The following is a 43,469-nucleotide window of genomic DNA, read 5'->3' as shown; positions in this document are numbered from 1 at the left end:
GACGATGCGGATCTCGCCGTCGTCCTGGAGGTCGGTGATCATCGACGACCAGGAGCCCAGGCAGGTCAGCGCCACGGCCACGGCCTGGTCCCCGCGGCTGCGCAGCAGGGACAGATCCATGCTTTGGATCGGGGCGTTCCAGTCGAGCTCGAAGTTCGTGGGCTCGTCGAACAACCCGGCCAACGGCCCGGAGATGAGGTTGGCCAAGGCGTCGGTGATCGGCCGCAGCGTGTCGAGGAACTGCCGCCGATCGGCGAAACGCGTGTCGGCCCACAAGGCCGGATCGGGATCGGCCAGCTCGCGCTGGACGTCGGGGATCGTGACCGGCCGCAGGTGGGTGTAGCCGTCGGCGGCGCCGACCAGGCGCCGCAGCACCTGCGAGAGCACCGCCTCATCGGTGACCGTCGGGGTGTAGCCCTGTGCTTCGGCCAATGCCGTGAGGAGCTTGACCCACCGGCCGAGCACGCCGTCGAGCTCGTCGCGCTGCCGGTCGACCGACCAGGAGTCCCACCGGCTGGCCAACGGTCCCAGGTCCAGGGCGTTGAGCCGGGCGCTACTGCCGCGGCCCAGGGCGATCGGGTTGATATCCAGCGCCCGCAGCAGCGGCGAGTACTCGCCCTTGACGTCTCCGGAGATCAAGGTACGGACGCCGAAGAGCATCATGCGCAGCAAGAACGCGACGACGGTGGAGCTCTTGCCGCGTCCGGGCTCGCCGAAGATGACCATGTTGGGGTTGGTCGCCAGCCCGCGCAGCACCCACTCGATCGGATGGGCGTAGAACGCTCCTCCGCTCAACGTGTCGTAGCCGATGCGGGCGCCGACGGCGGGAATGCCGTTGGCGGCCAGCAGCGGGAACAACCCGCCGATCTCGTGGGTCGCGGCCTGGTAGACCGCCAGCGGCGCCTCGACCGGGGCCCAGCCCTGGCCGGCCTGGGCCCGGCCGCGACGCGGGGCACGCGGCCGGTTGATCCGTTCCTTGGCGGCGGTGCGCTGCTTCTGCGGCCGCGGTCTGCTCGGCGGGGGCGTTCCGAAGTCCGACAGTAGCCGCGCGGCACTGCGTTCGGTGGTGTTCGTGCGGGTCACAGCAGACCACCCCTTGCCTGCGGCAGGCCGACGCCGACCGGCAGGCAGGCGGCGACGAACGCGGAATCCTGAGCGAGATCGAGCCGGAGCAGCCGGAACCGGCCGGCCGCGTCGTTCTCCAGCCGGGCAGCGTGGTCCTCGACGTTCCAGCTCGCGGGCACCGTCACCGCTGCCGCGGCGGCGTAGCGCACGATGGAATGGCCTGCGGCCACGGCTTTTTCCTGCGCCTTGGCGCCGCTGGCCTCGCGCTCATCCGACGCGGAGGCCGAAAAGCCCTTGGACGCCTTGTAATCCCGCAGCACGCCGGCGCGGAACCGGTAAGACTGCACCGCCCGCGACGCCCGGCGGGCGTCCATGACCTCGTAGTGAATCGCCAGGCACCGGCGTTCACCGGCGGTTTTGACTGCCAGCAGCGGGGAGAGCGAGCCGAATACGGTGCCCGCTTCCGGCATGAGCACGCTGTAGCTCACGCTGGAGTAGGCGTCGTGGTCGTAACGCCGCCACGCCGGTGACGGCGTCTGGGTCGGCCCGGCGGCGGCCTTGGGCAGCCCCTGCTGCTCGTCGCCGGTGAGATGCCCGGCCCGCAACACCGCGCTGGAGGCGGGGTTGAAGCCGGTGCGGATGGCCTCGGCAAGCCCGGACCCCGACAGCCACTCCACGCTGTCGGTGCCGAGGGCCTTGAGCGGGTCTTCGAGCCCGTCGAGCACCCGGTAGAGCACCCGCGCGCGTCCTTCGACTCCCCCGCCGGCCGCGGCCGCCGGTTTCCGCAGCGCGTCCTCGGAGCCGCTGATCGTCACGAACACCTCGTGGCGCACGCTGACGCTGCCGATAGTGCGGTCGAGTTCGTTGGCCGCGCGGCGGGCCAGCGGTGGCGCGTCGGGCACTTCGTGCTGCGAGCGCCACACCTCGTACTCGGTGCCGTCATCGGGAACGGTGCGCACCAGCAGCGACATGCGGTCGATCACGTCGCGGTGCCCGATCGACAGCAGCAGGTTGCCGAGCCGGGAGGCCAGGCGTTCGCACTGCTCGCCGGAGAGCATCCAGACGCCGGTGTGGGTCAGCCGCGCGGCCGCGCCCCACCGGCCGTCGCCGGTGTCGTGGATCAGGCACACCCGGCCGCGGTCCTTGAACACCGGACCGTCCGGAAACGACACGCGCTGAAGCACGCCAGGCAGGTCCGGCTCGTCGGGGTCGACCGGGGCGCCGGAAGCGGCCTTGGACTGCCAGCGCGACCAGCCGGTCACGACACCGATCTGGTAGAGCACCAAGTGCCCCAGCCAGCGGAACGCGGGCCGCCCGCGCACCGGCACGACCACCAGGCAGGCAACGAAACCGCAGAGGGTGGCCAGGATCAGGGCGTCGAAGAACTGCCCGGCCGAGACCGTCCACAGCACCGGCACGGCCAGTCCGATGCAGATCAGGGCCTGCCACGGGGTCAGCCCCATGATCCAGCCCGCGTGCTCGCGCCGGGCCAGGCCACGATATATCCGGATATTGCTGGTACTCACACGATCACCGCCGCTTCTGCTGCTTCGCTGGAGGCAGCGCCACCGCCGCCACCGCTGCTCTTGGGGCCTCCGCCCCCGCCGCCGTGGGGACCGCCGCCGTCGTCGTCGGGGCCGTGGCCGCCGTGGTCTGGGGGTTCAGGGGGTGGCGGTTCGTGATCGCCGCCGCCACCTGCGTTGCCGCTTGCGCCGCCGTCGCTGCCGACGCCCTGGGGGCCGATGCCGTCGGAGGCGGTCACCTGGCCGCTGTTGGCCGCAGGCGCCGAGCCGGAACCGCCGTCGGAGTCGTCCTCATCGCCGGAATCCGGTGCGGACGAGGCATTCGAGCTCTGGCCCCCACCTCCGCCGGAACCGCCACCGGAACCGCTGCCGACGCCGTGGGTGTCCATCTCGTCGTTGGCGTAGTCGGCCATCGCCTCGTCGAACCGGCCGGTGTTGGCCGACTCCTGCGCGTCACCGCCGCCCCCGCCCCCGCCGCCGGCACCTGCGCCGGCGGCCTGCATGGCCGGGTTGTTCGCGCCGTAGGAGTCGATCCCGGCCGACGACAGCGCGTCGCGGAATGCCGCGCCGGCGTCGGAGTTCGGGTCGACGAAGGCAAACAGCCGGAATAGCACGAACGGGACGAGGATCGAGATGATCAGGACTCCGACCCCGGCCAGCAGCCCGGACAGGCCCTTCGAACCGCCGGCGATAGCCACACCCAGCACCAGCGTCAGCGCCAGCACGGGCTTCATCGCGATGCACGCCAAGATCCAGCGCACCGCTTTCCAGAACCAGGACTTGGTGACGTTGGCCAGCAGCCCGGCCGCGGTGATCGGGATCGTGGCCACGAGCACGTAGATCGCGGCTTCACGGAACAACATCTCCAGCACGTAGCCGATGCCCGCGGGGATGACGCCGATGAACGCGCAGATCCCGAGCACGACGGCCTTGACCCCGTCGACCGCGCCGTCGGCGAAGGTGGTGTGGGTCAGAGCGTCCTGGAAGTTGGCCGACTGGAGGCCGTATTCGAGGATGCCGTTGGTGAGCCCGTCGGCCGCGGTGAGAAACCCGGCCACCATGCCGACCGTGATCGCCAGGGCGATGCCGTACTGCACCGGACCGCCGACCAACCGCATGAACCCACGGCCCCCGCGAAGCGAGGTCATGGTCATCTGCCAGAAGAACAAGCCGAGCGCGAGCACCCCGGAGATCCACAGCATCATCGGCCACAGCACGGCGATCGGGCCTTCGCGTGTGTCCACTGTGAACACCGAGAACTGGTCGGCGAGCTTGAACGCCTCCCGCAGGATCCACAGGCTGCCGTCCCATAGCGCCTGCATCGCGGACTCGAAGGCGCTGACGACGAGTTCCTTGAGCTTGCTGCCTAGGGCGTCGCCGATGGAGCCGAAGGAGTCGCCGATGGAGCCGATGGGGTCGATGGGAAAAACGGGTATGGGCATGTCAGCTCCTCAGATCCCGGTAGCCGGCATGGACCGCATCCGCGCTGCCGGGCCAGGCACACGGGGCCGGAGCCGCCAGCGGGCCGGGAGAGATCCGCCAGTCGCCGCCGACGTGCCGCAGGGCCTGGCAATCGCCGACGCCGGCGGTCAGGGTCTGGCCCTGGTAATCGACCGAGAGCTGACCAAGCACGCAGGCCACGACGTAGCGGCCGTCGTCGACAACGCCTTTGATCTGCCCGTGCGTGACCTGGTAGGTCACCGTCAGGTCCGGCAGCGGCCCGGTCGGGTTGAGCCCGGCGCTGCTGCGCATGGAACGCAGCAGCGAATACAGCCCGGTGTTCTCGGGCTGCGGAGCGCCGGGCAACGCCAGCGTCCGGTACCCCAGGGCATAGGTGGCGGGATCCCCGCCGCGCATCGCGGCCTCGTCGAGGACCTTGAGCTGCCCCAGGGCGCCTTCCGGGGTGGAAGGGAACCCACCGGCGACCCACCGCCCGGCCGTCTGCCCGGCAGGCGGGACCACGATCGGATCCCCGGCCCGCTCGGTGGTCATCGGCTGCGGCTGGGCGGACTGCGGCGGCAGAGCGACCATCGGGGCCGTGGCCAGCGCGTGCTCGGCGGCCAGATCCCAGCCACCGGTATCCGGTGCCGGCCCCGGACGGGGTGGGGCCGGAGCCGGTGCGGGCGCGCTAGTGATGTAGTGCGAGACCACCAGCGCCCCGGCCAACGCGAGGACCGCCAGCACTGCCAGCGCGATCATCGACAGGGCCAGCCCGGCACGGCGCCGGCGCTGCTGCTGTTCGGTGAAGGGCGGGGCCATGACTCAGGCCCCCGACGCGAAGTGGTTGATCAGCTGGTAGCCGACCCCGTACAAGATGCCGCCGCCGAGGGCGCAGAGCATCATGATCACGCCGACCTTGCCGGCGCGGTGGTGGTCGACCCACCGGCCACCGGCCCAGACCAGGAGGCCGATAAAGAAGCCAACGAGCAGCGCGATTCCCGCGCCCCACTTCACGTTGCCGACCGCTTCCAGAACCTTCTCGGCGCCGGGCGGCTGCACCGGTCCGGGATTGGGAATCTGGGCCAGGACAGGCAGAACGGTGTCCGTGATGTGCTGGATCATTTGCCGGTTCCCTTCGTGCGGCGGGATGCCGGCTGGGGCAGCAGCTCCCAGCGGCGCAGGAGTGGGGTGATGGCCTCGCGCAGCCGCTTCGGGGTGACCTCGGCGGTGATCCCGGTGGTGGCGAGGTCCGGGTCGTGCGGCAGGAACAGCGCGTCGCCCAGCAGGGCCGACACACGACGTCCGGCACCGCCGGGCACCCCTGCGGGCCAGCGCTTGGCGCCGACGACCACCAGCTGGGCCGGTGGGGTCGTGGCCCCGGTACCGCTCCAGGCGTCCAGGCGGGCCAGCACCTGTTCGGCGTGCAGCACGCTCGGCCGGGTGGCCCGGCAGACCAGCACCGGCCGCGGCGGCGGAGTACCGGTGCGCAGCCAGGCCCCGGCCCCGGCCAGCGGATGCGCGCCGATCCGCCACGCGTCATGGCCGAGGTCGACCACGGTGGCCTGCACCGACTGGGTGGAGGGTCTGAAGAACCGCGGCGGCGGCACCATGCCCGGTGTGATCACCGGCAGGTCGGTCTCCACCCGCGCCAGCAGTGCCTGGGCCCGCCAGGACACCCGGATGCGCACCGACGGGTGCGGACCGGCCAGCACCGGGCCTTCGGTGCGGGCCGCCGCGGCCAGGCCGGAGCGGGCGGGATCGGCGGTGTCGACCAGCAGCACCCGGAGTCCGGCGATCTGCATCGCGTCGGCCAGCACCGTGGCGACCAGGGACGCCCCCGCGCCGGGCGAGGCCGACAGCACCGGGATCACGTCGCCGAAGCCCGCCCAGTCCGCGGGCGCGGCGCTGATGGGCGCCAGGCCCTGCCGCTGCACGGCCGCGGCCGCCTGCCCGGTCTTCGAGGCGGTGCGCAGGCCCGCCTCGTCACCGGAACCGGCGGCGGTCTCGGCGGCCGCGGCCAGCTGCCCGGCTTCCACCGCGGCGACCACGTCCGGCGTGGGCAGCTCCGCCCACGCCTGGCACGCCGCACGGGCGAGTTGCCGGTCGCGTTCCTCAAGGCCAGCGGGTTCGGCGGGAACCGAACTGGGCTGGCCGGCGAACGTGGGCTCAGACCGGGTGTCTGTGGTGTCGGCCGGGGAGGGAGCGCACGGCCACTGGGTGGTGGTGGCCGTGCGCTCCGGCTCCGGAAGCGACGGCGGTGTGGTGCCCGCCGCCGGTGGATCAGAAGGCGTTTCGCCGTGGTCGGAATGCGTGAGGGCGGTCGTCACCGCTGACGGCCCGCCGGGTAGGGAGGTCCGCAGCGTGTCACGGCCGGTGATGCCCTCCGGAGACAGCGAGACCGTGGCGTGGTGGAAACCGTTGCGCCCCAATGGGTCTTGCCCTGAAGCGACCATGATTTCGTCTCCTTTCCCGGCCCTTGTGCGGCGGGCCGGGCCGGTTACGAAGGCGCGTTGATCCACGGCCTCGGGGTGCGTGCACCGGTCCGAGGCGCGATGGGACGCGCGATGAGCGGCAAGGCAGGCCGGGTGTTCGGAGACGCGTTTCCCCCGCTCAGCACCCGAAGGGCTGCTGAGCTGCGACGATCACGGAATGCGCGCCCGGCGATCGGGTGCCGGGGTCACCGAAGGGAATGCGTACCGGGGCGAAGACAAGGCGACAGAGCGCCGCTTCCACCGCGGACTGCCCGTATGAGATGTGTGGCGGGTGCCTGCTGTGCGACCCGAGGTCGCCGGGCACCTACGTCATGCGCAGCGTTGTGTGCGCGGTTGGTTCATATGGCACCTCCTGCGTGAAGAGATCGGCTCCCACGCTGTATTTCGGACCGGCACAAGGACCGGCTCCCCTTGATCAGAAGCCGACCCCCACAGCCGACTTCCCTCTTGATTGACGACTGACCCCCACAGCCAGCCCCGTGGCCCGGCCCCCTCGCCGGCCACTTGTTGCCAGGCGCGGTCACCAGCCCCGCCTGACTGCGCTCCTCGAATGGAGCAAGACCAACTCCCCGAGTGGCCCTTGCGCTCCGCACGATGGGCGCGTGTTGTGATAACTGCTGTGCGCCTGCTCGTTATGATTGGCGCACACTAGTGAATGGTGCTCGTCCGTTTGGCCGATGTCAACACGGACATGCGCAGTTCATGCTGATCAAACGCACATCAGTGTCGGGGGTGAGGACGTTGAGCGAGGACTACGAGTACGAACGGCAGGCCGCAGAAAGGCTCGCCGAGAAGATCAACCGGTTGTTCGAGGCGGTGCATCCGCCGGAACGAGGGCCCTACTCGAACAACGAAGTCGAGGAGTACTTGCTCAAGACCAAGGACCAGGGGCCGACGATCAGCGCGAACTATTTGCGCTACCTGCGCCGCGCCGAGCGCATGAACCCGGGGGCGCAGCAGCTGCGCGCCATCGCGCGGTTCTTCGAGATCGATCCCGGCTACCTGCTGACCGAGGACGAAAAGACCGAGCAGATGCACGAGCAGCTGCACAAGCTCGCGCTGCTGCGCAACGCCGCGGTGGAGGGGATCGCCACCAGGGCCGCGTCGCTGGATCCCGCGACTCAACAGTGGTTGTTGCAGGTGGTCAACACGATGCCCGCCCGTGGTGAGGGCCCCGGCAAGCCCGGTGACGACGACCAGCAGTGACCGGGGGAAGCGGCGTGCCACGGGCGTTCGCGGAGAGGCTGTCGTTCCTGCTGCTCTACCGCGAACGGCCCGCCGAGGACGTCGTTGACCGCGTCCGTGACCACGGTCTCGCCGAGGCCACACCGGAGTGGCTGGCCGGGCTCGCTACCGGCACCGTGCTGCCCTCCCCCGCCGAGCAGCGGGCACTGGCCCTGGCGCTCGAGGTGCCGCTGGAGTACTTCTCCGACTCCCGCACCACCGCGCTCGTGGACGCGGTCCTCGTGCTGGCCGCGGCGCTGCGAGCCCGGAACGTGCAGATCATCGGCCCCTGCCGGCATGTGACGGCCTCCGCGCAGGACTATCTGGCCCTCTACGCCGCGTTACTGTTGAAGTGAATTACCCACTCACAGTCACGGGGGGCCATGACTGACTACGACGCGATGCACCGCCGCTGCCGCAATCTTCTTGCGCAGCTCGACGTCCGCCCACCCGTGCCGTTGCGGACGCTTGTGGAAGCGGTCGCCCGCGTCCACGGGCGACCGATCACCTTGGCCCCGGCTGATCTCCCGGTCGATAGCGCCTTCGGCGCCACCGGCACGGACACCACCGGCGAAGTCATCGTCTACCAGCGCAACACCGCCGCCAGCCACCAGCTGGTGATCGTGCTGCACGAGCTCGCGCACATCCTCGCCGAGCATCCTAGGAAGAAGATCGAACCCAAGGTCGAGGACGTCCGCGACGACCTGAACATGCTGCCGGAATCGATGCTGCACCTCGTGCTGGGCACCGGCGAGAACGGAGCCACACCCGTCAGCGACGAACTCGAGCAGGCCCGGCCGGGCCTGCTCGACGAGCTGCGCTCCTCCGCGCAGGAGGCCGGCAGTACCGCCCCTTCGGTTCACCCGGACGAGGTTGCCGGCTCCCTATATGACGACGTCGCGGAGTGGGAAGCGGAGACGATGGGCACCATCATGCTGTCCTGGCTCACGGACAGATCGGTCTACCCGGTCTCGCCTACTGACCAGCGACTTCGACGGACGTTGGGGGACATCTGATGGAACCGGGGGGAATCCTGCGGGTGGGCCTGATCGTGGCCCTGCTCGCCGCGTGGCTGCTCTACCGCTGGTACCGGCGTTCGGTGACCGCCGGCACGTGGGCGTTGATCCTGGTCGTCACCGCCAACCTCATCTCCAGCATCATCCGCCGCGGCGCCAAGCCCGGCGGCCTGTGGGAAGGCGCCGACCCGCGGCTGGTCGTGCTGCTGACCAACATCATGATCGTGGCCAGCCTGATCGGGTTGGTGCTGTTCAGGCTCTACATCGAGGGCTACACCGACGCCGCCGCCATCCGGCGCCGCCTGCGCGGCCCACTGGCCGTGGCGGCGGTGGCCATCGCGGTGTTCGGCGCGTGCACGATCTGGGCGTTTTCCACCGGCGATCCGATGGAGATGTACAACCGCCCCGACATCTCCCTGCCCGCGGGGATCTTCGCGCTCACCGGCCGGTTGTACATGACCTGGGTGTTCGGCGAGACCGGTGTCTGGGCGATCCGCTGGCTGCGCCGCACCACGCTGATGACCCGCATCGGCCTGGTGCTCGTGGCCGCCGGGTCGCTGATCCTGGCGGCCAGCACCCTCATCGACAGCGCCGCCGCGCTGCTGTCCCTGTTCGGCTACGTCGTGCCCGACACGCATAACTACATCGCCCGCTCGGACACCCTCGGTGCCATCGGCCTGGTGGCCGGCATCCTGGTACCCGTCCTGCTCGGCCGCATCCAGGCGATGGTGGTCTGGGTCCGTGCCTGGTGGCTGCACCGGCAACTGGCCCCCTTGTGGAATGCCGTCCGCGCGGTGTACCCGGAACTAGTGCTTACGGTAGGACCGCAGCGCGGCCTCGGATCGGCTGACATGCGCCGGTTCCAGGCGCGCCGGCGGATCACCGAGTGCGCCGACGGCCTTGCCCGGCTGACCGGCTCTCCGCCGGAGACCGGGTTCGGCGCCGAGCTCGCCGCCTTGAGCCGCGAGTACTACCCCGCGCTGGTCACCGGCCAGCGCCCCGAGGACACCGACACCCTCACCGATGTGATCAGCAACGACGCACGCCAGCTCGTGCGGCTGTCGAAAGCCGTGGGCAAACAGCTCGACGTGCCTGACGACGAGCAGAAAGGCAAGCAGGGATGACCGACACCACCGACCTCCTCCTCACCGCCGACCGAGTCCTACCCGGACCGGCCGACCAGGTCATCGCCGACGGAGGTGTGCTCGTCCGCGACGGCATCATCGCCGCGGTCGGCCCGGCCGACGAACTCACCCAGCAGGCCCCCGACGCCGAACTCCGCCGCTTCCCCGGCGGCACGATCATGCCCGGCCTGATCGACGGCCACGCCCACCTCGTCCTCGACGCCGGCGCTGACCAGGGCGAGATCATCGACCGGTTTGGGCAGCGCGACGACGACCTGCTGCTGGAGGACATGCACACCCGCGCCGCCGCCGCCCAGCGGGCCGGGATCACCACCTTGCGCGATGTCGGCGACAGCTCCCGCCAGGTCGCCTATGCCGGCGACGGCGGCGGCCGGTACGCGCAGGTCACCGGCCGCGGCCTCGTAGCCCGGCTGCGTGAGGCCGATGCTGCTACCGGTCGCCTGCCGCGCCTGCTGACCGCGGGTGCTCCCCTGACCATCCCCGCCGGGGATGGTGCGTTCCTCGGCGGCGTCGTCGACGGCGCCCTGGCCGAGGCCGTCCACCAGCGCGCCGAGCAGGGAGTGGACTTCATCAGCATGATCGCCTCCGGCGGTCACCTCAGCCCCGGCGAAGGGCCCGCACCCTACGAATCCCAGTTCAGCCGCGAGGAGATCGAGACCGTCGTCGCCGCGGCCACCGAGGCGGGCCTGCCGGTGACAGCCCACGCCCACGCCGCGCAGGCCATCGCCGATTCCGTCGCGGCCGGCGTCAATGTGATCGAGCACGCCACCTTCGTCAGCGGCCCGCACCAGATCGACTACGACGACAAGGTCGTCCGCGAGATGGCCGAGCGCGGCATCGCCGTGTGCACCACGGCCAGCCTGAACTGGCGGCGCATCGCCGCGAACATGGGAGCCGAGCGGGCGCGTGAGATCTTCTACGGCAAGCTCCGTTTGTTCTGGGAGGCGGGCGTGCAGCAGCTTCCCGGCAGCCGGGCTGGCACCGCCAACTCCCAGTTCAACGACCTGGCCTCCGCCCTGGAGCTCTACGAATGGGCCGGAGTACCGCGCGATGTGGTCCTCGAATACGCCACCACCGGCGCCGCCCGCGCACTCGGTCTCGCCGGCATCACCGGAATGCTCACCGACGGTCTGGCCGCCGACATCCTCGTCGTCGACGGCAACCCACGCGACGACCTCAGTGCCGTGCGCCGGGTCCAGGCGGTCATGCAGGCCGGCCAATGGCGCTGAACCGCACCGGGGGATGTCGCGGTAGGAGGAGTCAACGGCGTTTGCGGGGCAGCAGTGTGTCGAGGACGCGGTGACCGAGTGCGATCCCGGCACCGGTGGCTATCGCGGTGAGCAGCCGCGCGGCGAGTCCGCAACGCGGTGTAGGGGATTCCGACGCTTGGATTGGTGAGGCGGCGGTGAGTTCGGAGTGCGCGGGACCGGCCGGTTCGTCGGAAGGGATCCCGGGGCTGGGGCGGGTCAGGCGGTGGATGTGGTGGACGGCCTCGGCGAGCTTGGTGGCTACCGGCTGCCCGTCCCAGACCAGCAGTTCCACCCTGCCGAGAGCAACGAGTTCGTAGAAGCGCCCGTCCGCACTGCCGACGAGGAAGGTCCGGCCGCCTTCGCTATGGACGTGGCGGGCGTGCGCGAGAAGCGCCAGCTCGGCCGCGTCCGGGCCGGGCGGTACCCGCAGTGGTGCGATCCGCAGCTCGGCCAGCACTGAGGCGACCGGGTCGGTGTCGTGGCCGTCGGATAGGGCGTAGGCAGCGGCTGCGTGGTGGATGTCGCCGGCGACGGCAAGCAACGCTTCCAGCCGTGCTCGGAGCGGGCGGGGGCGAAGCCGTGCGGCGCCGAGGTTTTCCAGGTCCAGCAGTGCCACGCGATCGTCGGCGTTCACGAGTGCTCCTGTGAGGACAGTGCGTCTAGGCGTCTGGCCGATCGCCGGGGGCGCCATGTGTCCCCGCCATGTCGGCGCGAATCAAGGGCGTGGTACTGCGGGTCGGGATGGTCAGACAGGATGCTGGATGACGAGTTCGCGGACGACAGGCGCCTGGGTGAGCCGGTCGCACGTGCCCGCCCAGTCCGCGTGCTTGTCGATGAGCGTGTAGCCCTGCGGCGCCTGGAATCCATCCAGCATCACCGCCAGCTGGTCGGCGGTGAAGCCGGGGTACTCGCGGATCATGCGGATCGGCATCGCGTGGGCCAGTTCGACGTCTTCGAGGTAGGCGTAGACCGACTTGCCGCTACCGGGGTTAGCACGCTCGGCAATATCGGCGAGCGATCGTGGAGAGCCGACCACGGCCTCGTCCAGGTTGATCACTGCGGTCAGTTTCGAGACCGGCGCGGTCAGGTACACATACCAGGTGGTCGGTTGGCCCTTGAGGTATCGGCGGCGGAACTCGTGGGTCTTCAGCCCCTCCCACATCAGCTCGTAGTACTCGGGCTTGAGCGACATCAGCACACGGTCGCCGGGCAAATTGGCGCCGACGTCGTTGGGCACACCACACTCCCGTCCACACGGCTCGCTGCGGTGCCCGAAGTCTAGTCCGTGGTCAGGACCGTCTGTCGTCCTCTCGTGCGATGGGCAGCCGGCTTGCGTCTCTGAGATCGACCAGTTCCTTGTAGGATTGCTGCAATTCCAGCGACCGTTCGGCGGCTAGCTCAGCTTGTGGTTACGGCTCGGGCAGGGCGACGATGCCTTCCGGGACGTCGTGGCCGTATACCCGCCAGCCTTCGACGTCGTATTCCACGTCGTAGCTGGCATCGGAACGCAGCAGCCACGGCCGCCCGTGGCCGACGGCGGGGTCGTCGGCCAGCAGCACCGGCTCGCCGGCGGCGGTGAGTACCTGCCATCGCCGGACGCCGTGGTCCGGCTCGGTTTCGCGGGCGTGCAGCACCGCGTCGACGTGATAGCCGATCCGGGCCCCGTAGACAGGTGTGGCCCGCATCCAGTACTCCGGTGCTTCCGTAAGGCGCAGGAGCAGATACAGCTGCCGGGCGTCCCAGGTCAGCGACGCCGGATCCGGGCCCCGGCCGTCGTCACCGATCTCGGCCAGCATCGTTCCTGCCGGTCCGGGCCCGTCCGCGACCCATCCCAGCGGCACGCCCTCGCGCTGGCATTCGCCCACCATGCTGCGCCACCGCGGAAACCATTCGTCTAACGTGGTCGTCAGCTCCAGGCGCTGCATCGTGCGGTCGGCCTGGTCAGGCGAGTCCGGGTCAGGCGAGTCTGGGTCAGGAAGCCCGACTGTGTCCATGACCCTGCACCGTAGAAGGCCGGCCCGCCTTCCCGGTCCTACGACACCAGGCCCGACACGATCGGGTGTTGAGAACGAGGATGTACGCCCGCGCAGCATCCGGTAGCCGGTCAGGGCGAGCCGGGGACCGGCCCTCGATTGCACGACGGCGAACGCCGGTCAGCGGGCGAGGGAGGGAAGCGGATCGCGAACGTCCCACTCCAGCAAGCTCCGGCCGGAGTCGCGGTAGAGGGCCTGCTTGGCGCGCTTGCGGGCTTCGTAGGTTTCCCGGCCCCGCACACCCTCGACGAGCACGAAGTCGGGGAACACCTCGCCCCCGTCGTAGTGCAGCGGCTTGACGAACGCGCGCCCGGCGGCGGCCAGCGCGTCGGCCACCGGCGAGCCGGAGCATCGACAAGCCCACACCCGCGTCGGCATATGCACTGGCCACACCCACCACGGGTGAACTGACACCGCGGCCAGGCCCGGCCGGATGCGCCAATGGGATGAATCCACGGTGCCGGTCACGGCCGGCCCCGACCTGGTTGTCGGTGGGGCCCGGCAGGCTCAGGGATCTCCGCCGCAGGAAGGGAGATCCCGGACGTGGGTGGCCGCAGCAGTACGACGACAGCAGCACCACGCGACTTCGGCCCGATCCAACTCGCCCGTCATCTCGGTCTTCAGGACTGGCAGTTCCGGAAAGCACTCGAACGCGGTTTGCTGCCCGCCGCCGACCGCGAGGGCCGCTGGTCCACCGCGGCGGCCGAGGCCGCCGCGGGCAAGGTCGCCGAGATCGTCGAGGCGTTCGGCGACCGCCGGCCGATAGGTGCGAACAAGAGCGCAGCCTGGCTTGCGCAGCGCACCGGCCACGAGGTGCTGCCCGCCGACATCGACGTCCTCGTCGATCGCGGTGTGCTGGCCGCGGTTGACGAGTTCGAGGGCTGGCCGGTCTACGACATCCGCCACCTCGACGCCCTGGACGCCGAGGTGGTCGGCGATGCCGTCGCCGCTCGCGCGCAGTGGATGCAGGACAGCCTCGATGGCTGGGCTGCGGCCCGTGAGCTCGGATGGCGCCACAGCGAGTTCGTGCAGGTCGTCGCCGAACGCCAGCTCGAAACGGGCTGGTTCGGCCGTTACCACCGTGGCGTGATCACCGAGCTCGCCGCCGACGAGTCGCTGAACGCCCGCCTGGACGCCGACCGGCTCATCGGCCCCGACCAGGCCGCCACCCGCCTGAAGATCCGCCGTGTGGACTGGGACTACCTGGTCGCCGCCGGGCTGATCGCTCACCGCGAGATCAATGTGATGCCCACCGGCCGGTACAAGACGGTCAAGGTGCCGATGTTTCGCACCCGCGAGGTCGACGAGCTCCGCGAGCACCCGGCCGTCGACCTCGAACAAGTCCGCGCCACCCTGCCGGGTCGGCCGTCCCCGCTGCGCGAACTGGCCCGCCGTCCCACCACCCGCGCGGCCGTGATCCGGTCGTTCGTCGCCGAACTCGGCCAGACCTGGGGAGTGGAGGTTTGGGCCTGGTATCGCAACGGCCCGGATCGCTGGCACCTGGACTGGGACCACAACGCGGATCGCGAACCCACTAAGCAGCAGGTGCTCGCCGCGATCGACGCCGACCCGGCCGTTCGCCGCTACCGCGACGACCTCGTGCTCGATACCGATCAGGGCGCGGCCGTGCGCTGGGCGCGGGCGATGCTGGAGCCCGGCGTCGCCGTCGTGCTCGACACCGAGACGTGCGATCTGTTCGGCGCGATCTGCGAGATCGCGGTGGTGGACGCGCACACCGGCGAAACCCTGCTCGACACGCTCGTGCGGCCGGGTACACCGATCAGCCCCGAGGCACAGTGGATCCACGGCATCACCGACGACGAAGTCGCCGACGCCCCGACATGGCCGGAGGTGCTGCCCCGCCTGCTGGAGGCCACCGCGGGGCGGGTCGTGCTGGCCTACAACAGCGACTACGACTCGCAGGTGATCCGTTCGGACTGCCGCCGATACGATCTCGACCCCGCGCACCTCGGCCGCGGCGATTCCTGGGGCTGCATCATGAACACCCGCTCGGATTGGTTGGGCATCCGACGCTGGGTCGCACTCGGCGGCGGGCACCGCGCCCGCGGCGACTGCCTGTCCGCCCTGGACGTGCTGCGCAACCTCACCACTCCGCCACACCGGTAAGGCCGGTGTGGCGGGCGGCCCCGGCTCGGGTGTGTGCCGGGACCCACCCCGAATGACCAGGTGACGCGCTTCCCCCGCGCCTCCCGATCGGCCATGATAAGAACATATGTTCGACCGATCGCGCAATCAGGACCCTCCCGCCGACTACTTCGTCCGGGCGCACCGGGTGCTGCCCGAGCCGATGCCGGTGTGGGTGCGCTGTGATCGACTCTTCTTGCCCCGGCCGCCGACGATGCGTGAGGTCCCGTTGTGGCTGCGGGCCTACGGCATCGACGCCGGAGCGTGCGAACCAGGGCTGCTGCACAGCTGGCACCTGCTCAACACGGGCGGGTCCTTCTGGGGCCTGGTCCAGTTCGTCGCCGGCAACCGCAACGGCACGCTGAACCTGGAGCTGACCGAGCTGGTTCCGGCGAGCATCCTCAGCAAACGCGCACCGGATGAACTCGACCCCTGGGAGCGCGGGCAGGGCTCGCTCGGCGTCTAACCGTCCGCCGGACGTTGGTGAAGGGCGCGGGTGAACAGTGAGCCCACGGCCGTCGACAGGCTCCACAGCACCGTCATCTTGTCGTCCCAGTCGAGCGCGCCGACCTCCTCGAACACACCGCTGGTCTTGGCCTCCTGGACCGGTGTGCGCAGCAGCCGCAGGACCAGCGCATGAACCCGCTGCTGGGAATCGGCACCCGGATCGACGCCGATCGCCCGGTCAGGCACACCGTGCTCGTCGGCGACGTAGGCCCGCGCCGTGCCACGGGCAGCACCCTGCGCCACCAGCCACAGCAAGGTCACCATCGGCGAGAAGCCCGCGCGAGCGAAACCGACCCCGGAGCTGCGCCGGGCCGTGTCATAGCTGCCGGCGCTGCACGCGGCCAGCGTCACTGCGCACGGCACGACCGCCGGCGCCAGCTCCGGGCGGCCGGCCAGCCCCGCGGCTTCCTCGCACCCGGCTCCGACGGCCAGGCAGTGACGCGCCCCGCCGCAGGGGGCGAACACATGCCGGCGTACGGCGTGCGCCAGGTACACCGTCAGCACCCACAACCGGCGGTCGTCGAGATCGAGGATCCGGCCCAGCACGCCGTGCTGGACGGCCCCGTCCCGCTCGGCGGCGGCAACGAGTTCGGCGGCGAGATCCCTGCGAAACGACTGTTCGTCGCGGACGAAGTCGAACAACTCCGCTTCCTCGCCGTCGTCGGCGACGCTGGCCAGCAGTTGCGCCCAGCCCAGCAGCACCAGCATCCCGCCGTCGGAGAACACCGCACCGATCGCCTCGGCCACATCCCGCTCGGCGGCGGGGTCCTGCTCCCAGCGCTCCAGCGCGTCCATCACGGCGATCGTCTTCTGCGCGTAGTCCGGCTGTGGTGCCTGCTCGCTCATGCTGTGCTCCCGCGATCCTGCCAACCCCCAGCGGCCATCTGATCACACCCGGGCGCTGCCGCGACGGGAGACCGCGGCCTCCCGCCGATCACCTTTCCTCCAGGGCCTCCGGCTCCAGCGCCGGAGTGATCGCGTCGGCGAGCGCGGCCAGCGCGGCGGTGATTTCAAGGTGGGCAAAGCCGTCGACGTCCCCGGTCAGGTGCGGGCTGTCGCTGCGCCAGGTCATCCATCCCGGCCAGCGGTGCTTGGAGCCGGCGGATTTCAGGTGCACGGTGACCGAGTCGCCATTGGGCAACCCGAGCGTGAGCTGGGCACCGAAGACCACCGGCTGCACGTCGCACATCGTGATCATGTCCTGCTCGGTGCGGCGAGCCAGCTCTGCCTCGTCGTGCTCGGCGGCCAGGAGCTGGTGGGCGTGCCGGCGAACCCGGCCGCCGCGGTAGGCGAGGTCGTCGGCGAGCCCGTAGCGCTCCCCCGACTGCTGGGGATCGAGGAGGTCGCCGACACGGGTCAGCGCGATCTGCGCCTGCCACGCGGCCTCGGCCACCGGGCCCGGTTCCTCGGCGAGCATCGCCTTGCCCAGTGTCGCGGCGGCGAGATCGGCCAGCTCGGCAACTTCCTCATGCGACAGGGGCGCGTAGCGCGGTGGCCCTGGCCTGCCCGTGCGGTCGCGCGGGTCGATGTCGTGGGACTTGAGGTCGGCGTAGACGGTGTCGCGGGAGACGTCGGCCAGTCTGGCCAGCTCGCGGACGTTGCGGGTTCCGGAACGCCACGCGGCCGCCAGCAGCCGGGCCCGGTCGGCGGGCATCCGGTCGCGCCGGATCGCCCAGCCGCGCAAGGCGGCGAGATCGGCGAGCCGGATGGATTCGGGGTCGGTGTGCGCTGGTTCTTCCATATCCACACAGTATGTCGAATCACTCGACATGTCGAGTGATTCGACATATGCTCTGTGTGGGGTGACCGACCAACACCCCGCCCGAGAACGTTTCCGAGTGCAGGAGGATCCGTAATGAAGCCTGTTCCCGATGTCGAGGTGACCGGCACGGTCACCCGGATGAGCGCCGAGCGCGGCGCGGACGGCGATGTCGTCGTGGTCGCCTACGTTGACACCGGCGACGGGCAGATCGCCCGGACCTGGCTGCGGCTGCCCGCCGACTGCGCGGGCTACCTGCGCGGTCGGCTCGCCTCGAGCACGCCCACCGCCGGGCAGGCAGGTGATCAGTGATGGATGACGTCCGCGAATACCGCACCGAGCTCATCTGGGCCCCGTGCGACGGCAGCGCGTGGGCCGAGCAGCCCGGCTGGAACCTCTACGTCGACGGCACGCTGGTGGCTCGCACCGAGCGGGAGCTGCCCGCCGCGACGGCCCAGCAGTGGGCCAACGCCCAGCTCGGCGAAGGCGTGACGTGGCTGCCCGGCCAGGAGGACGAAACCTGGTACTGGGTGGCCAACCCCCGCCCGCATCAGCCGCACCGTGCACAAGGGCGGGGCCGTGGCGAAATCCGGTGATCGCTGTCGTGTCGGTGGCCTGATGTAGCTTTGTAACTGGCTGTATGGCGCCAGCCCATCCGAGCTCGCCGCCCCATCCACGCAGGGGATGAGCACATCGGAAAAGGCAAGTCCGAGGACCCAGCGCCGTTCTTCCTGAGCATGGCCGTTGACGCGACTCGTCGGCGGGAGCAGGGCGTGGGCGATCTCCCGCCGGGAATGACGAGGAGCATCGTGACGTCCACACCGTCGCATTCCAGGATTACCCGTGCCGCGCGCAAGCGCATGAAGACCACCGGTCAGAACTTCACCGCGGCACGCGAGGATGTGCTGGCCATCATCGAACTCGCCGAGGCCGATGAGCTGAGTTTCGCCGAGGCCGAGGCTGTCTTCGACGACCCGGCCAATCAGCTGCTGTGCGAGACCTGCGGCTGGACGGTCGCCATGATCTGCCCGGAATGCACCGCTGGGTGCGGTTGCAACAACGGCCGCTGCTCGGGCTGGCGGCACGCCGAGTTCGCCGGCGACGACGATGAGATGAATTCCTGTCCCGAGTGCGGCGGCGACCCCAGCAACCACTACAGCTGCGAATGCGGTGTGTGATCAGCATGGGTGCGAACCTGCCCGCACCGGGCCCGGCCGCGGCCGTCGACCTCCTGGAGCGCGGTCTGGCCGTGTTCCCCCTGCCGAGCGGCAGCAAGGTCGCTCGGCAGGGCTGGCAGCACACCGTCACCCGCGACCCCGAACGGATCCGCGCCAGCTGGCCGGCCGGGGCGAATGTCGGGATCGGCTGCCGTGCCTCGGGAATCGTCGGCATTGATCTCGACCGGCACACCACCGGCGGTGCGAACGCGGGGATCGACGGAGTCGAGGTGTTCGCCGCGTTGTGCGCCCGCTGGGGACAGCCGCGTCCGGTGACGCTGGAGGTCCGCACCCCCAACGACGGGCGGCACCTGCTGCTGCGGGTACCGCCCGGCCTGATCGTGCCGTCGGTCTCGGGCGGCACGTCCCGGCTTGGGCCGGGCATCGACATCCGGGCCCCGGGCCGCACGCTCGGCGGCTACCTCGCCGGCCCCGGTTCGGTCGTCGGTGGCCGCGCCTACGAGATCGAGGTCGACGCGCCGATCGCACAGCTGCCCGGCTGGCTGGCCGCGCTCCTCGCACCCCGCACCCCATCGAGGAAGACGGATTCTCCGTGACCACCTCGACATCCCGGTTCGCCCCGGAACGGCACTGCTACGTCAACCGCCGCGATCAGACGGTGCTGGTCACCGGCCTCGCCGACGATGAACAGGAGTAGCCGACGATGTCCACGACCGCTGCCAGGCGGGCCTGGGATGCGCTCAACGACCGGCAGAAGACCTGGCTGGTCGTGATCTATGAGGCCGATCAGGAAGCCGAGCGGCTTGCCAAGGGCGCCTGGCACCGAGGCGAGCGTTCCCGGCCTGCGTCGGTGTGGCGGTGGCTGGAGTACGGCGTCACCGACAACCCGCTGTCGTCCGGCGGCCCGTCCGGGCAGTTGCAGCACGCGCTGAACAGGAAAAAGGTCTGGGACCAGGGCGCGGGTTCGACGATCAAGGTCCTCGCCGAGGCGGGCCTGATCCAAACCCGGGGCGAACCGATCGGACTCGGCGCCACACTGCTGTGGATCAAGCTGAACAAGGCCGGGCGCGCGGCGGCCAGGGCCGGAGGCGCCGATGACGCCGCGCCCGCCCGCCGCCGTCCCAAAGGGCTGCTGTCGGAGACGTTGTGGAAGATGTTCGCCGAAGTGTGGCGTGCGGGTGAGACCGGGCTGAAGCGCCGCTGGGCGGAGGGGGCGTGGGAAGCGCTGTCCGGCCGTGACCTGATCACCATCGGCGGATCGGCCGGGGAGCGCCTGATCACCGTCAGCGACACCGGAGTCCAGCATTACCGCGACCACTGGGCCGACTATGCCCGCATGTACCCGGCGATCAACGCGCCGCACCCGGATCCGCAGGCCGCCCCGATCTGGCCGAAGCAGGTCGATAAGCGCCTGGACGAGCTCGCCGCCGTATGTCACCGCATCGGCGGCCACCTGCGCAGGGTCAGCAACGCCCTCGCCCCCGTTGAGAAACGCCCGGAACCCGGTGCCGCACCGACCCCGGAATGGGCCGAAGCAGCCGTTCTGGCCCAGGAGCGCCACGACCTCTACCAGCGCGAACAGGACATGCTGGCCGCGCACCGCGACCAGCTGCACGAGCTCTACCGCCAGGCCGTGGCCCGCTACGCCGCCGTGGCAGCCGCGGTCGTCACGGCGGCCAGCAACGGCGACGATCTCGAAACGGTGCTCGACACCACGCCCGTCGACCTCGACGACCGCGGGCTCGCTCCGGACCTGCCCTGCCCCAAGACCGGGCTGGACGGCGTCGACCGCGACATCGTCGCCGCGCACCGGGCCGCAGTGAAAGGCCCCAAGCCCCTCCGGCGCCGGGAAGAGCGCCGGTGGGAGGCCGAGGACTCCCCCGGCGGACGCGCCCTTGCCGCCGTGGCTCGGTTCGCCGGGTACCTGCACGACCTCGCCTCCCACGGCCAGCTCACCCGGCTGCTACTGCGTCGCGGCGAAAGCTGATGTCTTGGGCCGTACGGGGTCCTTCCAGCAGTGTCTTGTACGGGGAGGCTGAGCGTGGCGAGGCTGGCGTACCGAAGCTCGGGCCGCGGCGCGACGACGATCAGTCGGCGGCGTAGGGCCGCCCGTCGCGGGCTGCTTCGAGCTGGACGCGGGTGAGCACGGTGCCGGCGGGCCAGTCGTGCTGGGTCAGCGTCTCCAGCCCTTCGGCGGCGCCGTTGACGTGATCGGCTGCGGGAGACGTGATGTCGTCGAGCAACCGGTGGATCAGCAGCGCCAGCGAGCCGGGCCCGGACCCGCCGTAGCCCCAGGACAGACCGAAGTAGTGGTGCTTGGGCGCGAGATACAGCGTGCCATCCTCGACGCGGATCCAGATCGGGTCGCCGAGGATGATCTCGGCCAGCGGACTGATCGTGGTCAGCCGCTGCGGCACCGCGGCCGTGATCTCCCCGTCGGGCCGCCGCACCGCCGGCGCGTCGGTGGCCGGGTCGATCAGCGTCTCGCCGCGGCCGTCGGGGTCGATGCGTTCGAACGCGGCGGTGCGCACCGTGGGTTCCAGCCGCGCGGCCCATTCCGTGCCGTGCGGGGTGGCCGCGGGGTCGAACCGTTCGACCTTCGAGTACGGAAAGCCCGCTCCGCCGTCCCAACGGCTGGCCTGGTGGACGCATTCCACGGCCAGCTGGTCGGTGCGGCCCAGGATCTCCATCCACCCGGCCCGCCAGGTGCTCTCCTCCAGGCCCTCATCCTCGACGTCGGGAACCGGCATTGGCCGCGCCGCGATCACCACCGGGTTGTCCACCGACGCCCGTTCCACGTGCTCGTCCAGGATTTCCAGGTCCTGCACCGCGCTGGTGTGGGAGCGGTGCTGGGTGATCTGGGCCAGGTACATCAGCACCTGGTGCGCCGGGCTGTCGGCCGGCAGCGCCGCGGCCAGCCGCAGCAGCGGCGTGGTGTTGACCTCGGGCACCGTCGGGTACTCCACCGTGTCCGCGCCCGGCTCCCACGCCTGGATCAGGTGCGGGATGCGCAGCATGTACGGCCAGTACGGTGCGGGCTGCCCCAGCACGCGGACCAGGTCTGACCAGCGGACGCCGAAATCCGTCCAATCCGGCTGGGCGCCTGGTTCGGCGGTGGCCAGGCCCGGCCCGTCCAGGCCGAAGTCGCCCTGAACCCGGATCAGCGTGTCGGCCTCGGGAACGTGCGCGGCGATCCTCGAGGCGGGCAGGCCCATGACCTCCGGCAGCGGCCACACCACGCACACCCTTCCGGTCTCGGTGCCCCACACCTGGGCGACGGCATTGGGCACTTCGCGGGTGCCCAGGTAGTCGGCAGGCTCGGCCGCGTCCGGCCAGTACCGCACCGGCACACGCCGCACCAGCGGGCGCCCGGCTCCTGCCGCCCACCGGTAGACCTCCGGCTTGTGCCAGTACGGCTTGCCGTTCTCCTCGCCGGCGGGCGGCGCGAACCGGCCGAGCTTGTGCAGGAACCACATCTGAAGCCGCGTGCAGCCCAGCAAGCGCGCGCAGTCGGACAGCAACAGCGGTTTCGGGGTGTCAGCGGGGGTCGTCACGATCACCATGATGGAGGCGCGGGCCGACACTGGGGAACGAATTGATCACTGGTCACCCCAGTGCGCGGGGAGTAGCTGACGCAGTTCGTCGAGCTGCCAGGCGTTGTCGAGATCGTGCTCGTCGATCGGAGGCAGGTCGACGGCCGCTCGCCGGGCGTTGACCCGGCCGGCATCGGCGAGCGGGAACAGGCGTGTTGCGTTGTCGCCGATGCCGAACCATTGGGTGCCGTAGCGCTGGGGCGTGCCCTGGTGGATGTGCACCCGGTCTTCCAGGTAGGCCAGGTCGCGGGCCTGCGCGTCGCCGCGTGCGACGGCCTCACGCAGCAGGTCGAGCCAGCGAACCTGGTGTTCGGGCGGGGCGTGCTGGGCAAGCAGCCAGGCGGCGTGCGCACCGTCGACGCCGACCAGCGCTTGTCCGGGCCACCCGTGTTCGGCGACGATCCCCGTGAGCCACGCAGTGTTGTCGGCGTCGATGCGTTTGACCTCCGCCCAGCCCCCGCCTCCACCGAGCCAGTGTTCACGGGCCTGCTGATCGAGCGCGCTGCGCCGCAGCAGCTCGGCACGAAACTCGTGTTCCACGATTCACCCCGGCATGTGCTTCAGTGCCGTCCGGCCGAGTTCGTGGCGGAGCATCGCGGCGACCCCGGCGTCGCTGCGGTCGAAGGCGACACCGGAGATCAGGGCGACGGGAGCGCCGCGGCCGCGCTGACCGAGAACCATTCCGGCCGCAGCCGCCACCATGTCGACCAGTGTTTCCTCCTGGTGTTGGCCGCGATGCTCGGTGATCCGCAGCGGGTGGATGCCTGCGGCACCGAGAGCGAGCACCGTGGCGCCGCGCCGGTCGGGGCGGCCGTCGGAGTCGGCGATCACGACGGCGAGATCGTCGATGCCGGTGGCGCGGGTGAGTTCGTCACGCAGGCGGCGAGCGGAGGCATCGGGGTCGGCGGGCAGCAGCCACGCGCAGGCGGCCTCCCGGTCCCGGTCGACGCCGGCGGAGGTGAGCTCGTAGCCGAGCCGGTGGCGGGCGATGATCGGCCCGGTCGACGTGGCCAGGCGGTGGTCGACGGACTCGTCGAGGATCACCTGGATGGCCTCGGCGGGTTTGCCGGTCGCCTGGGCCAGTTCGCGGGCCTGCTCGCTCGGGGTCACCTCGGAGAACTCGACCTTGCGGCGCTCGGCCAGCGAGACGACCTTGCTGGCCACCACCACGATGTCGCCCGCGGTCAGGTGCTGCTCGCTGCTGGCCAGCACGTCGGCGATGACGTCGGCGAGCGGGTCACCTTCGGTGATCGTGGGGAACGGTTCGAGAGCCCGCACGGCGAAGTCATGAGTGGTGGCGGTCATCAGCTCGTGGTCTCCGTGAGGTTGAGGGCGGCCGTCGTGATCTGGTGCCGACTGTCGCCGACGATCTAGACCGGTGACGCTGATGTCTGGGCGAGTTCGAGTCGTCGTGCGATTCTGAACGGTTCGGCGCAGGTGGAGTCTGGTGGGAACTGCTTCACGATTCGGTGGTGAATGTGTTGGCGGTGGGTGACGGTGGCGAGCTGCTGAAAGAAACCCATGTCGAGCTGATGTTGTGACGTAAAGCAGTTCAGGGCACGGACTTTGGCGTCCAGGAGTTCGGGTGTGCCGATGAACAACATCGTCGGTTCGAACTCAAGGCTGTAGGGCGAGCGGAAGTAGGAAAGGTTGGGCGCTTCGTGGAGCGCGACGCTCGTGACTTCCTCCGCGGTGACGCTGTGGTCGCGGTGCTGGTCGTGGGGATGGTGGGTGTAGATGATGTCGGGGCGGGTCTCGCGGACGACGGAGATCACCTCGGAGTGGATACGTCCGCGGTGTTCGAGAAACCGGGTGTCGGGGATGGACGAGAAGCTGTATTGGTCGACTCCTAGCACTTTCCCGGCGGCCAGGCATTCGTCCCGGCGTACGGGTGTGTCGTCTGCGGTGGGGGTGCCGGTGGTCAGGCAGTGCACCCGGACCCGCGCGCCGTTGAGGGCATACCAGTGCATCCGCATGGCCATGCCGATCTCGGCGTCGTCGGGATGAGCCACCACGACGAGAACGGTGGTCATCGCGGTTGCTCCTCGTCGGTTCGCAGCAGGTGGTTCAGTGCTGTCCGGCCCCGTTCGGTCAGGACGGGGTTGGCCTTGGTGATGCCTGCGTGGAGGTAGTACGCGGCCGTCCGCGTCGTGATCAGGTGCAGAGCTCGCTGCTCTGCCCGCGTGAGCGCACGCCCGTAGCCGGTCAGGAAGGCGTGTTTGAGGTCGGGGCGGGTGGGCCAGACGGCGCCGTGCAGCCACACTAGATCCTCAACGGCCGTGCCATTGCTGGCCTCTTCGAAGTCGATCAGGCTGTGGCGGCCGTGGTCGGCGTCCCATAGCCAGTTGCGAGGTGAGTAGTCGCCGTGCCGGTACGCCAGCGGGAGCTCGTCTGCCAGGTCCGGTAGTTCGTCGCGCACCTTCTGGAGGAGACTGTGCTCATCGTTGCTGAGGTGCACGGCGATGGCGTCCAGATAGCCTGCGGCCTCGTGTGCTTGCTCAGCCACGGACGTCCGGACGGTTTTACGGACCTGCTCCGATGGTGGGTCGGCGGAGTCGTGCCAGCGCCGCAGCAGGCTGCCGGCCAGTTCGTAGACCCTCCGTTCATCCTGGGTTTCGAGCGGCAAGCCGCGGACGACTCGTCCCGGCAGTGGTGAGGTCAGGATGGCGCGCAGGCTGGAGTCGCTGGCCAGCAACGATGGAGCTTCGCCGGCGGCCAGCGCCCGTCTCGTGTGGTCGTAGGCACGGACTTCGCGTGTGTAGGCAGCGAAGGTCGGGCTGCGCTTGACGTACGCCGCGCGTATGCCGGTGGTCACGCGCCAGACCTGGGAGTCGCCCCGGTCCCAGGACACGTCGGTCGCGCTGACGGGGCCGTCCAGGCAGGTGGCGACCCACTGTTCGAGCTCGGTGGGCAGTGTCATGCGGTGTCCTTCTCCTGCTCGGTGCGGTGCGACGGTACTCACTGTGTCTGCGGGGGGCGGGCGCTGCCGAGCCGGGTGCCTCACCGGAGGGTCGCCTTTGCCGGGATGCGTTGGTGGTGCAGCAGGCGCGTGAAGTCGTGCACGCGCGGATCGTCGAACGCGGACAGGGCGGAGGCCACGCGGTGCAGGGCGCGGCCGGCACGGGCCGAGGACACCCGGTCCAGGGCGTGCAGGGCTTGGTGCCCGAAGTCGAGGGCGTGGTCGAGGTCTCGGGCTTGGCAGCAGGCGGTGGCCACGATGGCCAGCCGGAGTCCGACTGCTCGGGGGTTGCGGTCGGCGGCCATGTCGGTGGCTTGTTTGTTCCAGCGCAACGCCGCTGCCGGATTGCGCAGGTCGCGGAAAATCTCCGTGGCGTCGGCGGCGAGGCGTGAATGTGTGACGTAGGACATCCAGGGTGGATCGCTGGTGCGATGGACGGTGTCGAGCAGCCGTTCTGCCCGGCTGAGCGCGCCAGCGGCGGAGGTGGCGTCGCCGAGGCGGCCGTACGCGCGGGCCTCCGCGAGTTTGGCGAAGGCAAGCACGCGCCGCGACGCATGGCCCCGGCCGTGGTGGAACGCCCCCTGGGCCATGTCGAGAGCCTGGTCCGGCTCGCCTTCCAGGATGGAGTGCAGGGCCATCGTCGTCAGCACGTAGGCGCCGGCTTCCACGTCGCCGGCGGCGCGGGCGAGTCGGAGTGCCTGGATGAAGTGTTGCTGGGCGGTGCCGCTTTGGCCGTTGTCGAAGGCGGCCCAGGCCACCACGCGGGAGAGTTCGGCGGTGATCGCCAACAGCTGCTGCCCGACGGTGTCGGTGTGTGAGCTGGTCAGCAGCGGGATCGCGCGGTCGCGGAGGCACTGTGTCACCGATGACAGGCGCCAGTCGCCGCCCCCGAACTGCGCGTCCCAAGCACGCGCTTGGTCTGCGGCCTCGCGCAGCTCGGCGAGGTCGTGCTGGCCCACCCGCCGGCGGCCCTCGGCCGCAGTGGGGTGATCAGCGGGCTCGATGGGGTCGGTGGGCACGGCAAGCCAGCGTGTGACCGCGTGGGTGTACCCGCCGCGGGTGAAGGTGTCGGTACGGGGCTGTTCGAGCGGCTGCTCGCTCCAATGCGCCCGCATGCCGTCGAGGGCGTCCGCGCGGTCCCGGGGGAAGAGCCATCCCGGCCGCCCGGCGTCGCCCCGGCTGGTGGTCATCCCGATCTCCTCGGCGGTGACCGGCCGGCCGATGCGTTCACTGAGCGCGGCGGCCACAAGCTGCGGGATAGGGTCTTTCGGTTGTTCTCCCGCGAGCCACCGGTTGACGCTGCTGTGTTTGTACGCTGTGGACAGTCCTTGGGCCTTGGCCAGCTGGTTGACGCGAAACGCGAGTCGTTTGCGGCTCATTCCGTGGGCGTCGAGCAGCGTGGCCAGCGCTTGGTTGGGCGTTTTCGGGCGTGCGCCCATCGCACCTCCGTCTGATTCCGCAGCTCTTGTTGTCGTCGACGGGCTTTAGAAGTGTTCCGGAAGCCACGGTTCTCGATCTGCGGTCGCAGCGACGAGTCGGCGCACGTCCTGCGGTTTCCCGCGCACGCCGGCCAGCGTGGCTGCGGTCTGGCTGCGGTAGCCGCCCGCGAACCACACGGCGAACTGGGCTCGGGTCAGCGTGACCATGCCGTCCCGGTCCGAGGGCTCGAGCTCACCGCTGCCCGCAGCGATGCGCAGGGTGAAGCAGTGTGTGCCGTCGCCGGCGTCGGTGACGAGTTCGAGCGGGAGGGTGAGGTCTAGATCGTCTGGCCAGCCGCGGAGCCGGACGGCCTGGTGCACGTCGAGCACCCGCAGCATCCACGGATGCCAGTGCTCGGCGGCGAGGGCGCCGATGCGGTGCAGTTGCGAGAGCAGCACCGGAGCCGGTGGTAGCCCGGTTCGCTGGAACACCACGGTGGGGATCCGGCCGTTGTAGCGGCCCAGGAACGCGAACATGGCGGCGGCGGCCTCCTTCGAAGCGGCCCAGAAGTCGTGGACGACGAGGTGTGCTCCGTGGGCAGGCCCGTGCTCGATCGCCAGAGCCAGCAGACCCTCCACGTTCTGCCCAGGGCGGTGGAACCGGTAGTGGGCCAGACCGGGGTGTTTGTCCTGCTGCCAGCCCTGCCACCAGTCTGGTCGCTGCCACGGTCCGTTCCAGCTTGCGGCCAGCTCGCGCTGCACCAGGTAGTCCTGCGGCAGGGCGCCGTGTGCGATCTCGAAGCCAGTGTTGTCGGCGAAACTCTGCCGGAGTTGTTCGGTGGGGACTGTCCAGGTGAACACCTGGGCTGGGGCGCCCCATCCCAGGCGATGTCCGGAGCCGGATGCGGTGCTCCACGCGGTCGCCACCACCGCCCCCTGCTCCTGCAACGGGTGGATGCGCTCGTCGATCATGCGGTCCCACATCTGGCGGCCGCGTTCTTCCGGAGCGACACACCCGCAGGCCAGGCAGGCGGCCGGCACCGGCTGCCCGCCGAAGAACTGCGGCACCAGCACGCCGAGGCCCCCGGCGATGACCCGGTTCCCGCGCACCGCGACGCGGGCGTCGGCGTGCCGGTACAGCAGTGTGATGTCGGCGACCGGATGGCCGTAACTGCGCTGGGCCAGCGATTGGAAGTCGCGCCACAGGTGTTCGTCGGCGTCGGTGATGGTCACGTCGTTGGGCATGGCGTGTCCTAGTAGTCGGTGGTCTCGCGCAGTTCGGCCGCGTCGGCCGGGACGAGGAACGTGCGGGTGAAGGCGATGACGCGCTGGTCGTGCTGGTTGAAGCCCTCGGTGCGGGTCGTCACCACGCCTTGATCGGGTCGGCTCCGTGAGGGCCGGGCCTCGCGGATCTCGGTCTGTGCCCGCAGGGTGTCGCCGACATGCACGGGGTGCTCCAGCACCAGCTCGTTCATGGCGATGTTGGCTGTGGTCAGCCCGCTTGTGCTGCGCACGCTGGCACCCAGCACGATGCCCAGGGTCACGATCCCGCACACCACCGGCTTCTCACTGCCGATCTGCTGGCAGAACTGTGTGTCGCTGTGGATGGGGGCTGGGTTGCCGGTGAGCGCGAGCATCATGATGTGGTCGGTTTCGGTCACCGTGCGGGCCGGTCGGTGCTCGATGACCTGGCCGACGGCGAACTCCGCCAGGCCGCGTCCGACGGTCTCGCGGATGCGGTTCTCGCCGACCGTCCGGTAGCCCGGCGGCGTTCCCGTACTACTGCTCTGCACCAGATTCCTCCTTCGACGAGCGCCCGTGCGGGGTTGCGGCGTGGGCGGTCACGGCGCGGGCTGCGGCCACGATCGGCGGGCCCACCATGCGGCCGTCGACGGTCGTGATCCCGCCGTGCGCTGCCTCGGCGGCGGCGAGCACGGCGTGCGCCTGGGCGAGTTCCTGCTCGGAGGCGGCAAACGCGTCCCGGATGACCGGAAGTTGCCGGGGGTGGACGGCGCCTTTGCCGGTGAATCCGAGGTCGCGGGCCTGCTCGGCCTCCCGCTGAAGACCTTCGGGGTCGTCGAGGTCGAAGTACGGCGAGTCGAGGGCGGGCACGCCCGCGGCAGCCGCCCCGGCGGCCAGCGCCGATCGCGGGTACCACAACGCCTGGCTGCTGCGCGCGCAGCCTGTGGCTGCGGCGTAGTCGGCCGCGCCGAACACCACGCCGGCCAGCCACTGCGATCCCAGGATCTCGGCCAGGTGCTGGAAGGCCCGTGGTGTTTCCACCAGTGCCCACACCGCCGGTGGCCCGTGGCCACGGTCCAGGACGGTCGCGACGAGCTCGACATCGCGCGAGGACTCCACTTTGGGCACCACCACGACGGCCGGGCACACACCGGATTCGGCGAACGCGACCAGGTCGTGCAGCCCGTGCAGGGTGCCCGGTGCGTTCACCCGCACTCCGAGCACAGTGTCGTGATCGTCGACGACCTCACGCACGCGGTCGACGGCGGCCGCGCGGGCGGTCGGTTTGTCCTCGGCCGGGACGGAGTCCTCCAGGTCCAGCACGACGACATCGGCGGCAGCGCTCGCGGACCGCCGGTACCGGAAGGCCGGGGCGATCAACCAGGCACTGCCTCGCCTCACAGGCACGTCCACCGCGATCACCTGCCGACCGTGCGGTCGGTGACGAGCTTTTCGAGACCGCCCACCGTCGTCACCCCGGCCAGTTCCTCCTCGGTGATCTCCATCCCGAACCGGTCGCGCAGGGCGATGCTGAGCTCCACCAGGGACAGCGAATCCACCCCGGCTTCCTCCAGACGGCATTCCGGGCGTAACCCGGCGGGGTCCAGGCGCAGGTCTGTGACGAAGATGTCGAGCAGGGAATCGAGTACGGACTGGGGCATCAGCGGCCTCCTGGTCGATGTGACGTTCACCGGTGGGGCCCAAGCGGCGCCAACCGGGATCTTCGTGGCGGCCTACGAGGCCGCCCGCGCGGCGCCGAGCACGCTCTGCACGGCGTGCGGGATCAGGTCTTCCTGGCCGGCCACCGCCTGCCGTCGGCCGAGCTCGGCGAAGACGTCCCAGGGGTCGACGCCCGCCCTCTCGGCGGCAGCCAGCACCGGCCGTTTGAACCCGGAGAACACCCCCGCCAGACCCGAGGCCACGCTGACCGAGTCGGTCGTGGGGGCGCTGGTCATCAGGTGCTGGTGCGCCACGTCGGCGGCCCGCAGTGCGGCAGGAAGGTCGATGCCGGTCGGATACTCCATGCGTTCCAGCACGGCCACGAGCACTTCCAGCGGGGTGTTGCCCGCGCCGGCGCCGAAGCCGGCCGCGCACGCGTCGATGATCGTCGCTCCGGCGGTGACGGCGGCACCCGAGTTCGCCACGGCCAGCGACAGGTTGTTGTGCCCGTGGAAGATGACCGGGACATCCACCGCTGTGGTGATCGCGCCGATGCGGGTGGCCACATCGCCGGGCAGGAAGTGCCCGGCGGAGTCCATGATGCCGACGGCCTGCGCGCCGAAACGCACCGCGAGCGAGCATTGTTCGGCCAACTGACCGGGCTCGGCCATGTGGCTCATCAGCAGCACGGCCTGGGCCTCGACGCCGAGTTCACGCGCCAGGGAAAGGTGCCGTTCGGTCACCGTGACCTCGGTGCAGTGCGCGGCAATCCGTACGACGTCCGCACCCCGTTCGACGGCTCGGCGCAGATCGCGGCCGCGGCCCCATCCGGGCGCCATGAACACGCCCATCCGCGCCTGCGTCAGCTCTTCGCGGACGGTGGCCAGCATGGTGTCGTCGTCCAGGCGGGCCCGGCCGATCTGCAACGACGAGGCGCCCAACCCGTTGCCGTGCCCGACTTCCACGACCGGGACACCGGCCCGGTCCGCAGCCTGGGCATACACCCGCAGCTGTGCGGCGTCGAGCTGGTGTGCGACCGCGTGCTGGCCGTCGCGCAGTGTCGGATCATGCACGAGCACGCGCCTGCCCTCGGTGGCCATCGGATCTCACCTCTTTCCTGCTGGCTGCGTTTCGTTCGGCCACCGCGACCGCCGCCGCGTTGATGATCTCCACGTTCCCGGCGTAGGAGCGCAGTCGGCCGCCGGGGGCCGTCACGCGCACCGAGACCGTCACCCGCCCGTCGGCCACCACCACCGACGTCACCGCGTAGCCCGGTGCGAATGAGCGGACCTCCGCGGCGGCGGCCTCCACCGAGGCACGCAGGGTCGGTTCGCTGCCGCCGAGGTCAGAGGCCAGCACCGTGACCTCGGCGCGGAACGCCGGCGCGGGCCGGGCCGGGCTGATCGCGGTCAACACCTTGGCTTCAGGCGCATGGGTGAGGCGACGGATCGCGTATTCCGTGGTGGCCAGGTACTCGTCGAGGTTGCGCCGCGTCGCGGGGCCCACGCTCGCGCTGGCCGCCGTGGTGACGACCTCGACGTAGGCCGGGGTGCAGTGCTGGGCCAGCGCGTTCAACACCGGCAGGACAGCCTGTCCGCCGCAACTGACCAGATTGAGATGGCGAGCGGACTCGGCCCGGTAACCGTTGACCGTTGGGGCGACCATCGTGCCCCCGCTACTCGGGGTCAGGTCCACGAGCAGGACGTCCTCACGAGAGGCGAGCTCGCCCCAGTGCGCGGGATGCGCCGCGGCGTTGGAGGCGTCGAAGACGATGTCGATGTCGCTGCCCACCGCATCCACGCCGGCGGTGGACGTCGCGCATCCCAGCTCCGCGGCAAGCCGTAAGCCGCTGCTGTCGCGTCGTCCCGTGACAAGCGTGCACGTCAGTGTCGTGGACGCCAGAAGTTTCTCGGCCAGATCCACCCCGAGGATCCCGGCACCGATCACCGCGGCCCGAAGCGGGTGACGGTTGAGCATGACCTTCTCCCTCCGGTCTCAGTCGCCGTGGTCGGGCGCGATGTGCAGGCTCACCGAGGGCAGGCGGGGCGAGCGCACCGACACGGTCTGGCCTACTGGCAGCGGGAGGCTGGCGTGCACTGCTCCGGCCAGCACGACCTCACCGGCGGCCAGCCCCATGCCGAACACGTGAAGCCGCCGGGCCAGCCAGCTCACCGACCGAAGCGGATCTCCCAGGATGTCCCGCCCCTCCCCCGTGGCGACCTCCCGCGTGCCTACGCAGACGGTCAGGCGTTCGTCTCGCAGGTCCCATTCCGGAAGCGATGACGGGGCACCAAGAACGCACCGCGCCGCGCCCGCGTTGTCGGCCACGCTGTCGGCCACCGTGATCCCCGCCAACTCGAAGCGACTGTCGATGACCTCCAACGCCAGAAACACCTCGGCCACCGCCGCGCGAACGTCCTGATCGGTGACCTCGGCCCCGCCCACATCCGCGCCCAGCCGGAACGCGATCTCAGCCTCGATCCGCGGCGCCAGCAGATCACCCGCCCACAGCACCCCGTCAGGGGCCACGATCATGGAATCCAGCAAAACGCCGAAATCCGGCTCGCCGATCCCGATCTGCTGTTGCATCGCCGCAGACGTCAACCCGACCTTGTGGCCCACCACGCGGGCCCCCGCTCCCATGCGCAGTCCTGCGCCGCACCACTGCACGCCATACGCCTCGTCCACGGTCAGTCCAGGGCGACGTCGGCTTAACAGCGTTTCCGGACGACGGCATCGTTCTGCCCGATACAGGCGCCGCGCCTCCTCGACCTGCCAACGCTGCACGCCGTCGCCCCCGCCGGGAACCGAATTCTCATGCGACAACGCCGATCGCGCGTCCACTGCCGCGTCCTGATGCAAAGCCATTTACGCTCCCTGGATGGGGACCTCACGAAGCCAAAGTGGGGTCGATCACACCGCCTCGTTCGCATCCGAGAAAGGGCTCGAACGGGGCCTGCAAACCGCAAACGGGCCCGTCCTACGACAATCGAGTCAATGCGCGCGGAGCAGGCACTCTGTTCTGATTACCCCATTGATGAAGCCCGCCCCTCGAACACCGGCGGGGGCGTCCGGCGATCGAGGGGCGGGCGTACGGTGCGGCGGCCGCGTGCGAGTGGAGAAGGGGATGGCTACCGCACCGAGTCCACAGAGGACCTTCGCATTACACCTCCACCGGGTCTCCCAGCTTGGGCTGGGAGCTGTACACCCACGCTCGCGGGTCGTGTGGTTCCGGCTGGGGACCGCTCGGGTGGTCCGACATCCTTCACTCCCTTCCGTGTGCGGCGATGGCGATCAGTACGGGCGAAGGGGGCGCCCCGACCCGGAACAGCCCTGGTGTGCGGGTGTCCGGGCCGGGGCTGGTGGTTCGCCAGATGGCCTGTTCATCGCGGTCGGATGACCTGCGTTGTTTCGGGATCGCGGTCGGCCTCGCGTGTTTTGCGTACGCGCAGCTGAGCGGCGGTTTCGGCCACGGTCGGGACAGGTGGCTGCTGGTGAGCGCGGTGGCCGCGCAGCCACAGCAGCAGCCCGGCCGCCGCGGCGACGGTCAGCGCACCAACCAGCACCGCAAGCCCCATCAGCCCGATGGCTGACACGACGCCGGTCACCGCGCCACCCCCAGCGAGCCGGAGATGGCGTGCGCCGTCCCGGCGTCGATCAGGCGCGCTCCATCCATCCGCAACCCAACCAGCAGCCGCCGGCTGGTAACGACGGTGAGGCTGTAGTCGGAGTTCGGCAGCAGTGGACGAACCTGGGCCGCCGAGATGGCGTTCTCCAGCAGCACCGCGATCCTCCGCTGAGAGGTCATGCTGCGGAATAGCAAGGTCCGCTCGCGCAGCTCGTCGGGGATGTCCGCCGTCGGCTGCCCCAACGCTTCCAGCCATTTGCCCAGAACCTGCGATGGGCTGGCGGGCTCGGCCGCGTCACCGTGGTCGAGGTCGGCGTAGAGCTGGCCGTGGTCGTAGTCATCGGAGTTGGCGTGAATCCAGTCCAGTGCGACCGAGTTCGTGATGCCCTGCTCTCCGGCCAGCAGCGCCACGACCGCGTGTTCCTGCTCGACGGCCACCGCGTCGAGCTCGTCGCGCACCTGGAGGTCGACCTCCGATGCGGCCACCGGCCGGGTCGGCAGCTGCCGGGGAACCGCCAGTTCGAACGATGAAGCGGGCAGGTGATTCCCGCCTTCCAGCCGCCCGATCCGGGAATGGGCGCCGCGGAGCGGGAGCTCGGTCTCCTGGCTGGTGGGGAGAGCTGCGCGCTGCGCGCCCTCCTGCCAGTGCTCGGGGATCGTGCGGCTGTGGCGCTCCCACTCCCCCAGGCGCCCGACCAGCTCGTCCCAGAGCTTGCGGGTGCCGATCTCGGCGATGCAGGTCCGGGCCCGGCCCTGGCGGCGGTCCCAGGTGATGACGATCCGCACGGCCGAGCCCGTCTCCGGGTCGACCAGCGAGTGCTCATCCTGATCATCGGGCCAGGACGTGCGGGAGTGCCGCACACCCGGCATGGCCGCGGCCAGCACCGAGGGGAAGGCAGGGTGTTCCAGGCCGGGCAGCGTCACCGCCGGCTTCAGCGGCGCGGCCTGGAGTGCGGCGAAGTCCAGGATCGGGGACATCAGGCACCACCCCGCATGGGTGCCTGGGCGCCCTGCCACATGCCGGCCAGCTGATTGAGCCGGTCCAGCAACGGGCAGCCGCTCTCCTTGACGGTGTGCTGGCCGGTGTCGCGGCGGAACAGTACGGCGAACTCGCGGGTGTGGCGGTCGCGGAAGACGTGCACCACTTCACCGCGGGCGCGGTGGGTCTGGCTGGCGTGTTCCAGCTCGGGGTGTTCTTCCCGGACCAGCAGCAGGAATCCGTGCTCGTGGACGGGCGGCAGATGCGCCGGCCGTTCCGGGCGGTCGCTGTAGGTCAGGGCCAACAGCGGTGTTTCCACTTCGGACAGTGTCGCTGTCATACGACATCACTTCCCTCGGATTGGATTGGTTGGTAGTTCCCTCCGAAGCCAGCTGCATCTGGCTTCGGAGGCGGGCAGCTCACGCTCCTTCCCGGCGCTGGCCGCGGGTGGAGCTGCGGTCGGCGCCGAAGAAGGTGTTGACCGTTCGCTGCCGACGTCGGGCGCCCGAGCCGTTGCGGCCACCGTTCGCGGTTCCAGGGCCGGTGTCCGTGCCGAACCAGCCGCTCTCGGGCGCGGCGAAGATGTCACCGGTTAACCGCAGCTGGACTCCGGGAATGCGTTTGTCCAAGTCGTGCCCCGCACCGTCGGTCATGGCGTCCACAGCTCCCCCGCCTTGCTGGTCACGGCGAGCTGGTCGGCCGGACGCACGGAGATCGGCAGGCCGCCCTCGGGCGGAGAGGAAAGCTCCATCACCGCGGCGACGACCTCGATGACGGTTCCGGTGACGCGCCGCCGGACGACGGCGCCGGCGAGGTTTTCGGGGTGGCGCGGGTCCAGGTTGCTGGCGCGGTAGGCCGAGGCTTTGTTCTCGTCGAGCACGGTGACGACGTCAATCACGCCCGATGACCACCACCGCATGTAGACCAGGGCGACGGGAGCGAGCCCGTCCTCGTCCGGGATCGGTGCTCCGGTGAAGCCGCTGCTTCCGAGACGCTGAAGCTCGGCGGTTGATTCGTCCATCTCCGACTCCCCGTTGCCGGTTGGGAGGCAACGGGCCCGGCATTGTCGGGGGGAAGTGCCGGGCCCGCCGCCGTCTGTGGGTGACCGGGTGGAGTGCTCGACGGGCACTGGTGGGGGTCACTGGCACCGGAGCGCTCCACCCGGTCTGGCCTGCTGTAGCCTGATATCTGTAGCAGCTACACGGAGACGCTACAGCGTAGCTACTACAAGGCCAAGAGTTGTTCATGCAGCCATTCGGGTGATGTTGTGTCACCGGTGCCAACCGGAGACCTGTACGCCGGAGACGGCATCGTCAACAGGCGAGGGAGATCAACGTGGTCGCCACTTCGAGTTCGGCATCGCTGCGGCGCTGGATCGGCCTCAACTTGCGTCAACTCCGCAAGGAAGCCGGCAAACAACGCTCCGAGGTCATGGAACGGCTCGGCCTATCACGTGCTCAGGTGGGCCACCTGGAGACCGCCGAGCGGTTGCCGTCCAAGCCGGTCCTGGAGATCCTGCTGGACTTCTACGGTGTACCGGAGCGGCTACCCGACTTCTTGCGAATCGTCGAGGCCGCCCGTAAAGCGAAGAACTGGTGGGCCGAGCTCGCCGACGCGGTGCCGCCTTGGTTCGATCTGTTCCTCGGCTATGAATCCGGCGCCGCTGAACTGTCCTCGTTCGACGCGCTACTCGTGAGGGGCCTGCTCCAGACTCGCGCCTACGCCGAGGCAGTGATCCGAGCGGACCCCGAGCTCACCGACGACGATGTCCAACAGCGTGTCGAGCTACGCATGGGCCGCCAGCGCATTCTCGACCGCGAGGATGATCCCGTAAGGCTGTGGACCGTCCTGGACGAAGCGGTGCTCTACCGGAAGCGAGGAGACTCGGCAGTGATGCGCGAGCAACTTGCGCACCTGCTGGAGATGTCCGAACGCCCGCGCATCGACATCCAGGTGCTCCCGCTCGACGCGGGCGCACACACAGCGCAGCAGGGCGGCACCTTCACCTTGATGAAGTTCCCGCCCGATATGAAGAACGATCCAGGCGTCGCCTACGTCGAGCTGGTCAACACCGGGCTCTACATCGAAGACCCCGAGGAGATCGCGCTGTACGAACGTACGCTGCGCCGTGTACATGCCTTGGCCGCTACCCCCGAAGACTCCCGGGGGATCATTCAGAGGGCCATGAAGGAGGTGTAGAAGTGAACAACCACATGCGCGAGGCGCAGGAGTCTGACCAGGTCGTCTTCCGCAAGTCCAGTTACAGCGGTGAGAACGGCCAATGCGTCGAAGTCGGCCTCGCCGCCGACGGCGGCCGCTGGCTGCGCGACAGCAAGGACCGCAGCCGGCCACCGCATTACTTCACCGCAGGTGAGTGGATGGCGTTCATCGCCGGCGTCAAGGCTGGCGAGTTCGACTGACCGCCCCACTGCCCACAACAGTGTGCTGAAGAACGAGACGCCCTCCCGGCCAAGACGAGTTTGGCCGGGAGGGCGTCTTGTTGCGAGCTCCGGCGCCGGGCCCACAAAGGATGATGCCGCACTCGATCACATGGTGTACTCGGACACGCCCCGGAGCCGTTCATCGGACTCCGGGGTCCAGGGGCGTCAGCTTCGAGCGGTTAGTTGCCGAGCCATGACGCCGGTAATGCAGCCGGCCTTACCGGGTGACGGCGATGACCGCCACCGAGGCGTTGTCGCGCTGTCCGGGGCGGCCGTTCTCGAGCGCGGCGGTCAGCAACTGCTCTGCCAGCTCGGCAGGTCCGCCGTGCCGGTGCTGTTGGACGAGCGCGGCCATCCGGTCGTGCCCCAGGACGGCGTGCACCCCATCGGTGGTGAGCAGAACGACGGGATGATCGGTGATCGCGGCGGGGATGGTTCCCACGCTCGATCGCGCCAGGGTGACCCGTTGCAGCCGGTCGTAGGCCCGCGCCTGTTCCTCGCTGTGGCCCTGGATACGGAGCTGCTGCCCGTGGGTGGCGTCCTCGGTCAGCTCGACCAGGCCGCCGTCACCGTCGACGGCGTAGCCGCGGGCGCGTCCGACGTGCACCACGACCACCGGGGCCCCAGGCCGGACCACCGCGAGCGCCCCCACGCCGTCGACGTCCACGAACTCCTGCCCAGTGTCGGTGAGCATCGATCCGGCCGTGGCCAGCCCGTTCAGCGCGCCGTAGCGAGCGGCGAGCATGACCGCCGACTCCGCGCACACCGGCATCTTGCGCGCCGTTTCCGCCGAGGTGCCCTTGCCGTCCATCACGCAGGCCGCGACGGTGCCGGCGGTCGCGTAGTGCTCCACGGCCACCGCGTCGGCCTGGACAGGCTGGTCGCCGGGGTGGGTGGCTGTTGCGACGGTGACGGCCAGGCCCTCGGCCACACCGGGAGCGCGCAGTTCCCAGTCCGCCGTGCTCGTCATCGCCTCACTGATCATCGTCATCCTGATTCCTTTCGTAGATCCCAGGCCACCACCGTGGCCTGCCGGTGTTGGGAAAACGTGGGGACGTCACCCACGCTTCACATGAAAGTGCTGGTCAGGGCGTATCCGTAGACCGTCGCCGGCCATTTGTTATCGGTCGCCGCCGCTGCCGGAGAGCGTGCCGTTGGCCAGCCTGCGGCGGACCTTGGTGATGTTGGCGGCCACCGCGTCGTCGAGGGTGATCCCGACGAGCTCGGCGAGACGGGCGGCGTACCAGAGCACGTCGCCGATCTCGTCGGTCACTTCTTGCCGCCGCTGTTCGGTGATCTCACCGCCGTCGTCGCGAACAGCCTTTTTGATCGCGCCGGCCACTTCGCCGGCTTCGTTGGCCAGCCCCAGCGCCACGTAGAGCAGCGTCTGGTTCTCCGGCCAGTCGTCGAACCGCGCGGTGATCGCGGTCTTCTTGTGGAACTCCGCCAGATCAGACATGACCTCTCCATTCCCCTTGCTCGGCTGCACCATCCACCCGCACTCCGACGGCGGGGCGCGGCGTGTTTACAGCCGATCCCTTCGGGTGAGTGGTTTCTCGGCGCGCTCATCGCCGGCGCGGCGGGCGCGCCAGAGCAGGGTCGACAGCGCGCCTGGCGACAGACCCAGCCGGGAGGCGAGGACCGCCCTGCTGCGAATGCCCTGTTCATGCAGGTGTTGGTACTCCTCCAGCACGTTGTCGCTGGAGCGCCGCAGCCGCGGGTAGCACTCCAGCTCACCGCGTTCGAGCACGCGTGGGTAGCAGCTGGTGCACAGCCGCCGGGACTTGTGGCGGCGCACGCCCGGCGGGGCCTGCCGGCTCATCACCATCGGCTGCCCGCACCGGGCGCACGGCGTCGGCGGCTCGGTCATGCCACCGCTCCCAGGCGCGTGAACAGCGTCGATACCACCGGCCACACACCCGGCACCAGCAACACGGCCGCGACCGCCAGGGCGGGGAAGACGACGATGTTCTCTACTGGCCCGCCCGTGCGGAACCGCAACCAGGACGGAGGCCGCAGTTCGAAGAAGGTCTCCCCGGCGATCGGCACCGGCCACAACAGCGGGCAGCCGGACTTGGTGAGCATGTCGCCGAGGTCGTGCACCACACAGCCCACGGCGACCACGACGCCGATCGGCCAGCCGGCCACGTCGTCGAGCACGGCCTGTGGCCCCTGCACGAAGGCCGCGACCAGCGCGAACCCGGCAGGCAGCAGCACCCAGTCGCCCAGCGCGGCCACAGCCAGCAGCACCCCGGTGACCAGCACACCGAGCACCACCAGGTGCCCGCCGGCCGCGGTGCCGTACCCGGCCGCCAGGCCCAGCAGCCCGGCCGCGACGCCGGAATGCCAGAACGTGCGGTGCTCCCCGGAGACCGGCTCGTCGCGCGGGCCGGCGGTGTAGCGGTAGATCACCACCGCGATCGTGCGCACCAGCCACGACACCGCCGCGGTGACCGGCCCCAGCAGCCGGGAGGCCGTCGAACCGCGGTGGTCGAGATCGGGCAGCAGCGCGAATCCGGCGGTCACGGTGGCCAGCACGAGCTTGCCCGCCGGGTGGTGCTGGCCGAGGCTCCCGGCCACGGCCAGCCCGGCGCACCACCCGCTGAGGGCGTGCGAGCGCCCCATCACGCGGCATCACCCACCTCGGCGGGCGCGCCGGTCTCGTTGGCTTCGGTGGGTGCGAGGACCTGCTGCACCGTCGGGGCCGAGGTCCGCAGCCGCTTGACGATCCCCGTGACACTCATCCCCTGCGCGGCAAGGACGCGGATCGCCGCGTCCCGGTCGACGGGCCGCAGCTGCGCGGCGCGGCGCTTGCCCTCGCAGGCGAGCTCGACCGCGATCTCGTCGACGTCGTCGACCTGCTCCTCGGCCAGCCCGTCGGGCACCGCGTCCGGGTCGTCGAGCGCGGCGTCATCCCAGGCCATCGGCGGCGCCCACCCATAGGACGTGGCGAGCTTGCGCGAGTGCGACGCCGCCGCCTGCTGCCGGGCGGTCTCCTGCGGCGGCGGGCAGTCCCACCACTGTTCGTACAGCGCCCGCACCGCCCGGTCGGTACCGCCCCGCACCCGGCGGTCGGTGTGCAGGATCGCGCCCACCTCGTCGGAGCTGAGCCCGAGCTCGGCGGCGAGCCAGGTCTGGGCCCAGCCGATCGCGACGAGCGCCTGGAGCCGCCGTCGGGTGCCGGTCGCGTCGACCAGGCTGCCCGCGGCCGGGCTGTCGATATCGATCTGAACAGCGAGAATCCGCTCGGCCGTGGCACGCCGGACCCGTCGGGATGGGGGCACGTTGTTGCCGCCGTACAACAGGCGGGTCAGCACGCTCGGGGACAGCCCGGCCAGCTCGGCCACGCGCCGCCATCCGATGCCCGCGGCCTGCAATCCGCGCACGTGCCGGCGCACCGGCTCGGCGTCGACGAACGGCCCGTCCGGCTGGACCAGGGTGCGCGGGGCAACGACGGTCAGCGTCATCGCACTCACCTCGTTTCTGCCGCACGGGCGTGGTCGGCGAGCACCACGGGCGCCCAGCCTTCGTCGGCCAGGTGCGGCAGGTCGCCGGTGATGGCCGCGTGCATGTCGGCCACCTTCACGGCGGGCACCTGCCGGGCCCAGCCGCAGGCGCCGACGGTCGGATCCCGCTGCGCGTTGTGGGCCTGGCACACCCCGAGCGCCGGCAGCAGGACCGCGGCCGCGGTGACCGCACCGTGCCGGGCGGCGATCTCGAGCAGCTGGCGACGGTGCGGGGACTCGGCGTTGGTCGCGTCGACCACCACCAGGCGCCGCTGCGCCAGGTGCTCATCGAGGTCGATGTGCAGGTTGGCCACGGCCCACGGCGTCACATACTGATCGGCTTCGTCACCCCAGGCCGACACCCGGGCGCGATACTCGTCCAGGCACAGCACCGATACCGGCCGCGCCACCTGCTTCACGAGCGCGGCGGCGAAGGTCGACTTGCCGGAGCCGGGCGGCCCGACCAGCGCGACCAGCGCACCCTTGTCCGGCGGAAGCTCCAGCAGCGCGGCGGGGATCTGCAACGACGCGGTCATCGGTGATCCACCCCCTGCTGCGCCAGCGCGGCCGGCCCGTGCTCGCGCACGCGCCACCGCGGTGCCGGGCAGATCGACGCGACCGGCCGCACCGCGTGCACCTCCGGGTCGTACAGCCGCCACCCGGCCCCCGAAACCTTGGCCTCGTACATCGCCAAGTCCGCGGCCGCCAGCGCTTCCGGCAGCACCGGGGCCCGCGACGGCAGGAGATCCAGGAACGTCACCCCCAGCGACACCCCGACGCAGACCTCGCCGACGCCGTCGACCGGGATCGGTGCGGTCAGCACCTCCACCAGCTCGTCGAGCTGGTGGCGGAACGCCTCCGGATCCAGGTTCGTGACGAACGCGAGCTCGTCGCCGCCGAGCCGCCCGGTCACCGCCGCCTCGCCGAGCTGGGCGTGCAGGCGGCCGGCCACCGCTCGCAGCACCTGGTCGCCCGCAGGGTGGCCGTGGGCGTCGTTGATCGGTTTGAACCCGTCCAGATCGAGCAGTCCGACGACGTCGGCGCTGTTCAGCGCCTCGCTGGCGGCCGGTTCGAAGCTCGCGCGGGTCCGCAGCCCGGTGACCGGGTCGCGCCGGGCATGGTCGAGTTGCCGGGTTCGGTGACGCAGCCGGTAGGCAGTGGCGGCCCACCCCGCTGCGGTTGTCACCGCGGCGGCCGCGGTGACAACCGTTTCGACGTTGAGAGACACTGGTGTCCTCCTCCGGGAGAGCGATCCCTGAGCACGGGCGTGGTTCGTCTGCCCTTCCGCGCCGAGGGACGTTGACCTCAATGGATTGGTTGGGGTTACCGACGCCGGGCCCTGGTGGGATCAACGGGCTGCATCCCGCCCGCCAGGGCCCGCGTCACTTCCTCGTAAGCCGGCTCGGCACTCCACCCGGTGTTGCCGGAATCCCCTGCATCCCCTGCATCCCCGGAAACCACGGGAACCACGGGAACCCAGGGGTTTAAGGCGATGCCGGGGTTTCAGGTGTTTCCGGTCGGAGTGCGAGCCGTGAACGCGCGTTCCTGCTGTTCAGGAACTCGCCGGGTCACCAGCCGAGGGCGTACACCAGCCCGCCGAACACCCCGATCGGGAAGCCGACCAGGACGCAGGTGGTCGCCTTGCGGATCCACCGGTGCTTGGTGACCGCGATCCGCGCGAGGGTGTGCGCGTCCGCGGCGTAGAACTCCGCCGCGGCCTGCGCGGCCTTCTGGAAGAACCGCTCGAGTTCCGGCCCGCGCTGCACATCGAGCAGCATGGGCCACCCCGTCGCCGGTTTCCCCGGGCGGGGAAGCCGCGGCCGGATCGACAGCACGATCCCCAAGAACGCCGCCATCAGCAGCACCGCCGCGACGGCGATCACCGTGGCCGCCAGTGGTGAGCCGCCCTGCTTGGCCAGCACCGCGAAGCCGGCACCGGTCACCGTGCCCACGAACGACAGCGCGCTCAACAGAGCCGATGCGCCCTGCCCGGTCCGGCCGATCTCCCAGCGGGCAGCCTCCGCGGTGTACTTCGCCAGCTCCACCACCTGGTCGTCGGTTTCGCGGGCTTTCTCGGCCTCAGTGCTCACCGCGATCACCACCAGACGAGGCGTCGTCGTGCTTGCATCGCGCCTTCCGGATCCGCCGGTCGGCCGGGATGAACAGGCCGAAGAAGCCGGCGACGCAGGCGAAGCCCACGACCAGATACCCGTTGACGAACGACAGAATCGCCAGGGCGCCCATCACGGCGAACCCGGCCACGAGCAACACGGTGAACAGCCGGTTCGGGCGGTCGGTGTTGGACGTCCGGTTCATGCCGCCAGCACCTCCTCGACCTCGGCCACCGGCTCGGCAGTGGAGTAGAACATCGCGACCTGGTGCCGCGCGGCCTTGCCGTACTCCCTGGACGCGAGGCCGTTCCACAGCTTCGCCGCGAACGGGTAGACCTCGGCCAGCGCCTGATAGCTCATGGCGATGTGCTCGTGCAGCGTGGCGGCCTCCTCGCGATCGGCCACGCTCAGGTCCGGCTGACGCTCCAACTGGTTCACCTCGGCGTGCTGCTGCTTCACGATCTTGAACAGGTTATGCGCACGCGCCTGGGCAGCGCTGGGCTTCGTGGTAGACACTTGCGGTGCTCCAATGCTCGTAAGGGTGTTCGGGGCTTCCGCTGTTGGCCGGGGTGAAGCGGTGAGAGGTGGATCCCCGGTCAGCAGCTCGCGTTAGTCGATGTCGTGCTGCCGAAGCAGCTGGTAAACGCGGCCCTCGGTCATGCGCCATCTGTGCGCGATCTCGGTTGGCGTGATGCCGCCGGTTCGCGCCTCGCGCAGCGCAAATTCGGTCTTTTCCCTGATCAGACGGTCGAGGGCGGCCCTGGTCTGCCTCCATCGGGCGACCGCTTCGAAGGTCGATTCGTCGTCCCGCTGGGTGACCGAGCCGTCGATGTCCATGCTCACCTCCTCTACAACGCGGTGTAACGATTACTGTAATGGCTACACTTAACCCAGGCAACCCAATAAACACATGGGTTTACAGGGTTGCCTGGGTTAAGTGGACGAGCTGCCAGTCATGTCGAGGCCGCTCTCGAGCCCCTTGGGCGACGTGAACAGGGAAGACGCCAAGCGGACGGTTCGGTGGTCGCCTGTTTCGGGGCTGCGGGTGTGGCTGGTGTTGGCGGCGTTTCCGATTTCCCAGGGGTTTGCTGGGTTTCCGGGGAACTCGGGCTTTCCGGGGTTGGAGGTGTTTCCGGGGTTGCCTGGGTTGTTCCGG

The 43,469-nt window shown here is 70.2% G+C and carries 54 protein-coding genes and 1 pseudogene; 14 read left to right on the top strand and 41 right to left on the bottom strand.

Features of this window, described 5'->3' with window-relative positions:
* The 6 genes and pseudogenes from ABD691_RS18680 to ABD691_RS18655 form a co-directional block, all read right to left on the bottom strand.
* Positions 1 to 1,083: pseudogene (locus ABD691_RS18680) on the bottom strand (ATP-binding protein); the annotation flags it as partial.
* A complete protein-coding gene (locus ABD691_RS18675; protein WP_344681449.1) occupies positions 1,080 to 2,591 on the bottom strand; it encodes an SCO6880 family protein in 1,512 nt (503 codons plus the stop codon). The gene ABD691_RS18675 and the pseudogene ABD691_RS18680, both read right to left, overlap by 4 nt.
* Positions 2,588 to 4,030: a hypothetical protein gene (locus ABD691_RS18670; protein WP_344681447.1), complete on the bottom strand. Its 1,443-nt coding sequence runs from the start codon at positions 4,028 to 4,030 to the stop codon at positions 2,588 to 2,590. The genes ABD691_RS18675 and ABD691_RS18670 overlap by 4 nt, the downstream gene beginning before the upstream one ends.
* A gap of 1 nt (position 4,031) precedes the next feature.
* Positions 4,032 to 4,847: a hypothetical protein gene (locus ABD691_RS18665; RefSeq protein ID WP_344681445.1), complete on the bottom strand. Its 816-nt coding sequence runs from the start codon at positions 4,845 to 4,847 to the stop codon at positions 4,032 to 4,034.
* Between the two features lie 3 nt (positions 4,848 to 4,850).
* Positions 4,851 to 5,150, bottom strand: coding sequence for a hypothetical protein (locus tag ABD691_RS18660; protein ID WP_344681443.1), 300 nt, complete (start codon positions 5,148 to 5,150; stop codon positions 4,851 to 4,853).
* Positions 5,147 to 6,481: a hypothetical protein gene (locus ABD691_RS18655; protein WP_344681441.1), complete on the bottom strand. Its 1,335-nt coding sequence runs from the start codon at positions 6,479 to 6,481 to the stop codon at positions 5,147 to 5,149. Before ABD691_RS18655 ends, ABD691_RS18660 begins: the two co-directional genes overlap by 4 nt.
* A gap of 780 nt (positions 6,482 to 7,261) precedes the next feature.
* Between ABD691_RS18655 and ABD691_RS18650 the strand changes: the two genes are divergently transcribed.
* From ABD691_RS18650 to ABD691_RS18630, 5 genes are read left to right on the top strand one after another with little or no spacing between them, the layout of a single operon-like run.
* Entirely contained in the window at positions 7,262 to 7,726 is a 465-nt protein-coding gene (locus ABD691_RS18650) for a transcriptional regulator (protein ID WP_344681439.1), read from the top strand.
* A 14-nt stretch (positions 7,727 to 7,740) separates the two neighbouring features.
* Positions 7,741 to 8,100: a hypothetical protein gene (locus ABD691_RS18645; protein WP_344681437.1), complete on the top strand. Its 360-nt coding sequence runs from the start codon at positions 7,741 to 7,743 to the stop codon at positions 8,098 to 8,100.
* Positions 8,101 to 8,127: 27 nt separating this feature from the next.
* Positions 8,128 to 8,760, top strand: coding sequence for a hypothetical protein (locus ABD691_RS18640; protein WP_344681435.1), 633 nt, complete (start codon positions 8,128 to 8,130; stop codon positions 8,758 to 8,760).
* The gene (locus tag ABD691_RS18635; RefSeq protein WP_344681433.1) at positions 8,760 to 9,884 is read left to right on the top strand and encodes a DUF6545 domain-containing protein; all 1,125 of its coding nucleotides are present in this window, start codon (positions 8,760 to 8,762) and stop codon (positions 9,882 to 9,884) included. The genes ABD691_RS18640 and ABD691_RS18635 overlap by 1 nt, the downstream gene beginning before the upstream one ends.
* Complete coding sequence (locus ABD691_RS18630; protein WP_344681431.1) at positions 9,881 to 11,134, top strand: amidohydrolase family protein; 1,254 nt, start codon at positions 9,881 to 9,883, stop codon at positions 11,132 to 11,134. The genes ABD691_RS18635 and ABD691_RS18630 overlap by 4 nt, the downstream gene beginning before the upstream one ends.
* 31 nt (positions 11,135 to 11,165) lie before the next feature.
* Here the strand turns inward: ABD691_RS18630 and ABD691_RS18625 are convergent, their stop codons facing one another.
* From ABD691_RS18625 to ABD691_RS18610, 4 genes are all read right to left on the bottom strand, one after another.
* Positions 11,166 to 11,789, bottom strand: a complete 624-nt coding sequence (locus tag ABD691_RS18625; protein ID WP_344681429.1) for a hypothetical protein — start codon at positions 11,787 to 11,789, stop codon at positions 11,166 to 11,168.
* 111 nt (positions 11,790 to 11,900) lie between these two features.
* Positions 11,901 to 12,392: a hypothetical protein gene (locus tag ABD691_RS18620; RefSeq protein ID WP_344681427.1), complete on the bottom strand. Its 492-nt coding sequence runs from the start codon at positions 12,390 to 12,392 to the stop codon at positions 11,901 to 11,903.
* Positions 12,393 to 12,564: 172 nt separating this feature from the next.
* Positions 12,565 to 13,023: a hypothetical protein gene (locus ABD691_RS18615; RefSeq protein ID WP_344681425.1), complete on the bottom strand. Its 459-nt coding sequence runs from the start codon at positions 13,021 to 13,023 to the stop codon at positions 12,565 to 12,567.
* A 285-nt stretch (positions 13,024 to 13,308) separates the two neighbouring features.
* Complete coding sequence (locus tag ABD691_RS18610; RefSeq protein ID WP_344681423.1) at positions 13,309 to 13,524, bottom strand: hypothetical protein; 216 nt, start codon at positions 13,522 to 13,524, stop codon at positions 13,309 to 13,311.
* A 207-nt stretch (positions 13,525 to 13,731) separates the two neighbouring features.
* Here ABD691_RS18610 and ABD691_RS18605 point away from each other — a divergent pair, with 207 nt between their 5' ends.
* Positions 13,732 to 15,315 carry a 3'-5' exonuclease gene (locus ABD691_RS18605; protein WP_344681421.1) on the top strand — a complete coding sequence of 528 codons (1,584 nt, stop codon included), beginning with the start codon at positions 13,732 to 13,734 and terminating at the stop codon, positions 15,313 to 15,315.
* A 106-nt stretch (positions 15,316 to 15,421) separates the two neighbouring features.
* Entirely contained in the window at positions 15,422 to 15,799 is a 378-nt protein-coding gene (locus ABD691_RS18600; protein ID WP_344681419.1) for a hypothetical protein, read from the top strand.
* On the opposite strand, the gene ABD691_RS18595 is transcribed toward ABD691_RS18600, so the two are convergent.
* A complete protein-coding gene (locus tag ABD691_RS18595) occupies positions 15,796 to 16,686 on the bottom strand; it encodes a hypothetical protein (RefSeq protein ID WP_344681417.1) in 891 nt (296 codons plus the stop codon). The two genes, ABD691_RS18600 and ABD691_RS18595, sit on opposite strands and share 4 nt — an antisense overlap.
* 88 nt (positions 16,687 to 16,774) lie before the next feature.
* Positions 16,775 to 17,581: a hypothetical protein gene (locus ABD691_RS18590; RefSeq protein ID WP_344681415.1), complete on the bottom strand. Its 807-nt coding sequence runs from the start codon at positions 17,579 to 17,581 to the stop codon at positions 16,775 to 16,777.
* 114 nt (positions 17,582 to 17,695) lie between these two features.
* Here ABD691_RS18590 and ABD691_RS18585 point away from each other — a divergent pair, with 114 nt between their 5' ends.
* From ABD691_RS18585 to ABD691_RS18565, 5 genes are all read left to right on the top strand, one after another.
* Positions 17,696 to 17,911 (top strand): hypothetical protein, encoded by a 216-nt coding sequence (locus ABD691_RS18585; RefSeq protein WP_344681413.1) that lies wholly within the window; start codon positions 17,696 to 17,698, stop codon positions 17,909 to 17,911.
* Positions 17,911 to 18,195 carry a hypothetical protein gene (locus tag ABD691_RS18580; protein WP_344681411.1) on the top strand — a complete coding sequence of 95 codons (285 nt, stop codon included), beginning with the start codon at positions 17,911 to 17,913 and terminating at the stop codon, positions 18,193 to 18,195. Before ABD691_RS18585 ends, ABD691_RS18580 begins: the two co-directional genes overlap by 1 nt.
* A 177-nt stretch (positions 18,196 to 18,372) precedes the next feature.
* Positions 18,373 to 18,777 (top strand): hypothetical protein, encoded by a 405-nt coding sequence (locus ABD691_RS18575; RefSeq protein ID WP_344681409.1) that lies wholly within the window; start codon positions 18,373 to 18,375, stop codon positions 18,775 to 18,777.
* A 5-nt stretch (positions 18,778 to 18,782) separates the two neighbouring features.
* The gene (locus ABD691_RS18570) at positions 18,783 to 19,373 is read left to right on the top strand and encodes a bifunctional DNA primase/polymerase (RefSeq protein WP_344681407.1); all 591 of its coding nucleotides are present in this window, start codon (positions 18,783 to 18,785) and stop codon (positions 19,371 to 19,373) included.
* A 107-nt stretch (positions 19,374 to 19,480) separates the two neighbouring features.
* A complete protein-coding gene (locus tag ABD691_RS18565) occupies positions 19,481 to 20,764 on the top strand; it encodes a hypothetical protein (RefSeq protein WP_344681405.1) in 1,284 nt (427 codons plus the stop codon).
* Positions 20,765 to 20,864: 100 nt separating this feature from the next.
* On the opposite strand, the gene ABD691_RS18560 is transcribed toward ABD691_RS18565, so the two are convergent.
* The 18 genes from ABD691_RS18560 to ABD691_RS18475 form a co-directional block, all read right to left on the bottom strand.
* Positions 20,865 to 22,331, bottom strand: a complete 1,467-nt coding sequence (locus ABD691_RS18560; RefSeq protein ID WP_344681403.1) for a hypothetical protein — start codon at positions 22,329 to 22,331, stop codon at positions 20,865 to 20,867.
* Between the two features lie 45 nt (positions 22,332 to 22,376).
* Positions 22,377 to 22,910 (bottom strand): DUF6624 domain-containing protein, encoded by a 534-nt coding sequence (locus tag ABD691_RS18555; protein WP_344681401.1) that lies wholly within the window; start codon positions 22,908 to 22,910, stop codon positions 22,377 to 22,379.
* 3 nt (positions 22,911 to 22,913) lie between these two features.
* On the bottom strand, positions 22,914 to 23,675 hold the full coding sequence (locus tag ABD691_RS18550) for a coenzyme F420-0:L-glutamate ligase (protein WP_344681399.1): 762 nt from the start codon (positions 23,673 to 23,675) through the stop codon (positions 22,914 to 22,916).
* 65 nt (positions 23,676 to 23,740) lie between these two features.
* On the bottom strand, positions 23,741 to 24,403 hold the full coding sequence (locus tag ABD691_RS18545; protein ID WP_344681397.1) for a PIG-L deacetylase family protein: 663 nt from the start codon (positions 24,401 to 24,403) through the stop codon (positions 23,741 to 23,743).
* Entirely contained in the window at positions 24,400 to 25,290 is an 891-nt protein-coding gene (locus tag ABD691_RS18540) for an aminoglycoside phosphotransferase family protein (RefSeq protein WP_344681395.1), read from the bottom strand. The genes ABD691_RS18545 and ABD691_RS18540 overlap by 4 nt, the downstream gene beginning before the upstream one ends.
* 80 nt (positions 25,291 to 25,370) lie before the next feature.
* Positions 25,371 to 26,768, bottom strand: coding sequence for an NsdA family TPR-like regulatory protein (locus tag ABD691_RS18535; protein ID WP_344681393.1), 1,398 nt, complete (start codon positions 26,766 to 26,768; stop codon positions 25,371 to 25,373).
* 45 nt (positions 26,769 to 26,813) lie between these two features.
* Complete coding sequence (locus ABD691_RS18530; RefSeq protein ID WP_344681391.1) at positions 26,814 to 27,992, bottom strand: GNAT family N-acetyltransferase; 1,179 nt, start codon at positions 27,990 to 27,992, stop codon at positions 26,814 to 26,816.
* Positions 27,993 to 28,000: 8 nt separating this feature from the next.
* Entirely contained in the window at positions 28,001 to 28,540 is a 540-nt protein-coding gene (locus tag ABD691_RS18525) for a MaoC family dehydratase (RefSeq protein ID WP_344681389.1), read from the bottom strand.
* Positions 28,527 to 29,402, bottom strand: coding sequence for an HpcH/HpaI aldolase/citrate lyase family protein (locus tag ABD691_RS18520; RefSeq protein ID WP_344681387.1), 876 nt, complete (start codon positions 29,400 to 29,402; stop codon positions 28,527 to 28,529). The genes ABD691_RS18525 and ABD691_RS18520 overlap by 14 nt, the downstream gene beginning before the upstream one ends.
* 5 nt (positions 29,403 to 29,407) lie before the next feature.
* Positions 29,408 to 29,650 carry an acyl carrier protein gene (locus ABD691_RS18515; RefSeq protein ID WP_344681385.1) on the bottom strand — a complete coding sequence of 81 codons (243 nt, stop codon included), beginning with the start codon at positions 29,648 to 29,650 and terminating at the stop codon, positions 29,408 to 29,410.
* 72 nt (positions 29,651 to 29,722) lie between these two features.
* Positions 29,723 to 30,748 (bottom strand): 4-hydroxy-2-oxovalerate aldolase, encoded by a 1,026-nt coding sequence (dmpG, locus tag ABD691_RS18510; RefSeq protein ID WP_344681383.1) that lies wholly within the window; start codon positions 30,746 to 30,748, stop codon positions 29,723 to 29,725.
* Complete coding sequence (locus ABD691_RS18505) at positions 30,714 to 31,625, bottom strand: hypothetical protein (RefSeq protein ID WP_344681381.1); 912 nt, start codon at positions 31,623 to 31,625, stop codon at positions 30,714 to 30,716. Before ABD691_RS18505 ends, dmpG begins: the two co-directional genes overlap by 35 nt.
* A gap of 18 nt (positions 31,626 to 31,643) precedes the next feature.
* The gene (locus ABD691_RS18500; RefSeq protein WP_344681379.1) at positions 31,644 to 32,516 is read right to left on the bottom strand and encodes a 2-keto-4-pentenoate hydratase; all 873 of its coding nucleotides are present in this window, start codon (positions 32,514 to 32,516) and stop codon (positions 31,644 to 31,646) included.
* Between the two features lie 515 nt (positions 32,517 to 33,031).
* A complete protein-coding gene (locus tag ABD691_RS18495) occupies positions 33,032 to 33,256 on the bottom strand; it encodes a hypothetical protein (RefSeq protein ID WP_344681377.1) in 225 nt (74 codons plus the stop codon).
* On the bottom strand, positions 33,253 to 34,254 hold the full coding sequence (locus ABD691_RS18490; protein ID WP_344681375.1) for a hypothetical protein: 1,002 nt from the start codon (positions 34,252 to 34,254) through the stop codon (positions 33,253 to 33,255). Before ABD691_RS18490 ends, ABD691_RS18495 begins: the two co-directional genes overlap by 4 nt.
* The gene (locus ABD691_RS18485) at positions 34,254 to 34,595 is read right to left on the bottom strand and encodes a hypothetical protein (RefSeq protein ID WP_344681372.1); all 342 of its coding nucleotides are present in this window, start codon (positions 34,593 to 34,595) and stop codon (positions 34,254 to 34,256) included. Before ABD691_RS18485 ends, ABD691_RS18490 begins: the two co-directional genes overlap by 1 nt.
* Before the next feature lie 79 nt (positions 34,596 to 34,674).
* Entirely contained in the window at positions 34,675 to 34,908 is a 234-nt protein-coding gene (locus ABD691_RS18480) for a hypothetical protein (RefSeq protein ID WP_344681370.1), read from the bottom strand.
* A complete protein-coding gene (locus tag ABD691_RS18475) occupies positions 34,905 to 35,276 on the bottom strand; it encodes a hypothetical protein (RefSeq protein WP_344681368.1) in 372 nt (123 codons plus the stop codon). Before ABD691_RS18475 ends, ABD691_RS18480 begins: the two co-directional genes overlap by 4 nt.
* Positions 35,277 to 35,590: 314 nt before the next feature.
* Between ABD691_RS18475 and ABD691_RS18470 the strand changes: the two genes are divergently transcribed.
* Complete coding sequence (locus tag ABD691_RS18470) at positions 35,591 to 36,454, top strand: helix-turn-helix domain-containing protein (RefSeq protein WP_344681366.1); 864 nt, start codon at positions 35,591 to 35,593, stop codon at positions 36,452 to 36,454.
* Between the two features lie 2 nt (positions 36,455 to 36,456).
* On the top strand, positions 36,457 to 36,675 hold the full coding sequence (locus tag ABD691_RS18465) for a DUF397 domain-containing protein (protein WP_425565113.1): 219 nt from the start codon (positions 36,457 to 36,459) through the stop codon (positions 36,673 to 36,675).
* A gap of 238 nt (positions 36,676 to 36,913) precedes the next feature.
* Here the strand turns inward: ABD691_RS18465 and ABD691_RS18460 are convergent, their stop codons facing one another.
* The 11 genes from ABD691_RS18460 to ABD691_RS18410 all read right to left on the bottom strand — a co-directional run bounded on the left by ABD691_RS18460 (position 36,914) and on the right by ABD691_RS18410 (position 43,150).
* Positions 36,914 to 37,687, bottom strand: a complete 774-nt coding sequence (locus tag ABD691_RS18460) for a PP2C family protein-serine/threonine phosphatase (RefSeq protein ID WP_344681364.1) — start codon at positions 37,685 to 37,687, stop codon at positions 36,914 to 36,916.
* A gap of 129 nt (positions 37,688 to 37,816) precedes the next feature.
* A complete protein-coding gene (locus tag ABD691_RS18455; RefSeq protein ID WP_344681362.1) occupies positions 37,817 to 38,155 on the bottom strand; it encodes a nucleoside triphosphate pyrophosphohydrolase family protein in 339 nt (112 codons plus the stop codon).
* A gap of 66 nt (positions 38,156 to 38,221) precedes the next feature.
* The gene (locus ABD691_RS18450; protein ID WP_344681360.1) at positions 38,222 to 38,566 is read right to left on the bottom strand and encodes a hypothetical protein; all 345 of its coding nucleotides are present in this window, start codon (positions 38,564 to 38,566) and stop codon (positions 38,222 to 38,224) included.
* A complete protein-coding gene (locus ABD691_RS18445; protein ID WP_344681358.1) occupies positions 38,563 to 39,321 on the bottom strand; it encodes a metal-dependent hydrolase in 759 nt (252 codons plus the stop codon). Before ABD691_RS18445 ends, ABD691_RS18450 begins: the two co-directional genes overlap by 4 nt.
* Positions 39,321 to 40,163: a hypothetical protein gene (locus tag ABD691_RS18440; protein ID WP_344681356.1), complete on the bottom strand. Its 843-nt coding sequence runs from the start codon at positions 40,161 to 40,163 to the stop codon at positions 39,321 to 39,323. The genes ABD691_RS18445 and ABD691_RS18440 overlap by 1 nt, the downstream gene beginning before the upstream one ends.
* A 5-nt stretch (positions 40,164 to 40,168) precedes the next feature.
* Positions 40,169 to 40,738, bottom strand: coding sequence for an AAA family ATPase (locus tag ABD691_RS18435; RefSeq protein ID WP_344681354.1), 570 nt, complete (start codon positions 40,736 to 40,738; stop codon positions 40,169 to 40,171).
* The gene (locus ABD691_RS18430) at positions 40,735 to 41,430 is read right to left on the bottom strand and encodes a GGDEF domain-containing protein (protein WP_344681352.1); all 696 of its coding nucleotides are present in this window, start codon (positions 41,428 to 41,430) and stop codon (positions 40,735 to 40,737) included. The genes ABD691_RS18435 and ABD691_RS18430 overlap by 4 nt, the downstream gene beginning before the upstream one ends.
* A 340-nt stretch (positions 41,431 to 41,770) precedes the next feature.
* Entirely contained in the window at positions 41,771 to 42,292 is a 522-nt protein-coding gene (locus tag ABD691_RS18425; RefSeq protein ID WP_344681350.1) for a Pycsar system effector family protein, read from the bottom strand.
* Positions 42,282 to 42,518, bottom strand: coding sequence for a hypothetical protein (locus ABD691_RS18420; protein ID WP_344681348.1), 237 nt, complete (start codon positions 42,516 to 42,518; stop codon positions 42,282 to 42,284). The genes ABD691_RS18425 and ABD691_RS18420 overlap by 11 nt, the downstream gene beginning before the upstream one ends.
* On the bottom strand, positions 42,515 to 42,829 hold the full coding sequence (locus tag ABD691_RS18415; protein WP_344681345.1) for a hypothetical protein: 315 nt from the start codon (positions 42,827 to 42,829) through the stop codon (positions 42,515 to 42,517). Before ABD691_RS18415 ends, ABD691_RS18420 begins: the two co-directional genes overlap by 4 nt.
* A gap of 93 nt (positions 42,830 to 42,922) precedes the next feature.
* A complete protein-coding gene (locus ABD691_RS18410; RefSeq protein WP_344681342.1) occupies positions 42,923 to 43,150 on the bottom strand; it encodes a hypothetical protein in 228 nt (75 codons plus the stop codon).
* Positions 43,151 to 43,469: the final 319 nt, after the last annotated feature.

It is taken from the genome of Saccharopolyspora taberi (assembly GCF_039534165.1).
In the GTDB taxonomy this organism is placed as follows: domain Bacteria; phylum Actinomycetota; class Actinomycetes; order Mycobacteriales; family Pseudonocardiaceae; genus Saccharopolyspora_D; species Saccharopolyspora_D taberi.
Note: the sequence above shows the minus strand (reverse complement) of the source record. Positions and strands in the feature narration are given on the sequence as shown.

Coding starts and splice junctions, on each gene's coding strand:
- ABD691_RS18670 (WP_344681447.1), bottom strand. CDS start 4,030: ATGCCCATACCCGTTTTTCCCATCGACCCCATCGGCTCCATCGGCGAC.
- ABD691_RS18665 (WP_344681445.1), bottom strand. CDS start 4,847: ATGGCCCCGCCCTTCACCGAACAGCAGCAGCGCCGGCGCCGTGCCGGG.
- ABD691_RS18660 (WP_344681443.1), bottom strand. CDS start 5,150: ATGATCCAGCACATCACGGACACCGTTCTGCCTGTCCTGGCCCAGATT.
- ABD691_RS18655 (WP_344681441.1), bottom strand. CDS start 6,481: ATGGTCGCTTCAGGGCAAGACCCATTGGGGCGCAACGGTTTCCACCAC.
- ABD691_RS18640 (WP_344681435.1), top strand. CDS start 8,128: ATGACTGACTACGACGCGATGCACCGCCGCTGCCGCAATCTTCTTGCG.
- ABD691_RS18635 (WP_344681433.1), top strand. CDS start 8,760: ATGGAACCGGGGGGAATCCTGCGGGTGGGCCTGATCGTGGCCCTGCTC.
- ABD691_RS18630 (WP_344681431.1), top strand. CDS start 9,881: ATGACCGACACCACCGACCTCCTCCTCACCGCCGACCGAGTCCTACCC.
- ABD691_RS18615 (WP_344681425.1), bottom strand. CDS start 13,023: ATGGTGGGCGAATGCCAGCGCGAGGGCGTGCCGCTGGGATGGGTCGCG.
- ABD691_RS18600 (WP_344681419.1), top strand. CDS start 15,422: ATGTTCGACCGATCGCGCAATCAGGACCCTCCCGCCGACTACTTCGTC.
- ABD691_RS18595 (WP_344681417.1), bottom strand. CDS start 16,686: ATGAGCGAGCAGGCACCACAGCCGGACTACGCGCAGAAGACGATCGCC.
- ABD691_RS18590 (WP_344681415.1), bottom strand. CDS start 17,581: ATGGAAGAACCAGCGCACACCGACCCCGAATCCATCCGGCTCGCCGAT.
- ABD691_RS18585 (WP_344681413.1), top strand. CDS start 17,696: ATGAAGCCTGTTCCCGATGTCGAGGTGACCGGCACGGTCACCCGGATG.
- ABD691_RS18580 (WP_344681411.1), top strand. CDS start 17,911: ATGGATGACGTCCGCGAATACCGCACCGAGCTCATCTGGGCCCCGTGC.
- ABD691_RS18570 (WP_344681407.1), top strand. CDS start 18,783: ATGGGTGCGAACCTGCCCGCACCGGGCCCGGCCGCGGCCGTCGACCTC.
- ABD691_RS18565 (WP_344681405.1), top strand. CDS start 19,481: ATGTCCACGACCGCTGCCAGGCGGGCCTGGGATGCGCTCAACGACCGG.
- ABD691_RS18550 (WP_344681399.1), bottom strand. CDS start 23,675: ATGACCGCCACCACTCATGACTTCGCCGTGCGGGCTCTCGAACCGTTC.
- ABD691_RS18545 (WP_344681397.1), bottom strand. CDS start 24,403: ATGACCACCGTTCTCGTCGTGGTGGCTCATCCCGACGACGCCGAGATC.
- ABD691_RS18540 (WP_344681395.1), bottom strand. CDS start 25,290: ATGACACTGCCCACCGAGCTCGAACAGTGGGTCGCCACCTGCCTGGAC.
- ABD691_RS18535 (WP_344681393.1), bottom strand. CDS start 26,768: ATGGGCGCACGCCCGAAAACGCCCAACCAAGCGCTGGCCACGCTGCTC.
- ABD691_RS18530 (WP_344681391.1), bottom strand. CDS start 27,992: ATGCCCAACGACGTGACCATCACCGACGCCGACGAACACCTGTGGCGC.
- ABD691_RS18515 (WP_344681385.1), bottom strand. CDS start 29,650: ATGCCCCAGTCCGTACTCGATTCCCTGCTCGACATCTTCGTCACAGAC.
- dmpG (WP_344681383.1), bottom strand. CDS start 30,748: ATGGCCACCGAGGGCAGGCGCGTGCTCGTGCATGATCCGACACTGCGC.
- ABD691_RS18505 (WP_344681381.1), bottom strand. CDS start 31,625: ATGCTCAACCGTCACCCGCTTCGGGCCGCGGTGATCGGTGCCGGGATC.
- ABD691_RS18500 (WP_344681379.1), bottom strand. CDS start 32,516: ATGGCTTTGCATCAGGACGCGGCAGTGGACGCGCGATCGGCGTTGTCG.
- ABD691_RS18490 (WP_344681375.1), bottom strand. CDS start 34,254: ATGTCCCCGATCCTGGACTTCGCCGCACTCCAGGCCGCGCCGCTGAAG.
- ABD691_RS18485 (WP_344681372.1), bottom strand. CDS start 34,595: ATGACAGCGACACTGTCCGAAGTGGAAACACCGCTGTTGGCCCTGACC.
- ABD691_RS18480 (WP_344681370.1), bottom strand. CDS start 34,908: ATGACCGACGGTGCGGGGCACGACTTGGACAAACGCATTCCCGGAGTC.
- ABD691_RS18475 (WP_344681368.1), bottom strand. CDS start 35,276: ATGGACGAATCAACCGCCGAGCTTCAGCGTCTCGGAAGCAGCGGCTTC.
- ABD691_RS18460 (WP_344681364.1), bottom strand. CDS start 37,687: ATGACGATGATCAGTGAGGCGATGACGAGCACGGCGGACTGGGAACTG.
- ABD691_RS18455 (WP_344681362.1), bottom strand. CDS start 38,155: ATGTCTGATCTGGCGGAGTTCCACAAGAAGACCGCGATCACCGCGCGG.
- ABD691_RS18450 (WP_344681360.1), bottom strand. CDS start 38,566: ATGACCGAGCCGCCGACGCCGTGCGCCCGGTGCGGGCAGCCGATGGTG.
- ABD691_RS18445 (WP_344681358.1), bottom strand. CDS start 39,321: ATGGGGCGCTCGCACGCCCTCAGCGGGTGGTGCGCCGGGCTGGCCGTG.
- ABD691_RS18440 (WP_344681356.1), bottom strand. CDS start 40,163: ATGACGCTGACCGTCGTTGCCCCGCGCACCCTGGTCCAGCCGGACGGG.
- ABD691_RS18435 (WP_344681354.1), bottom strand. CDS start 40,738: ATGACCGCGTCGTTGCAGATCCCCGCCGCGCTGCTGGAGCTTCCGCCG.
- ABD691_RS18420 (WP_344681348.1), bottom strand. CDS start 42,518: ATGAACCGGACGTCCAACACCGACCGCCCGAACCGGCTGTTCACCGTG.
- ABD691_RS18410 (WP_344681342.1), bottom strand. CDS start 43,150: ATGGACATCGACGGCTCGGTCACCCAGCGGGACGACGAATCGACCTTC.